The organism is Aeromonas sp. 96A (assembly GCF_051919165.1).
Lineage (GTDB): Bacteria > Pseudomonadota > Gammaproteobacteria > Enterobacterales > Aeromonadaceae > Aeromonas > Aeromonas veronii.
In genome coordinates this window covers 3772672-3830342 of record NZ_JBQBFE010000001.1, presented here as the reverse complement: position 1 = coordinate 3830342, position 57671 = coordinate 3772672, and the positions used below count along the sequence as shown (strand labels likewise).

The 57671-nt window shown below is 58.9% G+C and carries 48 protein-coding genes and 2 tRNA genes (2 of these 50 only partly in view); 28 read left to right on the top strand and 22 right to left on the bottom strand.

The window, feature by feature from the left end:
* On the bottom strand, positions 1-224 hold the 5' portion of the coding sequence (locus ACTG2W_RS17830) for a hybrid sensor histidine kinase/response regulator (RefSeq protein ID WP_106842869.1). The gene continues 3232 nt to the left of window position 1, outside the view; only the first 224 of its 3456 coding nucleotides appear in the window; its start codon is at positions 222-224; the stop codon falls past the left edge of the window.
* Positions 225-439: 215 nt separating this feature from the next.
* Here ACTG2W_RS17830 and ACTG2W_RS17825 point away from each other — a divergent pair, with 215 nt between their 5' ends.
* The 3 genes from ACTG2W_RS17825 to ACTG2W_RS17815 are packed head-to-tail and all read left to right on the top strand — an operon-like array spanning position 440 to position 2427.
* A complete protein-coding gene (locus ACTG2W_RS17825) occupies positions 440-988 on the top strand; it encodes a DUF2975 domain-containing protein (RefSeq protein ID WP_043822127.1) in 549 nt (182 codons plus the stop codon).
* A 7-nt stretch (positions 989-995) separates the two neighbouring features.
* Entirely contained in the window at positions 996-1205 is a 210-nt protein-coding gene (locus ACTG2W_RS17820; RefSeq protein ID WP_005335250.1) for a helix-turn-helix domain-containing protein, read from the top strand.
* Positions 1206-1212: 7 nt separating this feature from the next.
* Positions 1213-2427 (top strand): hypothetical protein, encoded by a 1215-nt coding sequence (locus ACTG2W_RS17815; RefSeq protein WP_106842870.1) that lies wholly within the window; start codon positions 1213-1215, stop codon positions 2425-2427.
* Between the two features lie 77 nt (positions 2428-2504).
* Here ACTG2W_RS17815 and ACTG2W_RS17810 read toward each other — a convergent pair whose 3' ends face one another.
* Positions 2505-3659: a 3-phenylpropionate MFS transporter gene (locus tag ACTG2W_RS17810; RefSeq protein WP_106842871.1), complete on the bottom strand. Its 1155-nt coding sequence runs from the start codon at positions 3657-3659 to the stop codon at positions 2505-2507.
* Positions 3660-3948: 289 nt separating this feature from the next.
* The gene (locus tag ACTG2W_RS17805; protein ID WP_106842873.1) at positions 3949-6054 is read right to left on the bottom strand and encodes a TonB-dependent hemoglobin/transferrin/lactoferrin family receptor; all 2106 of its coding nucleotides are present in this window, start codon (positions 6052-6054) and stop codon (positions 3949-3951) included.
* 192 nt (positions 6055-6246) lie between these two features.
* Between ACTG2W_RS17805 and ACTG2W_RS17800 the strand changes: the two genes are divergently transcribed.
* Genes ACTG2W_RS17800 through ACTG2W_RS17790 form a run of 3 tightly spaced genes read left to right on the top strand, consistent with a single transcriptional unit; the run spans position 6247 to position 8219 of the window.
* Positions 6247-7218 (top strand): ChaN family lipoprotein, encoded by a 972-nt coding sequence (locus tag ACTG2W_RS17800; RefSeq protein ID WP_106842874.1) that lies wholly within the window; start codon positions 6247-6249, stop codon positions 7216-7218.
* Between the two features lie 25 nt (positions 7219-7243).
* Entirely contained in the window at positions 7244-7798 is a 555-nt protein-coding gene (locus ACTG2W_RS17795; RefSeq protein ID WP_106842875.1) for a cysteine hydrolase family protein, read from the top strand.
* A 37-nt stretch (positions 7799-7835) separates the two neighbouring features.
* Positions 7836-8219 (top strand): hypothetical protein, encoded by a 384-nt coding sequence (locus ACTG2W_RS17790; protein ID WP_005335256.1) that lies wholly within the window; start codon positions 7836-7838, stop codon positions 8217-8219.
* 87 nt (positions 8220-8306) lie between these two features.
* Here the strand turns inward: ACTG2W_RS17790 and hutZ are convergent, their stop codons facing one another.
* Together hutZ and hutX are read right to left on the bottom strand one after the other, a co-directional pair.
* A complete protein-coding gene (gene hutZ / locus ACTG2W_RS17785) occupies positions 8307-8864 on the bottom strand; it encodes a heme utilization protein HutZ (protein ID WP_005335257.1) in 558 nt (185 codons plus the stop codon).
* On the bottom strand, positions 8861-9373 hold the full coding sequence (gene hutX / locus ACTG2W_RS17780; RefSeq protein ID WP_106842876.1) for a heme utilization cystosolic carrier protein HutX: 513 nt from the start codon (positions 9371-9373) through the stop codon (positions 8861-8863). The genes hutZ and hutX overlap by 4 nt, the downstream gene beginning before the upstream one ends.
* 170 nt (positions 9374-9543) lie before the next feature.
* Between hutX and ACTG2W_RS17775 the strand changes: the two genes are divergently transcribed.
* From ACTG2W_RS17775 to pepE, 5 genes are all read left to right on the top strand, one after another.
* Positions 9544-10395 carry a heme/hemin ABC transporter substrate-binding protein gene (locus tag ACTG2W_RS17775; protein ID WP_106842877.1) on the top strand — a complete coding sequence of 284 codons (852 nt, stop codon included), beginning with the start codon at positions 9544-9546 and terminating at the stop codon, positions 10393-10395.
* On the top strand, positions 10392-11423 hold the full coding sequence (locus tag ACTG2W_RS17770) for a FecCD family ABC transporter permease (protein ID WP_181281579.1): 1032 nt from the start codon (positions 10392-10394) through the stop codon (positions 11421-11423). The genes ACTG2W_RS17775 and ACTG2W_RS17770 overlap by 4 nt, the downstream gene beginning before the upstream one ends.
* Positions 11424-11434: 11 nt before the next feature.
* Entirely contained in the window at positions 11435-12247 is an 813-nt protein-coding gene (locus ACTG2W_RS17765; RefSeq protein ID WP_106842878.1) for a heme ABC transporter ATP-binding protein, read from the top strand.
* A gap of 80 nt (positions 12248-12327) precedes the next feature.
* A complete protein-coding gene (locus tag ACTG2W_RS17760) occupies positions 12328-13593 on the top strand; it encodes an endonuclease/exonuclease/phosphatase family protein (protein WP_106842879.1) in 1266 nt (421 codons plus the stop codon).
* Positions 13594-13837: 244 nt separating this feature from the next.
* Positions 13838-14563 (top strand): dipeptidase PepE, encoded by a 726-nt coding sequence (gene pepE, locus ACTG2W_RS17755; RefSeq protein WP_106842880.1) that lies wholly within the window; start codon positions 13838-13840, stop codon positions 14561-14563.
* A 120-nt stretch (positions 14564-14683) separates the two neighbouring features.
* Here pepE and ACTG2W_RS17750 read toward each other — a convergent pair whose 3' ends face one another.
* The 3 genes from ACTG2W_RS17750 to dnaB form a co-directional block, all read right to left on the bottom strand.
* On the bottom strand, positions 14684-15103 hold the full coding sequence (locus ACTG2W_RS17750) for a secondary thiamine-phosphate synthase enzyme YjbQ (RefSeq protein WP_106842881.1): 420 nt from the start codon (positions 15101-15103) through the stop codon (positions 14684-14686).
* On the bottom strand, positions 15103-16176 hold the full coding sequence (alr, locus tag ACTG2W_RS17745; RefSeq protein WP_033114623.1) for an alanine racemase: 1074 nt from the start codon (positions 16174-16176) through the stop codon (positions 15103-15105). Before alr ends, ACTG2W_RS17750 begins: the two co-directional genes overlap by 1 nt.
* Before the next feature lie 199 nt (positions 16177-16375).
* Complete coding sequence (gene dnaB, locus ACTG2W_RS17740; protein WP_026035132.1) at positions 16376-17770, bottom strand: replicative DNA helicase; 1395 nt, start codon at positions 17768-17770, stop codon at positions 16376-16378.
* A 363-nt stretch (positions 17771-18133) separates the two neighbouring features.
* Here dnaB and ACTG2W_RS17735 point away from each other — a divergent pair, with 363 nt between their 5' ends.
* Positions 18134-18994, top strand: coding sequence for a Tim44 domain-containing protein (locus ACTG2W_RS17735; RefSeq protein ID WP_005335275.1), 861 nt, complete (start codon positions 18134-18136; stop codon positions 18992-18994).
* A gap of 425 nt (positions 18995-19419) precedes the next feature.
* Here the strand turns inward: ACTG2W_RS17735 and slyD are convergent, their stop codons facing one another.
* Positions 19420-20091 (bottom strand): peptidylprolyl isomerase, encoded by a 672-nt coding sequence (gene slyD, locus ACTG2W_RS17730; protein WP_005348264.1) that lies wholly within the window; start codon positions 20089-20091, stop codon positions 19420-19422.
* 143 nt (positions 20092-20234) lie between these two features.
* Entirely contained in the window at positions 20235-20438 is a 204-nt protein-coding gene (locus ACTG2W_RS17725) for a YheV family putative zinc ribbon protein (protein ID WP_005335287.1), read from the bottom strand.
* A 39-nt stretch (positions 20439-20477) separates the two neighbouring features.
* Here ACTG2W_RS17725 and ACTG2W_RS17720 point away from each other — a divergent pair, with 39 nt between their 5' ends.
* From ACTG2W_RS17720 to ACTG2W_RS17710, 3 genes are all read left to right on the top strand, one after another.
* The gene (locus ACTG2W_RS17720) at positions 20478-21167 is read left to right on the top strand and encodes a hypothetical protein (RefSeq protein WP_106842882.1); all 690 of its coding nucleotides are present in this window, start codon (positions 20478-20480) and stop codon (positions 21165-21167) included.
* Between the two features lie 111 nt (positions 21168-21278).
* Positions 21279-22178: a chemotaxis protein gene (locus ACTG2W_RS17715; protein WP_005335289.1), complete on the top strand. Its 900-nt coding sequence runs from the start codon at positions 21279-21281 to the stop codon at positions 22176-22178.
* Positions 22179-22244: 66 nt separating this feature from the next.
* Entirely contained in the window at positions 22245-23231 is a 987-nt protein-coding gene (locus ACTG2W_RS17710; RefSeq protein WP_106842883.1) for a hydrolase, read from the top strand.
* On the opposite strand, the gene ACTG2W_RS17705 is transcribed toward ACTG2W_RS17710, so the two are convergent.
* Positions 23210-24361, bottom strand: a complete 1152-nt coding sequence (locus ACTG2W_RS17705) for a GGDEF domain-containing protein (RefSeq protein ID WP_106842884.1) — start codon at positions 24359-24361, stop codon at positions 23210-23212. The two genes, ACTG2W_RS17710 and ACTG2W_RS17705, sit on opposite strands and share 22 nt — an antisense overlap.
* A 97-nt stretch (positions 24362-24458) precedes the next feature.
* Here ACTG2W_RS17705 and ACTG2W_RS17700 point away from each other — a divergent pair, with 97 nt between their 5' ends.
* Genes ACTG2W_RS17700 through ACTG2W_RS17690 form a run of 3 tightly spaced genes read left to right on the top strand, consistent with a single transcriptional unit; the run spans position 24459 to position 26155 of the window.
* Positions 24459-24683 (top strand): YheU family protein, encoded by a 225-nt coding sequence (locus ACTG2W_RS17700; RefSeq protein ID WP_005335298.1) that lies wholly within the window; start codon positions 24459-24461, stop codon positions 24681-24683.
* Positions 24684-24735: 52 nt separating this feature from the next.
* A complete protein-coding gene (locus tag ACTG2W_RS17695) occupies positions 24736-25605 on the top strand; it encodes a phosphoribulokinase (RefSeq protein WP_005335299.1) in 870 nt (289 codons plus the stop codon).
* 16 nt (positions 25606-25621) lie between these two features.
* Positions 25622-26155 carry a DUF4136 domain-containing protein gene (locus tag ACTG2W_RS17690; protein WP_106842885.1) on the top strand — a complete coding sequence of 178 codons (534 nt, stop codon included), beginning with the start codon at positions 25622-25624 and terminating at the stop codon, positions 26153-26155.
* 142 nt (positions 26156-26297) lie between these two features.
* Here the strand turns inward: ACTG2W_RS17690 and ACTG2W_RS17685 are convergent, their stop codons facing one another.
* The gene (locus tag ACTG2W_RS17685; protein ID WP_005348285.1) at positions 26298-26594 is read right to left on the bottom strand and encodes an MliC family protein; all 297 of its coding nucleotides are present in this window, start codon (positions 26592-26594) and stop codon (positions 26298-26300) included.
* 93 nt (positions 26595-26687) lie between these two features.
* Positions 26688-27092: an OsmC family protein gene (locus ACTG2W_RS17680; RefSeq protein ID WP_005362569.1), complete on the bottom strand. Its 405-nt coding sequence runs from the start codon at positions 27090-27092 to the stop codon at positions 26688-26690.
* Between the two features lie 300 nt (positions 27093-27392).
* On the opposite strand from ACTG2W_RS17680, the gene crp reads away from it, so the two are divergent.
* From crp to ACTG2W_RS17660, 4 genes are all read left to right on the top strand, one after another.
* Positions 27393-28031, top strand: a complete 639-nt coding sequence (gene crp / locus ACTG2W_RS17675; protein WP_005335304.1) for a cAMP-activated global transcriptional regulator CRP — start codon at positions 27393-27395, stop codon at positions 28029-28031.
* A gap of 125 nt (positions 28032-28156) precedes the next feature.
* Positions 28157-28957, top strand: coding sequence for a putative RNA methyltransferase (locus ACTG2W_RS17670; protein WP_106842886.1), 801 nt, complete (start codon positions 28157-28159; stop codon positions 28955-28957).
* A 336-nt stretch (positions 28958-29293) separates the two neighbouring features.
* On the top strand, positions 29294-30418 hold the full coding sequence (locus ACTG2W_RS17665) for a porin (protein ID WP_106842887.1): 1125 nt from the start codon (positions 29294-29296) through the stop codon (positions 30416-30418).
* A 173-nt stretch (positions 30419-30591) separates the two neighbouring features.
* Positions 30592-31227: a murein L,D-transpeptidase catalytic domain family protein gene (locus tag ACTG2W_RS17660; RefSeq protein ID WP_058058550.1), complete on the top strand. Its 636-nt coding sequence runs from the start codon at positions 30592-30594 to the stop codon at positions 31225-31227.
* Between the two features lie 77 nt (positions 31228-31304).
* Here ACTG2W_RS17660 and ACTG2W_RS17655 read toward each other — a convergent pair whose 3' ends face one another.
* Positions 31305-31736: a universal stress protein gene (locus ACTG2W_RS17655; protein ID WP_005335309.1), complete on the bottom strand. Its 432-nt coding sequence runs from the start codon at positions 31734-31736 to the stop codon at positions 31305-31307.
* Between the two features lie 188 nt (positions 31737-31924).
* Between ACTG2W_RS17655 and ACTG2W_RS17650 the strand changes: the two genes are divergently transcribed.
* Complete coding sequence (locus ACTG2W_RS17650; RefSeq protein WP_106842917.1) at positions 31925-32668, top strand: hypothetical protein; 744 nt, start codon at positions 31925-31927, stop codon at positions 32666-32668.
* A gap of 120 nt (positions 32669-32788) precedes the next feature.
* On the opposite strand, the gene ACTG2W_RS17645 is transcribed toward ACTG2W_RS17650, so the two are convergent.
* Complete coding sequence (locus ACTG2W_RS17645) at positions 32789-33241, bottom strand: RNA methyltransferase (protein WP_005335311.1); 453 nt, start codon at positions 33239-33241, stop codon at positions 32789-32791.
* Positions 33242-33445: 204 nt separating this feature from the next.
* On the opposite strand from ACTG2W_RS17645, the gene ACTG2W_RS17640 reads away from it, so the two are divergent.
* Positions 33446-34537 (top strand): PfkB family carbohydrate kinase, encoded by a 1092-nt coding sequence (locus ACTG2W_RS17640; protein ID WP_106842888.1) that lies wholly within the window; start codon positions 33446-33448, stop codon positions 34535-34537.
* A complete protein-coding gene (locus ACTG2W_RS17635; protein ID WP_106842889.1) occupies positions 34531-35439 on the top strand; it encodes a pseudouridine-5'-phosphate glycosidase in 909 nt (302 codons plus the stop codon). The genes ACTG2W_RS17640 and ACTG2W_RS17635 overlap by 7 nt, the downstream gene beginning before the upstream one ends.
* Positions 35440-35525: 86 nt before the next feature.
* Here the strand turns inward: ACTG2W_RS17635 and ACTG2W_RS17630 are convergent, their stop codons facing one another.
* Positions 35526-36251 (bottom strand): carbonic anhydrase, encoded by a 726-nt coding sequence (locus tag ACTG2W_RS17630; protein ID WP_106842890.1) that lies wholly within the window; start codon positions 36249-36251, stop codon positions 35526-35528.
* 418 nt (positions 36252-36669) lie between these two features.
* Between ACTG2W_RS17630 and ACTG2W_RS17625 the strand changes: the two genes are divergently transcribed.
* Positions 36670-37647, top strand: a complete 978-nt coding sequence (locus tag ACTG2W_RS17625) for a cytochrome-c peroxidase (RefSeq protein WP_106842891.1) — start codon at positions 36670-36672, stop codon at positions 37645-37647.
* A gap of 52 nt (positions 37648-37699) precedes the next feature.
* Here the strand turns inward: ACTG2W_RS17625 and ACTG2W_RS17620 are convergent, their stop codons facing one another.
* From ACTG2W_RS17620 to ACTG2W_RS17610, 3 genes are all read right to left on the bottom strand, one after another.
* Positions 37700-38974, bottom strand: a complete 1275-nt coding sequence (locus ACTG2W_RS17620; RefSeq protein ID WP_440016439.1) for an alpha/beta fold hydrolase — start codon at positions 38972-38974, stop codon at positions 37700-37702.
* A gap of 426 nt (positions 38975-39400) precedes the next feature.
* A tRNA-Asn gene (locus tag ACTG2W_RS17615) sits at positions 39401-39476 on the bottom strand.
* A gap of 4 nt (positions 39477-39480) precedes the next feature.
* Positions 39481-39556 (bottom strand) — tRNA-Phe (locus ACTG2W_RS17610).
* Between the two features lie 265 nt (positions 39557-39821).
* Here ACTG2W_RS17610 and rraB point away from each other — a divergent pair.
* Complete coding sequence (gene rraB, locus ACTG2W_RS17605) at positions 39822-40157, top strand: ribonuclease E inhibitor RraB (protein WP_026034893.1); 336 nt, start codon at positions 39822-39824, stop codon at positions 40155-40157.
* Between the two features lie 63 nt (positions 40158-40220).
* Here rraB and ACTG2W_RS17600 read toward each other — a convergent pair whose 3' ends face one another.
* Entirely contained in the window at positions 40221-42176 is a 1956-nt protein-coding gene (locus tag ACTG2W_RS17600) for a sensor domain-containing protein (RefSeq protein WP_440016545.1), read from the bottom strand.
* Between the two features lie 185 nt (positions 42177-42361).
* Here ACTG2W_RS17600 and ACTG2W_RS17595 point away from each other — a divergent pair, with 185 nt between their 5' ends.
* Entirely contained in the window at positions 42362-42856 is a 495-nt protein-coding gene (locus ACTG2W_RS17595; RefSeq protein WP_005335330.1) for a hypothetical protein, read from the top strand.
* A gap of 73 nt (positions 42857-42929) precedes the next feature.
* Here the strand turns inward: ACTG2W_RS17595 and ACTG2W_RS17590 are convergent, their stop codons facing one another.
* Both ACTG2W_RS17590 and ACTG2W_RS17585 read right to left on the bottom strand, forming a co-directional pair.
* Positions 42930-45917 (bottom strand): choice-of-anchor K domain-containing protein, encoded by a 2988-nt coding sequence (locus tag ACTG2W_RS17590; protein ID WP_440016544.1) that lies wholly within the window; start codon positions 45915-45917, stop codon positions 42930-42932.
* A gap of 163 nt (positions 45918-46080) precedes the next feature.
* Positions 46081-57671 carry the 3' portion of an Ig-like domain-containing protein gene (locus tag ACTG2W_RS17585; protein ID WP_440016438.1) on the bottom strand. The gene runs 2623 nt beyond the window's last position, so only the last 11591 of its 14214 coding nucleotides appear in the window; its start codon lies beyond the right edge, outside the window; the stop codon is at positions 46081-46083.

The window sequence follows — 57671 nt, the reverse complement described above, 5'->3', positions numbered from 1 at the left end:
ATGGGGCCAAGGTAGATGGGCACCGGCGACCAGGGGGATTCACTCGCCTGCCCCACGGTGCCGAAGAAGGTCCAGGAGGTGCAGTAGACCGCCAGCGACAGGCTGTAGAGCAGCGGTTGCCCCTTGAGACGGTGCCGTTTGTGCTTGTCTGCCACGAAGGCGATCAGAAACAGCAGCCCCAGATAGGTGAGCGACAATCCGATCAGCAGCCATCCCTGGTGCATCGATAACTCCTTGTCCATGTTGAGTTTTTGTATACAGCCTCGCCAGTCTAGAGAGGCAGCAGCCAAAAGTCATCCCCTTCGGACAGATTGAAATTATCGTTTTTCAATAAGTTTTATCTTGACTGTATATCGCAAAACAATAAACATTGCCGGTGTAAATATTGATAAACGATAAACTTTACCTTTCAGATAAAACCATCACAGTGAGGAATGAGATGATCTCCAACAAACTCGAACGCTCGAGCATGCTGATCGAATGGCTGCTACTGCTGGCACTGCTGGCAACCCCTTTGATCACCTTGCTGGAGGTGTGGACCCCCTTCGGTGGCGCCGATTTTCTGCAGGAGAAGCTCAACACCATCTTGAGCCGCCCCGGCATCAATCCTGCCGACTATCCCCTTCACTTCTCCACCCGGCTGCTCGGCACCCTGGTACAGCTGTTGCCGGATCTGGTCTTTATGATGATGCTCTGGCAACTGCGTCAGCTGTTTCGCGGCTACCGCGCCGGTCTGCTCTTCACCTTCGAGCAGATCCGCCGCTACCGGCAGATCGGAGTGCTGCTCTGTGCAACCTTCCTGGTCGAATTGATCCTGACCCCCTTGCTGGATACGGTGCTCACCATGAGAGGCCCGGAAGTACTCGGTACAATAGCGCTGAGTACCTCAGATTTCCGGGTACTGCTGGCGGGACTGATCGTACTGGCGCTGGCACTGGTCATGCGCGAGGCCAAACTGCTGGCCGATGAACAGCAACTGACGGTGTGAGGAACGTATGCCCATTATCATCCGCCTCGATGCCCTGCTGGCAGAGCGCAAAATGACCGCCCGCGAGCTGGCCCAGCGCATCGACATCACCGAGGCCAACCTCTCGATCCTCAAGAATGGCCACGCCAAGGCGGTGCGCTTCTCCACTCTGGAGGCCATCTGCCGTGAACTCAAATGCCAGCCCGGCGATCTGCTGGGCTACGAGCAGGAGCGCTAACCCCCTTATGAGTCGTCATATCACCCTGTTTGCCCTGTGGCTGCTGCCGCTGTGGGCCTGCGCCAGCGATAACGCGAGCGGCCCCCGCTACCTTGTCGAGCAGGGCGTCAGCGCCAACGTGCTGCAAGTGCGCCTCACCATGCAGGGCGAGCCTCCTTTTACCCTGCTCCCCGCCCGTCAGTTGCCGGGCAGTGCCGAGCCGACTCTCGCGCTAGTCTGCCTTGCAGACAACCAGCCGGTTGCCCTCAACCAACCTTTCTCCTGCAAAGAGGTTGGCTGGCAGATCACGCTCACACCGGCTCCGGCACTGGGTGCAGATGCCTCGGTCCAACAGTCGCTTCTGTTTGCTCCCAATCAGTGGCTATTGACCGAGTGGGGTAACTTTGTGCGCCAGATGGGGAGTCGCCAAGGAAAGGTTTGTCTGCCGGATGGCAGCTGCCAACCGCTGCCGGATGTCAACCAACCGCCGCTGATCCTGCCGTTTGGTCTGGACACAGTGCCCGTCACCAAGCCGGATCCGCGGCTGGTGCTGAGCCATGACGAGACCGCCAATCAGCTCGATCTGCCGGCCTTGCAGCAGCAACTGAATGAGATCATCGACTATCTGGCCTTCCAGCTCGATGTGGATCCACCCGCTCATCCATGGCAACTGGTGTGGCTGGGGCGGGATGTGGCGACCCGCTCCCTCGGCGGCGCCGCCGGAGATCAGGTGTTTGTCGCCAACTACCCCACCGAGGCTGGCAAACCGACGCCACAGGCCCCCTTGCGCCTGCTGCGCACCTCGGCCCACGAGGCGGTGCATATCCTCAGCGCTCGCCGCACAGCTCCACAGCCCACCTGGGTCAACGAAAGCCGCGCCGAGTACTTCGCCATCAAGGCGCTGCGCCGCTTTCGGCTGCATCAGGTCACGGCGGTCAACGAGCTGGCCGAGCGGGGCAAACTGCTACCTCATAGCGAGAGCGGCCTCTATCGAGCAGCTCGCGAGGTGCTGGCTGGCGATCGCTCCTACTACCCGCTCTTTTACGTCAAGGGGAGCGCCTTCTGGGAAGCGCTGGAGCGGGAGCTGCAACACAATGACGTGACGCTGGCGCAACTGCTGCCCCAACTGGGCTGGCTGCCGGATGGCCGCTTTGATGCTGCATCCAATGAGCTGCTTGCCGGCACCATCGGCTCGGATACCTGGCGCCGCCTCAGCCGCCTCTATCTGGGCGAGCAGCAGTAACGCTGCAAACCGCAGCAACGAAAAAGGGAGAGCCGTGGCTCTCCCTTTTGTTAGGTGATGATTCAAATAGACAAATATCAGGCTGGAGCACTCTCCTGCGCAGAGGGCGCAAAGGGGCGCAGCCGCAGGAAGAAGACCGGCAAGACCACCAGCACCATCAGGAAGAAGATGCCACCACCGAGAGGCTCGAACAGCACGCCACAGACAGCCATCAGGGCCGCTACCGTCATGCCGAGGCCAAGGGCAGCATAGAGCGCCTGGGTCGGGATCAACTGCTCGGCGGGCAGCTGGCGAGTCATAAAACGCACCGCCCCCAGATGGCTCATGCCAAAGGTGACCGAGTGGAGCAACTGCCCCAGCACCAGCACCCACAACTCGGTCGAGGCACCCAGCAATACCCAGCGCACCACGCAACCGATGGCTCCGGCGATAAAGAGGCTCTGCGCCCCGAAGCGTTGCAGGAAGCGCTTGTCGGCGGCAAACATGCAGATCTCGGCCACCACCCCGATCGCCCAGAGATAGCCGATGATGGTGCCGCTATATCCTTGTGCCTTCCAGTAGATGGCGCTGAAACCGTAATAAGCGGCGTGGCTCCCCTGCAGCAGCGCTGTCAGCAACAGGAAGCGGCGCACCGACGCGCTGCGCAGGGTTGCCAGCAAGGACGCCTTGGCCCGCTCGCCCTGACTATCCTGTGGCGCCGGATAAAGCGGCAGCCAGCTGAGCAGCAGCATCAGCACCAGCCCCGCCACCATGGTGTGCAAAATCCAGTCACTACCGAAGTTGCCCACCAACGCCCCCACCAAGGTCGAGGCGACAATAAAGGCAAAGGAGCCGCACAGCCGCACCTTGCCGTAATCGAGGTGCGCCTGCACCACCATGCGGGTCGCCAGCGCCTCCCCCACCGGCATCAGGGTCGGATAGATAAAGTTCGCCAGCAGGGTCAAGCCCACCAGCCACCAGAGGTTATGACTGAGATAGAAGCCGAGAAACGCCAGCAGACTGAGCAGGGAGAGCAACCGGGTAACCGGCAGCAGATGGCCCGCCCCCTTGATCTGCCCCATCACCATCAGGTTGCCGGCAAAGCGGATCGCCATCCCCGCCCCCAGCAGGAGACCAATCATCTCGGCGCTGACGCCCACCCCCTCCAGCCAGAGCGACCAGAACGGCAAGTAAGCACCGTAGACAAAATAGAAGGCGCCGAAAAAGAGCGCTAACCAGGAGAACGCGGGCATAGATCCTCTGCAACCGGATGACGGGAACAGAATGATAACCCATCCTCCCCCGCAGATCCCGATGGAAACCCTGCGCAGAAAACGAAAAAACTTCAATAAAATTGAACTATTACCGAAGAGGTGGGGTCTACTTGGTAACACCTCCTCCTGGTTAGTGTTGCAATCCTTCCACCCGCCCATGGCGGGTTTCTTTTTTAGGCAAACATTTGCTCTGCTCCATCGTCACAACATAGCGGCGACAAAAAAGGGGCCGAAGCCCCTTTGATCATCTGCGTCTGTTGTTTGCTCTTTAGAATACGTATTTGACCCGTGCACTCAGGTTGCGGCCCGGTTCGGTCATCATGCTGTTATCGGAGCCCTCGGCACGACCTGCGATGCGCTCGTAGCTGGTGTACTCCTTGTCAAACAGGTTGAAGACCCCGACGTTGAGCTGCAGGTCGGTCATCGGGTTGAACTGGGCGTACATATCCACCACTCCCCAACCAGCCGCCTTCTCATACTCCTTGCCGTTCGCATCCTTGCCGACCTTGCCCATGTCGTCGGCAAAGCGCAGTGCTGTATTGAAGTTCCATTTTTCCTGCTCCAGACGGACACCGACACTGCCACTCAATGGGCTTAATTCATTGATATAATTACCGTTACCATTTTTACCATCGATATATGCCAAGTTCCCCCAAATATTGACAATGTCATTGAACCAGTAATCCGCCTTGGCCTCGATCCCTTTAGTCGTAACCTTACTCAAATTTTGAAATTGATGAACATCGGTGTCTCCTTCCTTACCAACAACAACGCGGCTGATGAAATCGTCAAACTTGTTGTAGAAGCTGGCCACTTCATAGCTGAAGCCATTGCTGTTGCCACGTACACCGAGATCGATGCCGTCGCTGCTCTCCGGGTTGAGGTTAGGGTTGGGCTCGACACGATACCTGTAAGCCTGATGGTTCAGGGTGGAGAAGGCGTTGTCATACATGGGGGCCTTGAAGCCGTGGCTGTACTGGGCGAACAGGTTGGCCGCCTCGTGGGCCTTAAACACCAGACCCAGCTTGGGTGACAGCTCCCCTTCCGATAACTTGTGCAGCTTGTCGCCTGTGTAAGCAGGGTCGTTGTCCGGAGTCATCCGGTAGTAGTCATAACGGGCCCCCGGGGTCAGCACCCAGCGCTCGCCAAACTTGATCTCGTCAAAGGCCCACAGGGCGCTGCGCTCGCTAGTGGTCGCCGGGAAGCTCAGCTCGTTGTAGCCGACAAAATCACCGGGAGTCGTAGGCCCCTTGTAACGGGTACGTTCGTTGTCGGTGTGCTCGTACTCAGCACCCCAGGCCAGGCGGTGGTTGGCGACCGCCTTGTGGAACTGCAGCTGGGCGCCGATGTTCTTCTGATCGAACACGTTGTGATCCAGCGAATTTTTGAACACATGGCGGTTACGCGGGTTAACCAGATATTGGGATGAGGCGTACTGATCCAGCGTCTGCTTGGTGCGGGCAAAGTAGACCTTGCTATCCATCCGGTCGGCCCAGCCTTGATTCAGCGCAATACCGTGATCCAGCACCACAGAGAGGTTATCAGTCTGCTTGTCGATAATGGGCTGCTCGAAGACCTGCGCCGTCCGGCTACCACCCGTGTTGAGCTTGACCGCATCCGGTTCCTCGCCATCGGTCAGGTAGTCAACGGTCAGCTTGAGGAACTGCTCATCGGAGAGGTTCCACTTGCTCTTGAGCAGCAGGGCGTGGGTACCGATATCGAAGTCGTTCTTGGTGGAGTCGAAATTCTGGGTCACACCGCCATCGCGCCAGGTGTAGCGCAGCAGGTTCTCCACTTCACCAGTGCGCAAGGCGCCGGTAAAGCCCGCCATCTTCTGGTGGCTGCTGGAGGCGTAACCGCTGGTCACATCCAGATAACTATCCTTGCCCTTGAGGAAGTCGCTGGCATCCTTGGTGGTGATGGCAATCACGCCACCCAGCGCATCGGAGCCGTAGGCGGCAGACGCCGGCCCCTTTGCCACTTCTACCTGCTTGATCATGTCGGTATCGAAGTAGCTCTGGCCAACACCGCCCTTGCTGTAAGCATCGTTCTGGCGCACACCGTCGCGCACCACCTTGACCCGGTTTTCACCCATGCCGCGGATGATAAAGGTCTGGGTATCCCCCTCCCCACCCAGCGCCTTGACTCCCGGCTCGTAGCGGAACAAGTCGGCCACATTGGTGACGACCTGCTCTTCAATCTGCTTGGCGGTGATCACCGAGATGGGGCCGGAGACATCTTCCAGTTTTTGCTCCATCCGTGAGCCGCTGACGACCACGACTTCATCCGCCTTCTGGGTGGCAGCAAAGACCTGGGAAGAGAGACCGGCTGCCACGGCGAGGGCAACCAGAGAAAGTGCGTTATGATGGGTCACAGCGAATCCTTATTGAGAACTGTTATCAAACAGGCCGCATATTACCCGGCTCCCGACAAAGATCAACAAGAAACGAAATCATTCTCATTTGTTTTGAACCAAATTGGTTTTACACTGTCGCCCTGTGTTGCCCTTATTCTCTATTAGCCCCCGAGATGCACCGGCATCCGGGCATATCAGCCGTGAGATCCCATGATTAGACGACTTCCCCTGCTCGCCCTGCCGCTGCTGCTGGCAGCCTGTGCCACCCCCACCCAACCGACCCAGTCATCACAGTTGCAGACGCTCTATGACTACCGGCTAAGCAGCGAGGGAGACGCAGACCTGACGCTGGAGCAGGCAATCGCGCGCATTGCCGACGCAGACATCATTCTGGTGGGTGAGCTGCACAGCCATCCCGCCGTGCATCTGTTGCAATCGCGCCTGCTGAGCGGACTCTACACCGCAGGTCTGCAGCACGGTCGGCCATTGACCCTCTCCATGGAGCAGTTCAGCCGTGCCGATCAGAAGACGCTGGATGCCTATCTGACGAACCAGATTGGTGAAGCGGCCTTGATCCGCGAAGGCAACGCCTGGCCCAACTATCCAAGCGACTACCGCCCGCTGGTAGAGTTTGCTAAAGCGCACCAGATGCCGGTGATCGCCGCCAACGCCCCCAAGCCGCTGGTGAGCTGTGTCGGTCAGGAGGGGGCTGAGTGGCTAGACAAACTGCCCGCGTCGCGCCGCAGCCAGCTGGCCCGCCAACTGACGCTGGGGGATGATCCCTATCGCCAGAAATTTATGGCTTCCATGCACCACGGCGATGCCGACAGCAACGCCCGCCGCTTCGCCGCCCAGACCAGCTGGGATGACACCATGGCCGAGAGCATGGTGGATTATCTCGCCAAGCACCCGGGCCAGCAGATCATGCATATCGCCGGCAATTTCCACGTCGAGGGGGGGCTTGGACTCGCCAGTCGCATCGCCAGCCGCAATCCTGCCCTCAAGGTAGCGCTGGTCGTGCCCCGCACAGATGAGACCTCTGTTGCAGATCCCGCAGCCGATGTGCAGGTAACCATCATGCCGCTGCCTAAACGCTGGCAAAACAGTGACGAGATGAAGCAAGATATGGGCGCGCTGCATCAATCCCGCAGTCGTGACTGCAGCCAGTGGCTGCAACCCTAATCTTCCAGGAAACGGCGGGTAAAATATGGATGTGTTACTGATCATCGATGTGCAGCAAGGCTTGTTCAACGAGCCCCGTTACCGCCAGGAGCAGGTGCTGGCCAATATCAACCGGGCTGCGGCCCATGTCAGGCAGCAACAGGGACGGGTCATCTATATCCAGCATGACTCGCCCCCCGGTACTGAACTGGAACCGGGCACACCGGGTTGGCAGTTGCACAGTGCGCTGCAACCGGCCAAGGGAGAGAGCCGGGTGCGCAAAACGGCCTGTGACAGCTTTCTCGACACCGAGCTCGCCTTCCTGCTGGCCGAGCAGCCGGTCGATCGACTCATTCTCTGTGGCTGCGCCACCGATTTTTGCGTCGACACCACAGTGCGCAGTGCTGCCTCCCATGGGTACGAGGTGCTGGTGTTGAGCGATGGTCACACCACCGCCGATCGCCCCCACCTTAGCGCGGCCCACATCACCGAGCACCATCACTGGATGTGGCGCCACCTCAGCCTGCCGGAGGGGCGCAGTGTCACCCTGCTCACCACCGACGAGCTGCTGGCAGTAACACCCGCCCTGCAGCCGTGCTAATCTGCGAGCCTCGCCTCGTTTCTCACTGGAGTCTGTCGTGCGCCTGTTGTCTGCCACCCTGTTGTTGATTGTTCCCCTGCTGTCGGCCTGCTCCAGCTTGCCCGGCCAGAAGTATGACGGGCCGGAACCCCTGTTTCTGACCCACATCAACGAGGAGGGGAGTAAACGCTTCACCTTTGAAGCCGCGCCCAACGACACCTTGCCGCGCGGCCTCTCGGCGGCCCAGAGCCAGCGGCTGCTGGAACAGCGGGAGGCGTTACAGGAGAACCTGCTGACCGAGACCCTGGCGACCAAGCAGTATTGCCGCCAGGGCTACATAGTGCTGAGCCAGACCTCCTGGAAGGTGCGGGGAGAGTGCAACGAAACGGCCACCGACGCCGATCGTCGCGCTTTTCCCAACAAGGCCAGCTGGCAGGATTGATCAGGCCGGATGAGATAACGCAATAAAAACGGGCAGCCAATTGGCTGCCCGTTTTGTTATGACGGCTGTCGTGGTTGACAGAGATTATCAGACAGGCGCATCGGCCGGGCTGGTGAGCTCGGCACCGTTGTCGATGCGCTTGTGCCCTTCCACCAGATGGACGAAATCCACCAGCTCGTCACCGGAAACCGCGAACGCCTGTCCGAAGCCCTTGACGAACAGCCCCTGTTCCGGCTTGAGGCGGAACAGTTTGAAATCCTTGAGGTTGGAGAGACCCTTGATGATCTCGCCAAAACGCCCCTCCAGCGCAGCGACCGCCTTGCTCCAGCGGGCGTCGTCACGGGCCACCACTTCAGCCACCGCATCGAAGGTCAAGCGCTTGCGGGCAAACAGCTCGCGGGCACCGCTCTCATCCTCGATCAGCATCAAGGATACCCGGGGCACCTGTTGCAGGTTGCGGGCGTGGCGGGCGATCTCGGAGATCAGCACATAGTAGCCATCTTCCTGCAGCACAAACGGGGCATAGCTGGCGTTGGGATTGCCTTCGCCATCGACGGTGGCGAGCTGCAGGGTGCGGCAGCTGTCGCGAAATTCGCGGATCTCCGGTTGCAAGCGGTTCTGCAGACGCTCCTGACGTTCACTCATGCTTTGACTTCCTCTTGAGAGTTGTGGCGCAGCGCCATAAAACGGGTGACCTGATCGTCCAGCAGCTGGCGTTTCTCGTCGCGACCCAGATAGACCTTGAAAATGCAGCGGCCGGAGTGACCGAAGAACTGGAAGGAGTGCCCCTCCTTGCCCATGAACAGCTTGCTGACCAGCGCAATCCCCGCCACGTTGTCGAGCTTGAGGTGACCATGCAGCTCACCGTCGCGGCCCATCAGGTTGTAGTAGCCGCGTGCGTCCTTGCCTTTCGGGAAGGGGGCTTTTACCTCGAAGATGGAACCTTCTGATTCGACGATGGTGGTCACCGGACCCCAGTCGGCCAGATCTTCCAGCAGAGCTTGTGCGCGATCGGCGGGTAGCAGGGTCACCAGCTCGGCGGGCAGATGGCGAACCACCTCCCATTCGCTGATGGCAAGCTGGGCCGCCAGGGTGGACGGATGAGCGCCGGGATCCTGCTCCAGCAGCGCGTGAATGCGTTGTGCAATGCTCATGTTTTCTCCCTCTGCGGGACCATATTGTCCCGCTGTTTATCATGGCGGCTACTCTAATAAAGCACTGGAATCAATGCAATTGATAATTGCTATCATTATCAGTGCATTTTTTCAAAAGCCTTGATATTCTCGGCGGCACACCCGTTTCATTCACCCCTTCGGAGGTTAGCATGGGCCGTCGTCTTGCCCTCGCCATCACCCTGCTCTGCAGTTCACTCTCTCCCTTCTCTGCCGTTGCCGCCGACGGACAGAAAGAGCGTATCGTCAGTATCGGCCCGGCCACTACAGAACTCATTCTGGCCCTTGGCGGTGAATCGAGCCTGATCGCCACCGATGTCAGCAGTCCCTTGCCAAAAGGGCTGCCCAAGGTGGGTTATCACCGGGCGCTGGCCGCCGAAGGGATCCTGAGCCTCTCCCCCACCCGACTGGTGGGCAGTGACGAAATGGGCCCGGCCCCAACCCTGGATCAGCTGCGCCGTGCCGGGGTCAAGGTGGAGGTGCTGGATACCGCGCCGACCCTCGCCAACCTCAACCAGCGTATCGATACCCTCTCCAGCCTGCTGGGCGACAAAGCCGCTGGCGATCGCCTGAAGGCAGAGATCCAGGCCCAGACCGATCAGCTGGCGACGCAAGCCAAACAGAACAAACCGCTCAAGGTCGCCTTCCTGCTGCTGCACAAGGGGCAACCCACCAGCATCGCCGGGGGGGACACCACCGCCAGCGCGCTGATTTCGCTGGCAGGCGGCATCAATCCGGTCGCCGAATTGCGCAACTACAAGCCGGTATCCGCCGAATCCCTCATCGAGATGCAGCCCGACCTGGTGCTGGTTAGCGGTCGTGACTGGCAGCAGTATGCCGATCCGGCCAAGGTGCTGGCGGAAGTGCCCGCCCTGGCCGCCACCCCGGCTGGCAAGCACAACGCCATTCACGCCATCGACGGCCACGCCCTGCAAGGGGGCCTGAGCCTCAACTCCCTGCAACAGGCGAACCAGATCGCTCAGTGGATCAAGCAGGGGTCATGATGCGGTTACCCCTCTCCTGGCTGCTGGCCTTCACAACGGCCGCACTGGCGCTGTTGCTGCTCGGTTCGCTGGCAACCGGCCCCATGACCCTCACCCTGGGCGAGAGTCTGCGGGCGCTGTTTGCCGGGCAGGAGAGCGGGATTGAGTCGCACAAACTGCTGATCGTGCAGGAAATTCGCCTGCCGAGAACTCTGCTCTGCATCGCAGTGGGGGGGATTCTCGGGCTCTGTGGCGCCGTGATGCAGGGGCTGTTTCGCAACCCTCTGGCTGACCCCGGCATCATAGGGGTCTCCGGCGGTGCGGCGCTCGGTGCGGCGCTCGCCATCGTGCTGTTGGCCCCCCTCGGTGAATCACTGCAACAGCTGCTCGGCGTCGGGCTATTGCCGCTGCTCGCTTTTCTCGGCGGTGCGCTGACCACCACTCTGGTCTATCTGCTCGGCACCCGGGAGGGCGGCACCTCGGTGACCGTCATGCTGCTGGCCGGGGTCGCCATCACGGCGCTCTCCGGTGCGGTGATCGGCCTGCTCACCTATCTGGCGGACGATCAGATGCTGCGCAACCTGAGCCTGTGGCAGATGGGAACGCTGGCGGCAGGCAAACCGGCCGATGTGGCGCTGGCCCTGCTCACCCTGGCGGCCCTGCTGTGGCTCTTTATGCGCGATGCCAATCCCCTCAACGCCCTGCTGCTGGGTGAAGGGGAGGCTCGTCATCTTGGGGTCAATGTGCAATCCCTCAAACGTCGCCTGATTCTGCTCACCGCCGCGGGCGTCGGGGTGGCGGTGGCGGTATCGGGGATGATCGGCTTCGTCGGGCTGGTGGTGCCCCATCTGGTGCGCCTGCTGGCGGGCCCCAACCATGTCAGGTTGCTGCCGCTCTCGGCCCTGCTTGGCGCCGCCCTGCTGCTGGCGGCCGATATGCTGGCACGCACCCTGCTGGCCCCGGCCGAGCTGCCGGTGGGCATCATCACCGCCCTGCTCGGCGCCCCCTTCTTCATCTGGCTGCTGGTAAAAGGCCGCCGCGCCCTGTGATACGGACTGTTATGCAACCACTCTCATCCTCACTCTCCGCCCCCCTGTTGAGCTGCACCCGGCTCAGCCTGCGCCGTGGCCAGCGCCAGATCCTGGATGGGCTCGATCTCGACCTCGAGAGCGGCACCCTGACAGCTCTGCTCGGCCCCAACGGGGCGGGCAAGAGCTCGCTGCTCAAGTGTCTGACCGGCGAGCTGGAATATGAGGGTTCCATCACCCTGTTTGGCGCAGATCGCCAAGGGTGGGACAGCAGCCAGCTGGCCCACCGGCTCGGGGTATTGCCGCAAAGCTCCTCACTCAACTTCCCCTTTCTCTGCGAGGAAGTGGTCGCCATGGGACGCTTGCCCCACAGTGAACCGGCGGCGCGGCGTGACGAGATTGTGGCGGCGGCCATGACCGATGCCGGGGTCGAGCATCTGGCCAAGCGGCTCTATCCGGGGCTCTCCGGTGGCGAGCGGCAGCGGGTGCAGTTTGCCCGGGTGCTGGCGCAGATTTGGCAGGCCCCCTCCCCGACCGGGCAGGCCGAGCAACCCCGCCTGCTGCTGCTCGACGAGCCCACCTCGGCGCTGGATCTGAAATACCAGCATCAGCTGCTCACCATGGCGCGCGCCCTGGCCAGCCGCAATACTGCGGTACTGGTGGTGCTGCACGACCTCAATCTGGCGGCGCGCTATGCCGATCGGCTGGTGATGCTGGAACGGGGCAAGCTGATGGCCGATGGCACACCTGCCAAGGTGCTCACCCCTGAGCTGATTGCCCGTCTCTATGACTATCCGGCACAGGTGATCCACCACCCCGAGAGCGGCCTGCCGATGGTGGTGTAGTCATTCTTTCTGATGCGAGATGCTCGATCGAACCACTGCAACCCTATAATGGCAGCCTGTTAACCGACGCAGGTGTCACCATGATTCGCTTTGCCACGTTTAATGTCGCTTTTGATCGCTCTGCTGCCGGTATGCTGACCGGTGAGCTGGCGCTGACCCGCACCGAGCAGGATGCCCTGCTGGCCCGCCTCGCCGAAGGGAGCCTGAGCGGCGCCACGGAAACCAAAGCCAAGAACGTGCAGCAGATCCGCAACGTGGCGGAGATCATCCAGCGCACCCGTCCGGATGTGTTCCTGCTCAACGAGTTCGACAACGACGGCAAAGGCGAGAGCACCGCCGATCTGAAAGCCTTCAACGACAACTATCTGGCTCACGCCCAGCACGCAGAGGTGACGGCCATCAGCTATCCGGTGATGCAGAACTTCGCCACCAACACCGGCCTGATGAGCGGTTATGACCTCAATCTGGATGGCAAGGTCAACAGCGGCCCCGACGATGCCTGGGGCTTTGGCAACTACCACGGCCAGTACGCCTTTGCGGTGATGTCCAAATACCCCATCGACACCAAGCAGATCCGCACCTTCCAGCACTTCAAGTGGAAGGATATGCCGGGCGAGCAGAACCCCATCATCGATGACTGCAACAATCCCAAGGTCAAGATCCCGGCCAGCCGCCAGTGTGGTGATGCCTGGTATTCAGACGCCGCCTGGCAGCAGTACCCGCTCTCCTCCAAGAACCACGCCGATGTGCCAGTACGGATCAAGACCGAGAAGGGTGAAGAGGTGATCCACTTCCTGATCTCCCACCCGACCCCGCCGATCTTTGCCAACGCGGCGCGTCACACCGTCAAGCACAACCGCGCCGAGATCGCCTTCTGGAACGACTACGTCAAGGGTCTCAACTACATGACCGATGACAAGGGCACCAAGGGTGGGCTGGCCAAAAACGCCAAGTTCGTTATCGCGGGTGATCTCAACGCCGATCCGCTCACCGGTGACGGTGACCTGACCGCCATTCAGGATTTGCTAAACAACCCGCTGATGAATCAGGCCATCACCAATGGCACCCTGATCCCGGTCAGCGAAGGGGGCCCGGAGTGTGTCAGCAAGGGGGCCGACTGCAAACGCAACCTCACTCGCCCCAACCCGGAACGCATCACCAACTCCAGCGTGCTGCAGCTTGATCACGTCATCCCCTCCGCCAACCTCAACGCGGTCAAGAGCGGCGTCTTCTGGCCTGCCAGCTTCGAGGCCGGTTATCACCTGGTCTATGATGCGAAACTCGGCATCGCCAAGGGAGTCAGCTCGGATCACCGCATGGTGTGGGTCGATCTCAAACTCGACTAACTCTGCCATGACCCCGCTGCGGCGGGGTCTTTTCTTGGCGATGACTGGCGAGTTGACCACGGCTCATTAGTCCACCGCTTGGCATTGAGTTATCCATCCATAACTCATCCATAGCCGTTGAATAGGCCCTCCGATCACAGAACCGCCGCGCCAATGGTGGTAGCATGCCTCCTCTTGCCATCCGGCCGCACGGCGGATCCGGTGGCCCTCCCTCCTCCGCTTTCACTTTTTGAGGAACGATTTGATGGAACTGCTTCTGCTTAGCAACGGTAAAGCCAACGAATTTCCGGGTCTGCTCGGCTGGGCCCGGGATCGGGTTCAAAGCCTGCTCGCGCGCAAACAGGTCAAGCGCATCCTGCTCATCCCCTACGCGGTGATCCGCAGCGACTGGGATGCCCGTGCCAACGAGCTGCAGGAGAGTCTGGGAGTCGATGCAATCAGCATCCACCACTTCGATGATCCGGTTGATGCCATCAATCAGGCGGACGCCATCTTTATCAGCGGCGGCAACACCTGGCGCCTCAACCAGATGCTGCACGAAAACGGCCTGATCGTGCCGATCCAGCGTGCCGTGCGCGAGCGGGGCGTCCCCTATGTGGGCTGGAGCGCCGGTTGCAACGTGGCGACCCCGAGCATCCGTACCACCAACGACATGCCGGTTTGCAGCGCCGCCGTGCTGCCGGCGCTGGGCCTGTTCCCGCTGCAGATCAACCCGCACTATCTGGACGCCAGCATCAGCGGCCACATGGGCGAGACCCGCGACGAGCGTCTGGCCGAGTTCTGCGCCATCAACCCGAGCGAGCACGTGGTGGCCCTGCGCGAAGCGAGCCTGCTACAGGTAAGTGGCGAGCGTCTGGAGTACTGGAGCGCCCGCGAGCAGGACTTCAAGATCTTCAAACACGGTCAGGAGCCGCAGGCCTTTATGGACGCAGCCCCGCTGGCCGAGCTGACCCCCTTCAAGGTCAGCTGAGCCACGAAGAGCGCCGCGCCACTTGCCAGCGGATAGCTCGCGAAACGGTAAAAACAAAAGAGGGATGGCTCAATGCCATCCCTCTTTTTTATCGTCATCTTTCAGCTGATTGCAGCCTGATTACTCACCCTGCAGGGTCACCAGTACCTTGCGGGCGCCACCATCGACGCGATGCTCGCCAAGCCAGATCCCCTGCCAGGTGCCGAGTGCCAGCTGACCGTCACGGATCGGCAGTAGCAGGCTCACCCCGAGCAGGGAGGATTTGATGTGGGCGGGCATGTCATCCGCCCCCTCATAGGTGTGGCGATAGTAAGGGGCATCTTCCGGCGCCAGCCGGTGCAGATGGGCCTCCATATCGCTGCGCACGCTGGGGTCGCAATTCTCGTTGAGGGTGAGCGAGGCGGAGGTGTGTTGCAGCAGCAGGTACGCCATGCCAATCCGGTAATCCGCCAGCATCGGCAGCTTGGCCACCAGCTCGTCAGTCACCAGATGAAAGCCCCGTGAATGGGGCTTCAGAGTCAGCAGGCACTGCTGCCACATCAGACGTACTCCATAAAGACGCGGGAGGTGAGTTTGGTGATGAGCTCGTAGGGGATGGTGCCAATCTCGTCGGCCACCCGCTCCACCGGCAACCCCTCGCCCCACAGTACCGCCTCGTCACCGGCCTTGTCGGTTGCGCCGGGCCCAAGATCGACCGTGCTCATATCCATGGAGACACGCCCCACCAGCGGCACGATGCGGCCGTTGATCAGCACGGAAGTGCCATTGGGCGCCATGCGCGGATAACCGTCACCGTAGCCGATGGCGATCACCCCAAGCCGGGTATCGCGCTCTGACACCCAGTTGGCGCCATAGCCCACCGGCTCGCCCGCCTTGTGATCCCGCACTGCAATCAGCTGGGTTTTCAAGGTCATCACCGGCTGCAGGTCATAATCGGCCGCTACCGTGTTGGGGAACGGGGAGACGCCATAGAGGATGACACCGGGGCGAACCCAGTCGCAGTGGGAGTCTGGCCAGGCCAGAATGCCCGCCGAGTTGGCCATGGCCCGCTCGCCCGCCAGCGGTGCGGTCAACTTGCTGAAGAGGTCGATCTGCTCGCGGGTGGTGGGCTGCTCCAGCTCATCGGAGCGGCTGAAGTGGGTCATGATGTTGAACGGCTGCACCACGTTCTTGCACTTGCCGAGTCGTTCGATAAAGGCGGGCATCTCGTCGGCACGCACCCCGAGGCGGTGCATGCCGGTGTCGAGCTTGAGCCAGGCCACCACGGGGGCTGGCAGCTCGACTTGCTCCAGCGCTTCGAGCTGCTCCCAGGTGTGAACCGCCGTCTGCAGGTTGTTGGCCGCCAGCACCGGCAGGTCGTCGGCGGAGAAGAATCCCTCCAGCAGCACGATGGGTTTGACCACGGCGCAGGAGCGCAGCATCAGCGCCTCTTCGATCCGGGCCACAGCGTAGGCATCCGCATCCACCAAGGTACGGGCGACCGGCAGCAGTCCGTGGCCATAGGCGTTGGCCTTGACCACAGCGATGATCTTGCAAGCGGGAGCGTGGCGCTTGACCACGGCGAGGTTGTGGCGCAAGGCCGCAGTGTTGATTTGGGCAGTAGCCGCTTTCATGGTTTTCCCTTACGAGGGCACAAATGGTCTCCCCCTCATCGGGCAGAAGACCGCCACTCACTTATCGTCGTCGAAGGCCGGACCGGCATAATTGTCGAACCGGGAAAACAGGCTCTGACGGGCTGCCTTGCAGTGAATGGCAAGCGGGTCAGAGCGGTGGTGGCAATCCTGACCATAGGATTGCCATGATTGTTACTTATCAATAATCGTCGTCAAACGCCGGACCGGCGTAGTTGTCGAACCGGGAGAACTGACCCTGGAAGGTGAGACGCACTCTTCCGATAGGGCCGTTACGCTGCTTGCCGATAATGATCTCGGCAATCCCCTTGTCCGGGCTGTCATCGTGATAAACCTCATCACGATAGATAAACATGATCAAATCCGCATCCTGCTCGATGGAGCCCGATTCACGAAGATCCGAGTTGACCGGGCGCTTGTCGGCCCGCTGTTCCAGACTTCGGTTCAGCTGGGAGAGCGCCACCACAGGGCACTGCAGCTCTTTCGCCAAGGCCTTGAGGGAGCGGGAGATCTCGCCGATCTCCAGGGTACGGTTGTCAGAGAGCGCCGGCACCCGCATCAGCTGGAGGTAGTCCACCATGATCATGGATAGGCCACCGTGCTCGCGCGCCACCCGACGGGCACGGGAGCGCACATCGGTCGGGGTGAGGCCGGAGGCGTCATCGATATACATCTTGCCCTTTTCCAGCAGCAATCCCATGGTGGAGGAGAGGCGTGCCCAATCCTCGTCATCGAGCTGACCGGTACGCACCTTGGTCTGGTCGATACGACCGACCGAGGCGAGCATACGCATGATGATCTGCTCGGAGGGCATCTCCAGCGAGAAGATAAGCACCGGCTTGTCGGCGGTGAGGGCCGCATGCTCGCACAGGTTCATGGCAAAGGTGGTCTTGCCCATTGAGGGACGGGCCGCCACGATGATCAAGTCCGATCGCTGCAAACCGGCGGTCATCTTGTCGAGATCGTTGTAACCGCTCGATACCCCGGTCACCCCGTTGTGGGGGGTCTTGAACAACTCTTCAATCTTGTCGACGGTCTGCTCGAGGATGAGCTTCAGGGGCTGGGGCCCCTCGTTGGCGCTGGTGCGCTGCTCGGCAATCTTGAATACCTTGCTCTCGGCAAGATCCAGCAGATCGCCGGAGGTACGGCCCTGTGGCTCGTAGCCCGCTTCGACTATCTCGTTGGCGACCGAGATCATCTCTCGCACCACCGCCCGCTCGCGCACGATTTCGGCGTAGGCGTTGATGTTGGCGGCACTCGGGGTGTTCTTGGCGATCTCCACCAGATAGGCGAAGCCGCCCGCCTCTTCCAGCTGCTCGGAGCGCTCCAGCTCCTCCTGCAGGGTGATGAGGTCGATGGGGTTGCCCGCGTTGGAGAGGCGGGTCATGGCCTGGAAGATCAACCGGTGCGGACGGCTGTAGAAATCCTGATCGATAACCCGTTCGGCAACCCGATCCCAGGCATCGTTATCCAGCATCAGGCCGCCCAGTACGGACTGTTCGGCCTCAAAAGAGTGGGGAGGAACTTTCAGCTGTTGTGTCTTGGCGTCTTTTTTCGCCGTCACTTGCTCTGCCATACACATAAAAACCGCAGCGGGAAGGGGACGGGAATTTTACAAAAGAAAGCCAACTACGGCGAGCCCTATCTGGCGGCTCATACCATCATAAAGGGCCAAACCAGAGTCTGCTCTACCTTGACCATTTTGATTTTGCTTCGCATTTTGCGCTCCTTGCGACTCAATCTTCTGCTTTTCATCCGGTTTACTCCTCTTGTTTGACGCCGTATCGCGGCTACCTCGTTCATGAATAATTCATGCCAGAGGTGATATTGATGAATACAAGCTGCGACACAATTAGGGACAGGCAGCCTGCCATGCGCCTTGCTGAGCTTGCCAAAGCGGAGCATGCCCCACCCACAGACGAGAGTGAAAAGAGTCAAAATGAAAAAGATGCTGACCCTGTTTGCCGTGATCCTGGCCATTGGCCTGGGGGCACCTCACGCCGAAGCCAAGAAATTTGGCGGCGGCAAATCCTTTGGTAAAAGTTACAAAACTGCGCCGGCCCAGCCTGCGGCCAAACCGGTCGACAACAAGAATCCGACACTGAATGCCCAGACTCCGCCGAAAAAGAGCGGCATGATGGGCGGCCTGCTGGGCGGCCTGCTGGCCGGCGGCCTGTTTGCCTACCTGCTGGGCAGCGGTGCCTTTGAAGGTCTGCAAGGAATGGACTTCCTGCTGATCGCCCTGCTGGCGCTGGGGGCCGTCTTCCTGATCCGTACCCTGCGCAAGGGCAAGGTCGCGACGCCACAGCCACAACAGGCGGCCTATGCGGGCTATCAGCCACCGCAATCCGCTGCCCCGCAACAGTTTGAGCAGAGCAACAGCGCACCGCAAGCCACCGGCTTTGCCGACAGCGACGTGCCGTTCCGCCTGCCGCCGGGCTTTGACATGAACAGCTTCCTGGCCGGTGCCCGCGATCACTATCGCACCCTGCAAGAGGCGTGGAACAAGAACGATCTGGAAAAGGTGCGCGAGTACGTCAGCCCCGAGCTGTTTGAGCAGCTCAAAGCCGAGCGCGCCGAACTGACTGGCGACCAGCACACAGAAGTAATGTATGTGGATACCCAGCTGGTACGCGCCGACTACGGCAGCGACTGGGCTCAGGTGAGCGTGCGCTTCAGCGGCCGCTACATGGACCGTCAGGAGCAGGTCGAAGAAGACATCAAAGAGGTGTGGCACCTCGAGCGCGATCTGGCCAAGAACAATGCCCCTTGGCATATCGTCGGTATCGAGCAGCTGTAAGGCTTCGCGCCTATCAGTTAGTCACTAGGCAATAGCCAGTCAGTTAAGCCTGACTGGCTATTTTTTATGGGGCACAACGAGACCAAATAGAGACTGACGCTGGCTCGTTATAGCTGTTGGGACATGAAGTAACTTGGTCATATTGTGCTGGTGAATACACCGATTTGATGACTCGTTTGCAGATGACGTTTGCGCTACGCACAAAAGCCCCATCGCGGAACCGAGAGGGAATAATGTTGAGCATTAACCAAAAATAAGCGCCCCTGTTAGCTTGGGAAAAGCCGCGAGCCTATTTGACAGACATAAAAAATCCGAAGCCAGAACAACCGGCTTCGGATTTCATCATCCAAGGAGGAGCAATTAATGAGCATTAATTGCTCGGTATGACTCCTACGGCAGATTTTTCATCATCGGCATGGCCGTGATCAGTGGTGATGGCCCTTGCCACCACAACCGCCGCCACCGCAGCAGCCGCCGTGACCATGGTCGTCACCGTGGTCGTGGCCATGATCGTGACCGTGGCCAGCACCGCCGCAGCAACCGCCCTGGCCGTGATCTTCATCGTGGTCGTGACCATGACCGCCACAGCAGCCGCCGTGATCGTGGTCATGACCGTGATCGTGGCCGCAACCACCGGCACCGTGAACGTGGCCGTGGGCCAGCTCTTCGGCAGTGGCAGCGCGCACGTCCTTGATCTCGACCTTGAAGCCCAGGGTTACGCCAGCCAGCGGATGGTTGCCATCCACCTTGACGAACTCTTCGGACACTTCAACCACGGTCACCGGACGGTGGCCATCGTCGGTTTCAGCCACAAAAGTATCCCCTTCGGAGACTTCCATGCCGTCGAACAGCTCGCCCGGTACTTCTTGTACCAGTGTCTCGTCATATTCGCCGTAGGCCTGGCTCGGTGCCAGAGTCACTTCGAAGGCTTCACCTACCGCGCGACCTTCCAGCTCGGCTTCCAGGCCAGAGACCAGGTAACGGGTGCCGTGCAGATAGACCAGCGGCTCTTTGCCGACAGTGCTGTCGATGACTTCACCGTGCTCGTCGGTGACTGTGTATTCCAGCGTAACCACGCTCAGAGGAGCTACTTTCATGTCAGGATCCTGCGGATAGAAAAAAACGGGCTCAGAATACCCTAAAAAGCGGGCCGCGCATATGGCGTGCGGCGCCACGGAGTGACGAAAAAAACGGCAACAGCGTCAGCGAGAAGGCCCGCATTCCACCCGCCGTTGCCTTATCAGGGGCGAAACACCCCGATCACCTCTTCCGCCTCGCGAGTCTGCTTGTCGACCTCGGCCGGCGTTTGTACCTGGGTATCGCCACAGGCGACACAGGTCACCTTCTCGACTCCATGCTCCAGATACAGCATCATGTTGTCCAACTTGCCGCACGCCGGGCAAACTGCACCGGCAATGAAGCGTTTTTTACGTCTGGTTTCCATACTTGTTACCTCCAGGCAGCATCATATCAGGGTTTTTACATGCATCACGCCATCGAGTATCACCATTTTTCCTGCCAGGGCCTGCACGCCGGCAACCGCAAACGAACTCCGGTCGGGCAGCTGTTGCGGATCACCCGGGGCGCCGCGCTGCTGAGACTGGGCCAACATGAGCTGTTGCTGCCGGCAGGCAGCAGCTTCTGGCTCTGCGCCGATGCCCTCGCGGCCTTCAGCCCCCTAAGCGGTTGCGAGTACGATCAGCTGAATGTCTCTTTGCGCGTGGCTCAGCCGCAGCAGGCAGGCTGGCTGCAGACCACCCCGCTGCTCGATGCCCTGCTCGACTCGCTGGCTCTGTGGCAACGTCCGAAAGAGTGGCAAGGGGCCTATGGTCAGCGACTGCAGGTGACCCTGGATGAGCTGCAACAGTGTGCCATCAGCCAGCAGGGTCACGGTGAGCTGCAAGCCTGCTGGCAAGCGCTGGCCAATGGCCAACCGGAGTCTCTGCAACTGTGGGCACAACAAGCCGATGCGCCGGTGGAAGGGAGTGAATTGCAACAACAGTGGCAACTGCTGCAGGCGCTCAGATTGGTCAAGGGTGGCAGCAAACCCGCGCAGGTGGCCAGCAAGCTGGGTTATGCCGATGAGGCCGCATTGCAAGCGGCCTGCCAGCAGTGGGGGGTTGGCGAGGAACCGGACGCTGGTGTGAATACGCGAACTAAATTGGCTGAATGAGTCCAGTTTTTTGCCAGATGGTCGTTAACAAGGAAGGGCCATTCCCCCCGTAATCCTTTATGCTAGAGGCCTGAAGTGACCGCCAACGTTTCGACCAACAGGACATCTGCCATGACGAGCAAAGCCAATCAATCCCAGGGCATGTTGCTGTTTCACCTTTCAGCCAAACAATCCTTTGCCATCGGTACCCTCAAGGTGAAGGAGATAGTGCCCTACACCCAGCTGACGGCAATGCCCCACTCGCACCCGACCGTGTTGGGGGCTGCCAATATGCGCGGCTCCACCATTCCGGTGATCGATATGGCGATGGCGGTGGGCTATCGTCCCATCAGCAAGGAGGAGATGCCCCACTGCTTCATCATCATTACCGACTGCCGCCGCACCCTGGTGGGCTTTCTGGTACGGGGCATCGATAAAATCACCGAGTGCAACTGGCGCGATATCGAATCGCCCCCCGCCTCCCTCGGCCACAATGTGTTCGTAACCGGTGTGACCCGGGTCAATGACCAGCTGATCCAGCTGCTGGATGTGGAGCTGATCCTCTCCCGGGTCTATCCGGATGATCCGAGCCACCTCTATCCGGTACTGACCGATGTGCAGCGGGAACGGATCAAGCCGATGCGGATCCTGCTGGTCGATGACTCTTCGGTCGCTCGCCGTCAGCTGATGGCCGCCCTCGACTACATCAATATCCCCTATGAGGTCTGCACCAATGGCAAGGATGCACTGACCCTGATGCAGACGCGGGCGAGCCAGAAGACCCCGATCGACATTCTGGTGAGCGATATCGAGATGCCGGGGCTCGATGGCTACGAGCTGGCCTTCGAGGTGCAGAGCGATAGCAAACTGGCGGGGGCCTACATCATCCTGCACACCTCCCTCTCCAGCGAGATCAGTGTGGAGCGGGCCCATCAGGTGGGAGCCCATGAGGCGCTGACCAAGTTCGAAGCCAATGAGCTGATCCAGGCCATGCTGCGCGGCGCCGAACATCACGATCGCCTGCTGAAATAAGCCAATGACTGGCGGGAGGAACACGCCTCCCGTCCTCCTTATCTTCGACCCAGACCGACTGACCCCATGCTGACCGAGAGCCACTTCCACGCCCCCTGGTGGGCACGCAATCCTCATCTGCAGACCATATTGCCCAAATGGCTGCGCCGCACCCCTGCCCGATTTGTGGCGGAGCGGTTTGAACTGCAGGATGGGGACTTTGTCGACCTCGCCTGGAGCGGGGAGGTCAGCCTTGATGAACGGCCGCTGATAGTGGTGTTTCACGGGCTGGAGGGAAGCATTCACTCCCACTACGCCAAGGGATTGTTCGCCCACCTGCAGCAAGAGGCCAGAGAGGCCGTGCTGATGCACTTTCGCGGTTGCAGTGGCGAGCCCAATCGCCACCTGCAGGCCTATCACTCCGGCTCCATCGGTGATGCGCAGGAGCTGATTGCCGAGCTGAGCCAGCGCTTCCCGGGCAAACCGCTGATCGCCATCGGCTTTTCACTGGGTGGCAATATGCTGGTCAATCTGCTGGCGCGGGGCTGTCCTGCGGCATTGAAAGCGGCGGTGGTGGTCTCGGCTCCGCTGCAACTGGCAAGCTGCGCCCAGCGGGTCAATCAGGGCTTCTCGAAGGTCTATCAGAACTATCTGCTGCGCACCATGCGCCGCAATTTGCTCAGCAAGATCCGCCAGCAGCAGAAAGCGAGCGAACGCTGGCAACCCAGGCAAGTGGAGCGGATTGCCACCCTGCGCGATTTTGACGAGCTGGTCACCGCGCCGCTGCACGGCTTTCACAGCGCCAGCCACTACTACCAGAGCTGCTCGGGGCTACCGCTGCTGGCTCAAATCCCTATCCCTACCCTTATCCTGCACGCCGCCGACGATCCCTTTATGTCACACGCGGTCATTCCCCGGCCGGAGCAACTCTCGCCCACGGTGCGCTATGAGCTGAGCCAGCGCGGCGGCCATGTCGGCTTTCTGCACGGCACGCCTTGGCGGCCGCGGTTTTGGCTGGATGAGCGGATCAGCCGCTGGATTGCCGAACAGAGTCACTCCTCAACACAGAACTGATTGCGTCCCGACTCCTTGGCCCGATAGAGCGCCTGATCGGCCCGCTCCAGCAACTGGCTCACCTCTTCGCCGGAGACATTGCTGGCAATCCCCTGACTCACAGTCACCCAGGGGGCAACATCAGACGCCAGATGCTCCAGCTGCAGGCTGGCCAGGCCATCTTGCAGCCGCTGCGCCACGCTGGCCGCCGCCTGACGGTCGGTATTGGGCAGCAGCAGCACAAACTCCTCTCCACCATAGCGGGCCACCAGATCAGATGGCGTGCGAACCGCACGGTTGAGCGCTTGTGCCACCTCCTTGAGGCACATATCCCCTACCTGATGGCCGTAGTGGTCGTTGAATCGCTTGAAATAGTCCACATCGATCAGGATGAGCGATAGCGGAGCGCCGCTCTCCTGGCTATGGGCTAACGCGCGATCCAACTCGATATTGAAATGCCGCCGGTTGGCGACACCGGTCAGAGGATCTTGCTTGGCGAGCTGATCAAGTTGGCGCAGCAGCGTCAGATTGTCATGCTCCCGCATGATCGCCAATTCAAACCAGCGGTGCAGCATGCGGCGGCCGACCTCCAGCGCAATCACGCCAAACAACACGCCAAGCAGGTAGATCTGGGGAAAATCGACGCGTAAAAAGAGTTCCAACCCCACACCCACCGTCATCGGGCCCAAGAGATAGCCATAAAAAACCTTGCGATCGGGATAAAATGCAATGAGCGCAGCCAGCAGGTTGAGCCGCATGATCCCGTTGGCATAACTGACCCCTCCTCGCAGCTCCACCTGACCAATCGTATAGATGTGCAGCGTCCAGAGTCCGCCCCATAGCACAGTCACCAGTGCAGCCATCCGTAACCAGAGGCGATCCTGCAGATGGTCACAAAAGAGGCTGACAACAGGTAGTAGCAATAGCACTACCATGACCAAGGCCAGCTCACTCTGAAAGCGCCAGGGCAAGCTGTCATCACTGGCGAGCCCGACCTGGCTGTAAACCTCGTAGCGTATCGAAAGAAACAACACCACCAGCCAGTTCAACAACCAGAACCACACCATGCCTCGGGCAATCGCCTCTCGACGTGCGCTGTCCAGATGCTCAGTCAGGGTTAACGGCGCGCTGCGCTGCGCTTCAGACAACATCTCTCAGACTCCGGTGAAAAGGTAAAAAGTGATTGCATTCGCGGGATTCAACACAACAATAGCCTGACGATCACCTCTTTTGCTGTGAGACCTTTAAATGATCATTCCCTGGCAAGAACTGGACGGCGACACCCTGACCAACCTGATCGAACACTTTGTGTTGCAGGAGGGAACAGAATATGGAGAACAGGATGTACCGCTTGGCGTCAAAGTCGATGCAGTGAGAGAACAATTACAGCAAGGCAAAGCTGTCATCGTCTATAGCGAGCTGCACGAATCGGTGAATATCGTGATGAAAGACCGCTTCATCGAGCAGTCTTGACCCAACCGCAATCCGGACCTTATAACGGAATTCCCAAGGAAGAGAGAATCCCATGTCGGCCAAGCACCCCATTATTGCCGTTACCGGTTCGTCCGGAGCCGGCACCTCCACCTCCACCAACGCCTTTCGCTCCATGTTCCATCAACTGGGATATACCGCGGCTGTGGTGGAAGGTGACAGTTTTCACCGCTACACCCGACCGGAAATGGATGTAGCGATCCGCAAGGCGCGCGAACAGGGGCGTCATATCAGCTATTTTGGCCCTGAGGCCAATGACTTCGGGCTGCTGGAGAGCTTTTTTCAGGGCTATGGGCAGGATGGCAATGGCCAGTATCGCCGCTACCTGCACAGCTTTGACGAGGCAGTGCCCTTCAACCAGATGCCCGGTACCTTCACCCCCTGGCAGCATCTGCCCAGCAATACCGATCTGCTGTTTTATGAAGGGCTGCACGGCGGCGTGGTCACCGAGGATCACAATGTGGCGCGCCACGTGGATTTTCTGATAGGCGTAGTGCCCATCGTCAACCTGGAGTGGATCCAGAAGCTCATTCGCGATACTTCGGAGCGAGGGCATTCCCGCGAGGCGGTGACCGACTCCATCGTTCGCTCCATGGATGACTACATCAACTTCATCACCCCGCAGTTCTCGCGCACCCATATCAACTTCCAGCGAGTACCGACGGTGGATACCTCCAACCCCTTCAGCGCCAAGGTGATCCCGAGTCTGGACGAGAGTATGCTGGTGATCCGGTTTCGCGGCATCAAGCAGGTGGATTTCCCCTACCTGCTGTCGATGATCGACGGCTCATTCATGTCGCGGATGAACACCATTGTGGTGCCGGGTGGCAAGATGGGCTTTGCGATGGAGCTGATCCTGCGCCCGCTCATCCAGCAATTGATCGAAACCGGCAAAATAACCTGATTCAAAGGAGTTCACGATGCGGCTTGCTTATCTCTCTCTGGCACTGCTCGCCCTGCTTGGCGGTTGCAGCAGCGGGCCGGCGGCCCCCACGCTGGAGTCCGGCACCATGCTGGTTCGCCCGATGGGCAACTGGACCTATGGTGCAACCCCGCGCTACGCCCTGGCCGAACAGTATCAATTTGCCGGTGAGTTGGCGGAAGGGTGGCTGGAGCCAATGCAGCAGGCGGTAAGCCGGGAGCTCAATGGCAAGGGGTGGCAGAGTGCACCGCTCGACGAGGCGGATCTCTGGGTCGCCATCGGCGTCGCGGGCGGCAAGGATATGAGTGACGGCGAGATTTTCGCACGCCTTGGCATGACGCCCGGGGTATATGCCTCGGCCAACCAGCGCAAAGGGTCGCTGGCCATCGTGCTGCTCGATCGCAAAACCCAGAAAGCGGTCTGGAGCAGCATCATCCAGCTGACCAGCGATGTGAGCATTGCAGACAGCCAGCGTCAGGCGCTTAGCCAGCAGCTCGCGGCCGAGCTACTCAATCGTGTCCCCACCAACTAACGCTTGTTTAGTGATAATGGATAGATAGAAAAACGGCTTGCCTCCCGGCAAGCCGTTTTTTTGTGGTCTCAACCTCTTGACCCAATCCGGCCAAGGCCAGACTCGGACACAAAGCCGCACACCTTCAGCTATCTGTGGTCACTTATTTAAGCGTACAGGTCAGCAGCGTCACCCCTTTCTGGGTGAGGAGAGCTTGTTTCTCCTGATTCCAGAAGGTGGTCAGGCCGTCAGAATATTTGGCGCCAGACTCTGACTCCACACGCGCCAGCTTGTGATAAACCCCGGCATAGGGGAACTGCACCATGTCAGCCTGGGCATCATAGGTAACGGCCAGCATCTCTTCGCCACACTGGTATTGGCTGTATTGATACTGGGTAGGTTGCGGGCTGCTGCACGCCGCCAGGCCCAAAAGGGGAAGCAGAGCGATCAATTTTTTCATTGCACTTTCCTTATGTAATGGCTTTATGTCATGGCCTTGTGCAGTGGCCTTACGTAACGGCCTTATGCCAGGGTACCAACGAAACTATCGTTATCAAGCTTCAACAATTTGATAACTATGGGTAATTTGTACCGCTTTTTCCAACATCAGGGAAACAGAACAGTATTTTTCCATCGACAGATCGACCGCTCTGGCCACCTGTTTCTCTGCCAATCCCTTGCCAGTCACCACGAAGTGCAGATTAATCTTCTCGAAAACCCGGGGCACGCTATCGACCCGTTCGCCACTGACATCGACATGGCATGCGGTCACAGACTGGCGCGCTTTTTCGAGGATGGAGACCACATCAATGGAGCTGCAGCCACCGACCGCCAGCAGGATCATCTCCATCGGGCTGGCCCCCTCACCGGGGTTGGCACCATCCAGGATCACCTTGTGACCGGATTCACTCTCACCCACAAACTTCATCCCTTCCACCCAGCTGACCTTGGCTTTCATCTCGCACTCTCTCCTGTTAATCATGATGATGGATCCCTAGCATAACCCAGTCGCTTATCTCTGCCGAACAGGGGGAGTTGGGATGGAAATAGATCAAAATCAACATCTCCGACCTCTATCTTCCCTAGAATGGCCGAAGCGGCGCAGCAGGCATTACTCAAAGGGCTCTGTCAAAAGCCCGCAAAGCCTTGTCAGCACAGGCAAAGGCTCTTATCCTACTGCGACCAATACAAGGAATGGCAAGATTGGCAGCTTGCCCGGACGCACAAGTCCATAAAAAGACACTACAGAGGAATTCTCATGGTCATTGGCAAACCGCAAAGCGATCCCACCCTGGAATGGTTCTTGTCGCACTGCCACATTCATAAGTATCCCGCCAAGAGCACCCTGATCCATGCGGGTGAAAAAGCGGAGACCCTCTACTACATCGTCAAGGGCACTGTGGCCGTCTTGATCAAGGACGATGAGGGCAAAGAGATGATCCTCTCCTATCTGAACCAGGGCGATTTCCTGGGCGAGATGGGGATGTTCGAGGAGAACGAGAACCCCGAGCGCTCCGCCTGGGTTCGCGCGAAAGGCTCTTGCGAAGTGGCAGAGATCTCCTACAAGAAGTTCCGCCAGCTGATCCAGGTCAACCCGGACATTCTGATGCGTCTCTCTGGCCAGATGGCCAAGCGCCTGCAACACACCAGCCAGAAAGTGGGTAACCTCGCCTTCCTGGATGTGACCGGCCGGATCGCCCAGACCCTGCTAAACCTGGCCAAACAGCCGGATGCCATGACCCACCCGGATGGCATGCAGATCAAGATCACCCGTCAGGAGATCGGCCAGATCGTCGGCTGCTCTCGTGAAACCGTGGGCCGCATCCTGAAGATGCTGGAAGAGCAGGAGCTCATCTCTGCTCACGGCAAGACCATTGTGGTATTTGGCACTCGCTGATGACCCGTCCGCAGGCCTGACTGAGGCCTTGGGATAAAAAAGGCTGCTACGGCAGCCTTTTTTGATCCTCTCCCCTATAATCCCGAACGCCCTTCACTGTTCCGGCATTCGCCCAGAGAGTTACTATGCACCTTCAATGTCCCCGCTGCCGCAGTCCGCTCCATCTTCATGAAGCCTCTCAGGGGCGCTATTGCGACAACAAGCATCACTTCGATCCGGCACCGGAAGGTTATCTGGATCTCATCCCCGGCAAGAAAAACCCCAAAGACAGCGACAGCCGTGCCCTGATGCGTGCCAAGCACCATTTCCTGGAGGCCGGCCACCAACTGCCGCTGGTTGAGGCCATGGCCGGCCTGCTCGCTCCGCTGGCCCCACAAGAGCTGATCCATCTTGGGTGCGGTGAAGGCTACTACTGCCGCGCGCTGGCAGAGCGCCTGCCCGGCTGGCAGTTTGCCGGGGTTGATATCGCCAAGAACACCATCTTTGCCGCCAAAAAAGCGCAGCCGGACGGCCAGTTTGTCATTGCCGATCCCGCTCGCGCGCCGTTGCAACCGGGCTCTGCTCAGGTGCTGCTGGTCAACGATCTCAAGGTCAAGACCGAACTGCTGGTCAGCTGGCTGGCCCCCGGTGGCTATCTGCTCTACCTGCAGCCGGGCCCGCGCCATCAGTGGCAACTGCGGGTCAGCCTCAATCCGGTGAGCATGGAACACCCCCTCAGCTGGCCAACCCTCGGCGGTCTCAATCCGATGGCTCAACAGCGCTGCCAGTTCAGCCTCACCATGGATCAGGCCATGCGCAGCTTTATTCTGGAGACCAGCCGTCTTGGCTGGCGGGCAACCGGTGAGCAGCGTCACGCTTTCGCTCAACAGGGCCCGAATGAACTGGAACAGGATCTGCTGCTGACCCTGTGGCAAAAGCCCATCTGATCACTGGGGGGAGCCTTGCAAGGCTCCCCCCCCGTTTTTCCCGCTCCATTCTCCCCTGCGTGATCTAGCTCACAACTTGAGCCATCGACCTTGTTGCTCAGAACAGCCTTGATGTCAAAAAAGTCACTAGAAAATAATTCATTGAATTTAATCTCTTTTTATCTTGTCAAAAACCGTCACACCCAGTCTTGATAACGACCTCGTCACCTCAATTAAACAACGATGGATTCAGGCCCAGTCAAGGTTGGGACGCCTACCGTGTGGCTATCGGACTATTTCCGATTTCACAGAACCGACAACAAGTTCGGAAGTGTTTACATCAGAGGAATAACGCATATGAAGAAGTCTGCACTGACTATTGCCATCTCCAGCCTGCTGCTGGCGAGCGGCGCCCATGCTGCTACCGTTTACAACCAGAACGATACCAAGCTGGAAATCGGCGGCCGTGCACAAGGTGCTTACTACGGCACTGACAACAACGGTGCCGAAGGTGACCAGAGCTACTTCCGTCTGCACGTTGCTGGCGAGACCAAGATTGCGCCCGAGATGAAGGCGTTCGGCTTTGCCGAGTACAACCTGCCGACCTCCGGTTCTGACAACGACGAGCTGCGTTATGCCTATGCCGGCATCAAGCACGACCGTTTCGGCGCCTTCAGCTATGGTCGTCAGGATGGCCTGTTCACCAAGGCCGTCAACAACTATACCGACGTCCTGCCTGAGTGGGGCGGTGACGGCCTGGGCAAAAATACCGAAGTATTCGGTACCGGCCGTACCAACGGTCTGGCCCAGTACATCTACACCTATCAGGGGCTGACCCTGGGTGCCCAGTTCACCGGTAACAATGATCCGCAGAATTCTGGTCGCACTGCGACTGATAAAGATTTCAGCGTTGACCACGATAAAGGCACTGTTATCGGTAATGACACAACCTGGAACAGCACTGGTTCCAAAGAGGGCTTCGCAGTATCTGCCAACTACGATTTCGATATGGGCCTGAGCCTGGGTGCAGCCTATAACCAGGCTGGCAAGACCGACGAGCAAGCTCGCTACGCCGCCTTCGGTGGCGACAAGGATGCCAAGCTGATGGGCTTTGGTGCCAAATATGCAACTGGCGACCTCTACCTGGCTGCAACCTACTCCCACGGTGAAGACCACCTGTTCGTCAAGAACGGTTACGCCGAGAAGATGGATGGCTACGAAGCCGTTGCCCAGTACAGCATTGGCAAGTTCAAGCCTTCTCTGGCCTACCTGCGCACTGATGTAAAAGATACCGCTCACGGTATCGATGATACCTACACCGAGTACGTATCTATCGGTGCCTGGTACAACTTCACCGAGAACTTCAACGCCTACGTTGATTACAAGCTGAACCTGCTGGACTCCGTAAATGGCAAGTCCACCAACTCTCTGGGCCAGAACACCGATGACGTAGTCGCGGTTGCCCTGCAGTACAACTTCTAAGTAATTGGAAGTCAGTTATACCCTGTGATACCAATGTCTACTGTTTGAATTACTTCCGGCCGCTCTGCGGCCGGTTTTTTATTGCGCCTTTTCAGCACCTTGCATATAACTATCGAGCGGATTGATGGCAATATCCGCGTCGTTGACAGGGAGTGACAAGGAGATATTCACGGATGAGACAAGCGCGCGGGAACATAGACTGGCAACGCGGGTGGCTGTTGTTGCCACTGCTGTTTATATCGCTCATCTGGAGCAGCACGGCAGATGCCAGCTGGGATCAGAGCCTCTATCGTCAGCTGGGTCTGGCCGGCAAGCTGGATAAACAGACCTTTCGTCAGGCCCTCAACAGTTATCAAACCGTGCGCCACAAACGCAAACCCATTCTCACCATCATCGATTACAGCAAGCCATCCACCCAGCGCAGACTGTTTGTCATCGATATGAAACGCCACAAGCTGCTTTATCACACCTGGGTCAGCCATGGCCGCAACTCAGGTGAACTGGCCGCAAAACACTTTTCCAACCAGCTCAACTCCCGCCAAAGTTCCCTTGGCGTCTATCGCACCGCAGAAACCTATCTGGGCAAGCATGGCTACTCCCTGCGGCTGGACGGGCTCAGCCCCGGCAAGAACAGCAATGCCCGCAAGCGTGCCATCGTGGTACATGGCGCCGCCTATGCCAGCCCGACACATCTGCGCAAATATGACAAGCTGGGCCGCAGCTGGGGTTGCCCCGCCCTGCCCAAAGAGCAGGCCAGGGCCATCATAGATACCATCAAGGGGGGGAGTATCATCTACGCCCACGGCTAGCGGGCACAACACCAGAAAACGCAAGGCCAGCAATCGCTGGCCTTGTTTGTTACGCTTTTCACACTAAACGTGGCGCGTTATTGGCGCACCACCAGTACCGGACAGGGTGCATGACGCACCACAGACTCGGCGACACTGCCTACCAGCAGATGGCTGATACCGGAGCGACCGTGGCTGCCCATCACGATCAGCTCAACCTCATCCTCCTTGGCCTGAATGACAATTTCATCGGCGGCGCGGCCAAAGCGAATATCAAAGGTGGCCGGGATCGGCAGGGTGGCAACCAGCTCTTTGAGCTGGGTTCTGGCCTGACGCTCCATCTCGTGGGTTATCTCGATGGCCGTCATATGAAGGATCTTGTAACTGTCAAAACCGTGTAGTTGATCAACCACGTGGATCAGCTTGAGCTGGGCCTGATGGCTCTGTGCCATGAAAACGGCATAGTCGAGTACCGCGCGAGACATTTGGGAAAAATCGACTGGACAGAGCAGAGTCTTGATCGATGGCATAATGCAGTCTCCTCTACTGATTGGGGTGCTATTGAATCTTTACTCGATCATAACGATCCGACCGCAAATAACCCTCGACCCTGTCGCAAAATGGAGATGCGGGATGTTTTCTCCGCCCGCCGCGATCAATGCATGGTATAAATCAGGTGATAAATGCTCTCCTCACCCCTGCGAGGATAATGCTGACCATGCTGCGCATCGGTTGTTTGCTGCTTTGCTCTCTGTGTGCGATCGCCCACGCTCGCACAGCCGATATTCACGTCTATTGCGATGGCTGGCCCGGTTTCTGCCAACCGGATGGCCGCGGTATCTATCTCGATCTGGTGCGAACCATCTACCAACCCCACGGCTATCAGATCGTGCCCCATATCGTGCCTTACAAACGCTCCGTTGCCATGGTAGCCAGGCAAGAGGGGGATATGGCGATGAGTGTCTATCTGGACGAGATCAAGGGGGTCAAACAGCCCCGTCAGCCAGCCTCCGCCGATGATGTGACCGTCTTCATGCTCAAGCAGTGGCAGCCACAATGGCGGGGAGAGCGCAGCCTGGAGGGAGAGACCGTACTCTGGCGGCGAGGATGGGTGCTGGATAAATATCTTCCGGTCTCCATGCGGTGGCACGAGATCGACAACCATGAGATGGCCCTGCAGCTGATTGGCAAGGGGCGCTATCGCTATTACCTGACCGCTGGCGTGCTCCATTCCACCGATGAGACCCCGGCCAATATGTACCGCACCATTTTGCGCTGGATCCCGACTTACCCCATTTTTGCCGATACCGAGCAGGGCGACCGGCTACTGCAGCTGTGGGATCAGGAGATGGTGAATTTGATCCGTCACGGCACGCTGGCCGAGATATATCGCCATTATCACCTCTATGACTACTATCGCGACTTTCTTGAGGAGCAGGCGGTCAAGGCCGGCGAAAACTGATCCCACCATAGGGGAAAGAGAAGGATACCGCAGCCCCGTCAACAGCAACCACCGCCAGCAACCAGTCTATGAACAACACAGTTTCCATTACGGTTTGACTGACCGTGGCCACGCCACAACTCAGGGTTGCCGGAACCCCTTCGCCAAGCGGTCATAGAGGATCACATTGACCGAGGCGGCCAGATTCATGCAGCCCTGAGTCGGCACATAGACCACATCTTTCACCGCGCCATAGAGGGCGGGATCGAGCGTGCCATCCTCCGGCCCGAAGATATAAAAAGCGCGTTCCGGATGGACATAGTCGGGGAGCGGCGTAGCGCCATCGATCAGATCAACCACCACGGGCACGCATCCCTGCGGGATAAACGCCATCAGATCATCCACCCCGAGCAGCGGGATCTTCTCCACCATCTGCTTGGTATCAGTGGCAAAGCGGCGCGCCAGCTCGAAGCGGTTGCCGGTGTAGTAGACCTCATCCACCCCGTAACAACCCGCAGCCCGCATCACTGAGCCGACATTTTCCGGAGACTTGGGATTGACCAACCCCACGCAGCAGAATGCACTCTTTTCCATCATCTCTCCTTATCTTGCGGCGGCCATTATAAGCCGTTGCAGGGCCACCGACCCGTTAAAAGTCCCCTCCCCGGCTAAACCGCTTGCCAACCCAGCTTTGAGTGTCGATTTTTTGTGCGCAAGCCAACAAATTTTGTACAAGCCGATAGCCAGCAAACGTTTCCCGGCAATAATGGACAAACGTTTGCAAATGGATGTTTGTCTATGACTGAGCGTGAACAAGAGATCCTCGCCCTGCTGCGTCAGGATCCCATGATTGCCCAGCAGGAGCTGGCCGATCGCCTTGGCATCAGCCGCTCCGCGCTGGCCAGCCACATCTCCAGCCTGATCCGGCAGGGATATGTGCAAGGCAGAGGTTATGTACTGCGAGAGGGCCCCTACGTGGTGGTGATCGGCGGTGCCAATATGGATATTTGCGGCACCAGCCATGACAACCTGCTGCTTGGCGACTCCAACCCGGGCAAGGTGCGCACCTCGGCCGGTGGTGTCGGCCGCAATATCGCCGAGAATCTGGCTCGGCTCGGCAGCGACACCCGGCTGCTGACAGCGGTCGGCAACGACCAGTATGGCCACCATCTATTGGAGGTGAGCCAGCGGGCTGGCGTCGATGTGCGCCAGACCCTGGTGCTCGATGGCCACACTACCTCTTGCTACCTCAGCCTGCATGATGGTAGCGGCGAAATGAGCTGCGCCATCAATGACATGGCCATTATCGAGCAGCTCACTCCTGCCCGCCTGACCCCCCTCGCAGGCTTTCTCGGCGGTGCCCGGCTCTGGGTACTCGACACCAATCTTGCCATCCACACCCTCGACTGGCTGTTCGAACGGCAGGGTGATCACGCCATCTTTGTCGATACCGTTTCGGTGGCCAAGGTGGAGAAGATCCGCCCCTGGCTCGGCAAGATCCACACCCTCAAACCCAATCGCAGCGAAGCAGAGCAGCTGTGCGGCATGACCATCGCCGGGCCCGAAACCTGGCCCATGGTGGCCGCCTGGTTCCACCGCGCCGGGGTCAAGCGACTGTTCCTCAGTCTGGGTGAACAGGGGATCTTCTACAGCGATGGCGAGCAGCAGGGCCACCTGCCGGTGCTGGGCAGTCCGGTGCTCAACGTCACCGGCGGCGGGGATGCCTTTATGGCTGGCCTCGCCCACGCCTGGCTGCAAGAGCTCGACATAGCCCAGACCACCCGCTTTGCCCTGGGCTGCGCCGCCCTCACCGTCAATTGTTCCGATACCGTTTTTTCCGGTCTGAGCAAGACCGCCGTTGACCGCATACTGGAGGAGTACTCATGCTGAACGCTTACCTCGATATCCAACCGGAAGTTGCTGCCGCGCTGGCCGCCGGCAAACCGGTCGTCGCCCTCGAATCCACCATCATCTCCCACGGCATGCCCTATCCGCAGAACGTGGAGACGGCCCGTCAGGTGGAGCAGGTAGTGCGCAATAACGGCGCCATTCCGGCGACCATCGCCATCCTAGACGGCCGCCTCAAGGTGGGTCTCGATGCGGGTGCACTGGAAGCGCTCGGCCGGGCAGGCCACAGCGTGACCAAGTGCAGCCGCCGCGACATTCCGTTCGTACTGGCGCGCAAGGGGATGGGGGCCACCACGGTCGCCTCCACCATGATCATCGCCGCCATGGCGGGGATCCGGGTCTTTGCCACCGGCGGTATCGGCGGGGTACATCGCGGTGCGCAAGAGACCTTCGATATCTCCGCTGATCTGCAGGAGCTGGCACAAACGCCTGTAGCCGTAGTTTGCGCCGGTGCCAAGTCGATCCTCGATATCGGACTGACCCTGGAGTATCTGGAGACCCAGGGCGTGCCGGTGATCGGCTATCAAGCCGAAGATCTGCCCGCCTTCTACACCCGCGAGAGCGGCTTCAAGGTCGACTACCGACTGGAGAGTCCGGCTGCCATCGCCGAGGCGCTTCGCCTCAAGTGGGAGCTGGGACTGGCGGGCGGTGCTGTGGTGGCCAACCCCATCCCGAGCGCACACGCCATGCCGAAAGCTGATATCGACGCAGCCATTGCCCAAGCGCTGCGTGAAGCGGATGAGCAGGGGATCAAGGGCAAGGCGTCAACCCCCTTCCTGCTGGCCCGCGTCTGCGAGCTGACTGGCGGCAACTCGCTGGCGGCCAACATACAGCTGGTACTGAACAATGCGGCACTTGGCGCCCGCATCGCCGCCGCACTTTAATTGCACACCGATACCTCACCATGTAAAAGAGGGCCTAGCGGCCCTCTTGTTGTTTTTGCTATCTGCAGTGCTATTGCAACGCTGTGTTATTGCAGCACCACGCGCCCATTGAGGGGCTGCACCGGCCGGTTGTTGGGGTGGTGCATCACCGCCTTGAAGGCGTCGATCTGGGCCTGACTGACCTCGACAGGCTGCTTCATCACCAGCCAGCGCACTCCTTCCGAGCAGGGAGGCGTAGTAAGGGAACCGCTGAAGCGATAGTAGTCACGATTCTCAGGCAGCAGTTGCTCAGCAGAGAGCGGCGCCTTGAGGGCCTGGGTCTCCCCCACCTTGGCCGGTAATGCACTCCAGGCTGCCGCCAGCGCCGGATTGGCCTTGCCAACCTCGAACATCACCGCCACCACGGCGATCTCTCCCTTGTCACTGACGTGCACCAGATGCCCTTCCAGCGGATAGGATTTGCCCTCGATGAGGTTTTCACTTGGGGCATGGAAGTGGAACTGCTTGAGCTCAAACCTGGTGCCATCGAGTTGCAAGATGCTGCCCGGGGCATAACCGACCTGCACGGTATGACCGTTGTTGACCACTGTGTCGCCACCCGCCTGATAGTGGAGTACCAGCGGGGCCAGTTTGGCCTCGACCAATCCGTTCAGGTCAACCGGCGACTGATTGCTACCCGCACACTGGCCAAACTCAGGGGTCAGCTTGGCCCAGTGGGCAGGTCCCGCCTCACCGCTATATTCCCAATGGGGGGTGGCAGCAAACACGACAGGGCACAGCAACAGGGCGCAGGCCAACAGAGACTTTCTCATCATACATCCTTATCTTGATTGAAAAGCACGACCATCCGGCGCCGCTCCAAAGAACAAGACGACAGAGGGTGTTGAAACGCAGGGTACAATTTGCTCATCCTGTCGGTTTATTATTAATGATGCATTTGATAGGTATTTATTTAACGGCAGAATGGCAAAGCATATTGAATAATCGCTTTATTCAATGACAGCAATCTAATTAATCGCCTGTTCATTTTCTTTGCTTCGCACATAATCCAGACATGATGCTAACTCCATACTCTCCTCTTAATTATCCTGCCCCCATTTTGCCAACAAATCATATGTGATTGTTTTTATTGTAAATAATCAAGCAAGCCTGACTTTGATCAATTAATGAACAGCACTTTGACGTCATCCTTGTCTTGCTGGCATAAACAGCTTCAAGGGAGATGACGCAATGAGAAAATATTGTTTGCTAGTGGCACTGATATTACCCGGTGCCGGTTGGGCGAATGAACCCATACAGCCCGTGGAACCAGCCAAGGTGACAAACCCGGAAAAAGTCGAGTTGGGCAAGATGCTGTTTTTCGAGCCAAGACTCTCCAAATCCGGCGCAATCTCTTGTAACTCCTGCCATAACCTGGCGACCGGAGGGGTGGATAATCAAGTCAGCTCACTCGGCCATAAATGGAAAGTGGGCCCTATTAATTCACCGACCGTACTCAACTCCAGCCTCAACTTCGTGCAGTTCTGGGATGGTCGCGCCAAGGATCTGAAAGAGCAGGCGGCGGGCCCCATCGCCAACCCACTGGAGATGGCATTTACCCACAATCTGGCGGTCGAAACTCTGCATACCCTGCCTGGCTATCGTACCCGCTTCAGCGCCGTTTATGGCAAGGACAACTTCGGCATTGACGAGGTCACCGATGCCATCGCTGCTTTTGAAGAGACCTTGGTTACCCCCAATGCCCCGTTTGACCGCTGGTTGAAAGGGGATAGCAAGGCACTGACCGCACAACAGCTGAAAGGGTATGAGCTGTTCAAAGCCAAAGGATGCACGACATGCCACAACGGGGTCGCTATCGGCGGCAACTCTTATCAGAAGATGGGACTGGTCAAGAGTTACAAAACGGACAACCCGGCTCAGGGTCGCGGTGCCGTCACCGGAGAGAAGCAGTTCATCGGCTGGTTCAAGGTACCCACCCTGCGTAATATCGAGCTGACTTATCCCTACTTCCACGATGGTGCAGTATGGGATCTGAAAGAGGCAGTCCAGATCATGGCTGATATCCAGCTGGGGCAGCGCCTCACAGATCAGGAAGCCGAAGATATGACTGCCTACCTCAAGAGCCTGACCGGTGAGCAGCCGCAGATCGTGTTGCCACAACTCCCACCGTCACAACCTGATACCCCCAAACCAGAGGTAAAAAGCTGATAAAAAACAACAGGGGCCGTGGCCCCTGTTGTCTGCTACCTTACCGGACGATTCAGCGATCCCGATTCAGGGCGATCAGACGATCAAGAATCGCTTCACCATCGGCACGCAAACCGTTGTGCTCATATTCATTGGTGATCCAGGCGCGACTGCTCCCCAGGCCACGCAGAGTTTCGCGGCTGTAGTCAAACTCCACATACATATCCTCGGCATAAACGGCGCATGCTACCGGCACCTGGTTGCGGGCCAGTTGTGCCGGGTCATAGAGCGCCCCCCAGTCCGCCTTGTTGGCCAGCAGATGAGCCGCCTCTTTCAGGGGCAGCAACTCGCGGAACTGCTCGAACATCCAAGGGTAAACCATCTCGCCGGTGAAGGCGAAATCCTTGCCGGGTGCCCAGTTCACCGCCGGGAATTCCCCTCTGACCCGCTCCGCCGCCCAGCGAGTCGCCTCCCCTTCGGCGTAGATAGCCTCGTGCAAGATGGCAAACAGCGGGTTGGTATTGAATGGCTGCATGCTCTGCACCTGATAGAGAAAGGCTGGGCTCAGCTTGTCGCCGATAAAGGCCTCTTCCAGCAGGTAATAAAGCTCCTCGAAGGCACCCGTGGCACCGAGATCCAGCCCTTGCTGCTGGAACTGCTCCACCGTCAGGCGCTGGCCGTTGGGCAGTCGCACATCATGCTGGTGCAGATGGTTGGCCAGCCGGTTGGCAATCCCCTGAGCGTGGGGGAAGCGGGCGAAGAAGGCTCGGTTCTTGTCAGCCACCCGCTGGTAGGTGGCGCGGTACACCTCCTCGGCGCTGCGGCCAATCGGCGCGATGCCGCCGGTGATATAGACCTCCCGCAGACTGTCGGGGAAGAGCGAGAGATAGGTCAGGCAGCAAAAACCGCCAAAGCTTTGCCCCAGCAGGCTCCAGCGATGCTTGGGGCTAAGCTCCTGCCGGATGAACTCGGCATCTTGCACTATGCTGTCGGCGCGAAAATGGCCGAGATACTCCGCCTGCTCGGCCGGGGTCATTTTGGCCAGACTATGCCCGTGGATGGGGTTCGACATCCCGGTGCCACGCTGATCCAGCAGCAGCACTCTGAACTCCTGCAACGCCCGCTTGAGCCAACCGCTGTTGGCCGTCGGGCGCGGAGCCCCGAATCCCGGCCCCCCTTGCAGAAAAAGCAGCCAGGGCAACGTCTCATCGAGCTTGTCTTTACGGCAGAGGGTGCGGGCAAACAGGGTAATGCTGTCACCATCCGGCTCATCATGATCGAGGGGAACGGTAAAAAAGTGCGGCTCGCAATGAATGCCGTCCAGTATATAGCTTAAGGGGCTGTTCATCTGGGATCTCTCCGTCAGGATGGGAACATCATTGACCCCATCATATCCCCGCCCAGCCACAGGGTCACTCCGGTTTCCCAAAATGTTAACAATGGCTTAAAGGTCAAAACATCACCAGACAAGCCGCTCTTCAACAGTGCTGAATTAATTGTTTTGCAGGGGAGATTGACGCCATGGCGCCATTCAACAAAGATGGCTCGCCTGCACAGGAGTGCAGCCATTCAGGCCGACAAAATGGATAAGGGAATGTGATGAAACCGAAGTGGATCAGGGCCAGAAAAAGAGAGAAGAAGCCATGCCCTGGCAGCATGTTGCAGACCGGAATGCTGCTGTTCAGTGCCACCTGTGGCGCAACGCTCTTTTTGGCAGCATGCAACAGCAACTAGAAATGAAAAAGCCCGCTCGATTGAGCGGGCTTTTCGAATTTGGCTCCTCCTACTGGACTTGAACCAGTGACATACGGATTAACAGTCCGCCGTTCTACCGACTGAACTAAGGAGGAATTGTGGTGCCCAGAGACGGAATCGAACCGCCGACACGGGGATTTTCAATCCCCTGCTCTACCGACTGAGCTATCTGGGCAACGGCGCGCATTAAACCCTTTCCAGCGCAGAGTGTCAACCATGATGGCACGATAAAAAGTGCGTTCGCTCAACAACCGAACGAAGCGACCATTTATTATCCATTTCAGTCCTGTTTGCCATACTTGCTGACCTCTGCACGCCCTGCAGGCTGCGCCAATATGATGGAAATTCGAGGTTCAGTGGGTCCGCCGCATTGAGCCGAATCCACTCTGCGAGTATGCTTTGCCGCAATGATACCGCCTGGAGGCAACATGAGTCTGAATATGCAAGAGTGGCGTGATGAGACCACCGAGATCGTCAACGAACTGCTGGCCGATGGCAGCAATCCCGATGCGGATTACGACATCGAGCACCACTTCGCCTGCCAGGATTTCGACCGTCTGGAAAAAGCAGCGGTTGACCTGTTCAAGGCCGGTTTTGAAGTGACCGATGCCGAAGAGATGGAACTGGATGACGGCGCCACCATCTTCTGCTTCGATGCCACCATCGAGTGCAAACTGAATGTCGAAGCGATCGTCGCCGATATCGCCAAGATGCTGCCCATCCTGGAAAAATACGGGGTGGATTACGATGGTTGGGGCACCTACTTCCAGGATTGATCCTGCCTCCATCGTAAAACAACAAGGCCACCTTGCGGTGGCCTTGTTGTTTCTGACGATCTCTCACGCCAGATAGCTGGCAGCAAACTCCGCCGGCGGCAGGGGGCGGCTGAACAGATAGCCCTGTAACCGATCACACCCCGCCTCGGTCAGCCACAACTGCTGCTCGGGTGTCTCTACCCCTTCGGCAGTGATGCTGATCCCCAGCTCATGGCCCAACCCGATGACCGAACGCACGATAGCGGTGGTCGCGCTATTGCTGGCCAGCCCCTGAGTGAAGCTGCGATCCAGCTTGAGGGTCGCCACCTGCAAACGCGGCAGATAGGCCAGCGAACAGTAACCGGTACCAAAGTCGTCGATGGCCAGCTGAAAACCGGCGGCGATCAGGTTGTCGAGGTTGGTCTCAATCTCGTCTGCATTCTCCATCAGTACCCCTTCGGTGATCTCCAGCTCCAGCTGACTGGCCTTGAGACCATGGCGAGCGATGCAGGCAAAGACCCGCTCACAGAGCGCCGGATCACGGAACTGCAGCGGTGAGAGGTTGATGGAGAGCACCATATCCGGCTGCGCAGTTTGCCACTGCGCCAGCTGGGCACAGCCCTGCTCCAGCATCAACTGACCCAGTTGACCGATGATCCCCATCTCTTCCGCCAACGGAATGAATTCGTCGGGGGAGATCATCCCAAGCTCGGGATGGGGCCAGCGACAGAGCAGCTCGGCGCCGTGCAGCCGGTGAGTACGGGTACAGATAATGGGCTGATAGACGGCAACCAGCTGGGCGGACTTGATGGCGAGTGGCAACTGGGCAGCGATCAGCTGACGCCGCTTGAGCCGGGCATGCAGCTCGGGATCAAACAGGGTGCAGTACTGCTGCTGCCGTTTGCCCTGCGCCAGCGCAGCCTCGGCATGGCTGAGCAACCGCTCGGCATCGCTTGCCCGCCCCTGGGCCAGCCCCAGAAACACCGGGATCTGGATGCGATGATCTTCCACCTGATAGTGCTCCATCAACTGCTGCTGCAGATGCTGGCTCCACCCCTGCAATGGCTCGTTGAAGTCGGGCAACAGCAGGCTGAAGTCATCGGCAGCGACCCGACAGAGCAGGGAACGCGGCGGTACCAGCTGCTGCAACCGCTTGGCCACCTGGCTCAGCAGGCGGTCGGCAATCCGGATGCCGAAGCGATCGTTGATCTCACGAAAATGGTGCAGATCGACCAGCACCAATGTGGCACTGCGTCCCCCAAGATGGCGACTGGTCTGCAAGAACCGGGAGAGTTTGAGCAGCCCGGTCAGACTGTCGTAGTGCTGCTCCTGCTGCAACTGCGCCTGAGTGGTGCGCAGGCCGGTGATGTCACGCCCCAGCGTCAGGATCCCTAGGGAGTGGCCGTCACCATCGGGGACATCGACCCGGGTGATCTCCATGTGTCGCCCCTGCCCGCTGGCATCCAGCAGACAGCACTCGCCGTGGCCCATCCCCTGCGGCGCCGCCAGCCGGAACGGTAGCTGCTGACCCAGCACCTCATCGGCCCCATGGCCGATAAAGTCGAGAAACGCCTGATTGCACTCCAGCAACACCCCGTTATGATCATCGAAGCGGATCAGATCAGGAATGGCATCGAGCAGAAAACGCTGCAACAACTGCTGCTTTTTGACCGTCTGTTCCAGGCTCTTGCGCTGGGCAATCTCGTTAACCACGCCAAACACTGCACACGCCTCTCCCTGCGGGGTGTAAAGAGGCACCTTGTGCACCTCCATCCAGCAGGTATCACCGCCCCGGTTACAATGCAGTTGCTGATGAAGCAACGGCACACCCCCTGCCAGCAGCTGATCATCCTCACCGCGAAAAACATCGCCCCAGGGCATTTGCGCATCACTCTTGCCCACCACCTCGGCAGGCGACTCCAGCTTGGCTTCACGGGCGAACTCACGATTGGCGAACAGGTAACGCCCATGACTATCCCGACAGAAGATACTCATTGGCAATTGGTCGATGATCTGCTGCAGCAGATCCGGGGTGAGCATGTTGGTCACAGGGGTGCTTATGGAGGAATTTCGAGCAAATCTATGATAGCAAACCAATTTTGTAAAGCACCCCGATTACCTCCCCATAACACCGAACGCTGGATGGTTGCTGACAGAGATTGTCGCTCCGGCGATAATAGGCGCTGGTTGGCCAATGGCCTGGTGATATGGACGAGAGAAACAAGATGAAAAAGATTATGGGGAGCGCATTGGCGCTGCTGCTGGTTGGTTGTGCTGGTGACAATAACGGCGGTGAGGAGTATCGCTACAACCCGCCAATTGCCAAGGCAACCAACAATACTCAGGAAATGGCGATCCCGGTGGATCTGGTGTGGGCTCGCGCCGAGAAGTGGTTCACCGATCACGGCCTCACCATCGAAAACAGCCAGCGTGGCTCCGGCCTGATGACTGCCAACGTCAACCAGTCAGCCGACGGGCTGGAGTGGCTGGACTGCGGTACCATGGGTTCCAAAGTTGCACTGGGCAACCCGAACCTGCAGATCAACCTGATCATCACCCAGAGCGGCAACAGCAGCGTGGCCACCGTCAACGTCAAGGGCAACACCGAGCTGTTCTTCGTTGAATCCTCAGGCGAGCGCGTACCGGCCCCGTCCATCAAGCCGGTCTGTGTCTCCCGCGGTACCCTGGAGCAGAGCCTGTTCGCCACCCTCGGCAACTGATTTCGCTTCCCTGCAAAGATAAAAAAAGCGGCAGATTGCTCTGCCGCTTTTACTTTTCTACCGTCTGGTCGTCTTAGCCATGAGGCTTGTCGATCACCAATATGTTACGCAACATGTAATCGAGCACCTGCTCGGTCGTAGTATTAGAACCGCCTGTCAGGCTGTCGAAGGTATGATTCATCAACACAATCTCTTGAGTTGATGAGGTAACACTATTGTCTTCTCTGATAAACAGATGCACACCATCGCCCCCCTGAATAACAGAGAGTAGAGAAGTCAGATCATTCTGATTGTGAGAATCAAGTAAATCACTCAAGTCCAGCTTGTCTCCTTCCAAACGGTTAATGGTGCCTGACCCCTTGTTGAAGTCCATAATGTAATCCGTAGCTACGGCTCCTGATACCGTATCCCACTGATTCCAGACGAAAGTATCTGAGCCGCCGTCACCACGCATTACATCGTTGCCGAGCCCGCCGATTAGGATATCGTTTCCCAGACCGCCGCGCAGTGCATCGTTGTGACTGCCGCCATCGATATAGTCGTAACCGGTGCCGCCAAACAGGATATCCGAACCTGACTGCCCATAGATCTTGTCATTGCCGCTGCCACTGTTGACCACATCTGCTTGTCGGCTGCTCACATCAACACTCAGCAGCAGACCGTCACCATCGAGCATGGCATCAGCATCAGTGCTAGACAAGCTGCCTGTCATGATGTGATGAGCCTTGAGCTGATTTACCGTCAGTTGCAACGAATCGTCGGTACCGAATCCATCAGCCCCGGTTTTGCCTGCATAGATGACATCATTGCCGCTGCCGGTTTCAACATGGTCATTGCCGGCACCGCTGCTGACGATCTGGTCGGCACTTCCCTTGTTATAGCTGGTACCGGTATGTATATGGTCGGTACCGCCGTTACTGGTAGTGACTTCGCCCAGCAGATTACCGCCGAAGGATACCGCAAGCTGGTCAGGATTAGCCGCTCTCTCGCCATTGCGCACCACGATTGAGTCATTGAGGTCGGTACCATCTACCGTCAGCGGCAGATGAACCGGAACCCCGTTGCTGTCCACCGGGTTGACACTGATGGTCAGAGTACTGTTGGTGGTGTCGCCATCACCATCGCGCACGCTGTAGCTGAACACCTCACGCGCATCAGCCGGGATCTGGCTGCCATTCTTGGTGACCTGATAGGTATAGGCACCGTTGGCCAGAATGGTCAGTACCCCGTACAGACCCACTACCTGGGTGCCAGCACCGTTGGTATAGGTGGTAGAACTGCTGCCGACTCCGTAGCCTATGACACTCAGACCTCCATCAGCACCGGCAAGATCGTTGGCCAGCACATTACCTGTGGTCTGTGGCCGCTGATAACCAGACCCTTCAACCAACTTGACGATCAGATCGAAGCTGTTGCTGGCATTTTCGTTGGTGTAGATAGTCTTCACTACGTTGCCACCTGCATCACGGAAGCCCAGCACCTCTAGGCTGTAGACCTTGCCTTCAAAATTAAAGCTCGCGGTCGCAGTTCCGATGGTGATGATGTCCCTTGGATCGGACCAATTATTCGGAGTTTCGTTGTGATTGAAGTTGATGGTTACTGTCACCTGGGTCATCCTCCCCATTGAATCCATAACAGAAAAAGTGACCTCCATCGTTGCAGCACTGATAGCACTGTAATCAATCGGATTGTTGTAGTGGGTGAATGTGCCCAACTTGATCTCTTCATTGATCGGAATTGAACCATTCAACGCGGCATCATTGTCCATGAAGCCGTAACCCGATGGATTATTGCCTCCCCCCCAACGAATTTGATCCTTACCTGGGTTAATGTCATTGGAGTCACGAGCTTTCACATACGAACCACCACTCCAACTTACCCAGTTAGCATCAACCCCCGAGACTTGGAACGAATCAACAACCACATTAACTTTGGCATCATCGACCACGGCAACCGGAACATCATCACGCACGGCAACAATGAAATGGTCGGGAGTAGTGTCGAAACCTGCTTTGCTCACCTCGTAGTTCACGGTGATACGCAGTTCATCCTGACTGGTCAATTCGCTGCTTTGACCATCCACCAAGTGGCTGAGCGGCTTAATCAGAGTGAAGGTATAGCTCGGCGGATTTGCGTTGTTGTCTACCGTCACGGTAAAGGCCAGATTAGCCGGGATTTTGGTACCTATATACCCATTAATAAGCCCCGAACCAACCTGCTCCCAGTTCAACACTTGTCCTTCTATGCCAGTTATCCCGCCAATACTCAACAGCTTGAGCTGAACACCTGCCACGTTGTTACCACTACCATCTGTCACCTGTAGCTGCTGGGTTACAGAAAGCGGACCACTGATCGGTTCTCCGACAGGCTCTGGCAAACCAGCATTGCCACCAGACAAACCATCTTCATCAACCAGACCATTCTCTAAATGGACTCTAAAATCGTTATCGATGATGGTGCCAGTGCCACTCTTGTCACCTACGGTCACCTGCAGAGTCTCGTTAGTCTCAACCAGACGATCGTTCACTGTAGGCACGGTAACCGTGAAGCTGGTCACCCCTGCAGGTACGATCACACTCTTGCCATCAGCGCTCAGAGTCACACCATGGCTAAATGTTGGCCTTTCCCAATCAGCTCTTGTCGCGGCATTCATTCCTGTACCAGCAATGGAGAAGCTGTACTGGGTTACCACATTGGTCGCCCCGCTCAGGGTCACCACATGTTGCAGATTTGTACCTTCAAGCTCGCTGTCACTTGCTATATTGACCACTGCTGGGCGTACCAGCGGGTTGACAGCAAAGCTCCCTTGCGAGCCATCTTTATCGCGATCATATGCCATGAAGGTAAAGTCAATGTCGCCATCGTCCGGACGCTGCATCTCGGCATACTGGAAGAACTCCCATTTGCCGGTAGCAGGGGTGAACTCCAACTTGAAGACTAACTTGTTACTCTCATCATGCCCCAGCAGTGTATTGCTACCGCTATTGCTGATGGAGATACGAGATCCAGTGGCTGTCAATAAACCGTGCTCAAAGTCTGTATCCTTGATGTCAAGCGCCATATGCCCTTTGCCATCAGCACCCCATTGTGGTGCGAGAGTACCGGAGCCATAGGCAATCGCCTGCGGGGTAGAGGAGCCAAGGAACTCGATAGACTTGACGGTAAAGTCGCTGTTATCTGAGGTATTGGTGTTGCCGTTGTTGGTGGCCTTGATCACCATGGTGTCAAAACCGCCCTGCTGCACCTGGAAGTTCTGGTTGTACTCTCCCCCAGCAGCATCCGATCTGAACGGTAGTGTGGAGACTAATACCTTGTCGCGGTAAAACTCTACCACTCCACTTTCCAACTCTTTGCCAAACATCTGGCTGAACTTGATATTGGCGCCATAGGCCACGGTCCCCGGATCGAGCTTGACGATCAGCTCCTCGGATGCAGACTTTCCATTCCCCAAAGAGACGGAAATCCACTTCATTGGCGAGGTTGTGATAAGGACTATTGCTACTTGCAACACCAAGCCCAGCCGTTGAAGCATTGACATCTGCAGCAATAAGAGTTGAATCGGTCGCCGACTTGAACCCTTTGGCGGTGATCTTGAACCCGTCCAGATCAAGCTCTCTCTGATTTGCCGTTGCCGAGTGTTGGGTCAGGTCAAATAGGCCAGTCAACACCTTGGGAATATCTGTTTTGGCAACGGAGACCACATCAGCATTCCCTGCAATCGGAGCGTCATCTTCGACAGTGACGCCCAGCTTACCAGTCGTGGTCGCAATGCCGTCAGAAACCTTGACCTCCAGATCGAACGAGAGGGAATCCTCCTGATCCTTGAGCGGATGGTCAAGTGGCCCCTTGAGGGTCAAGTCATAATGCCAATCCCCCTTGCCGCTCGCATCCGGTGCAGTAAGCTTGACCTCGACTACTGCCTTGTAACCATCACTGCCTGGGGTCCCGGTATAACCAACCAGCGTCTTGCTGTCCACATCCCAGATCCACTCGACCTTAACACCACCAGAATAAACTGGTTGAGCACCATCATCGGTTGGCCATCCCAGTGAAACTGTCAAGTTGTTGCTGTCAACATCACCGACAGTAATCACTCCCTTGGCAACGATCTCATCAGTAGCATCTTTCTGGCCATCTTCACCCAATTCATCTTTCAGCCCACCAAGGAGACCTTCTTCGGAGACGACTGCATCCTTGGATATGGTCAACGTCGGCAGATCGTTGACCGCATCCACCTTGATGGTCACGGTGGCGGGGCTCGCATCTACGGCGCCGTCGTTGTCCACCGACACATAGGTGAAGCCGGTATCACCGTTCCAGTTGGCATCCGGTTTAAACGTTAGCTTGCCCGCATCCGCAACAGCTATGGTCTGATTAGCTGTCACCACCACGTCACCCAGATACAGGGTGCCGTGGGCTGGCAGACTCTTGATGGTGAAGCTCACCACCGTACCGTCAATGTCGCTGCCGCTGAGGGTCGGGATGGCGATGCTAGCTGCATCTTCCCGACCGTTTGCCTGCTTGTTCGCCGTCTCCGGCGCTTCATTCAGGATCTGCGCGTTGTCGCTGTCCGGCAGGGAGACGTTGCCCGCCTTGTCGGTCTGGGTCGCCATCACCGTCAACGACTTGCCGTTGGCCGGGGCAGTCTCGGTCCAGCTGATGATGCCGTTGCTGTAGCCGTACTGCTTGCCGCTCCCGTCGACCAGCTTGCCATCGACCAGCGTCAGTTCGATATCGCTGGTCGTGCTGCCGTTGGTGATGGTCAGGTTCACCTTGCCGCCATCCGCCAGATCGGCGGCATTGACCTGCACGGTCACCTGGATGTTGTCGTTGCCAATCTCATCCTTGGTCAGCACACCATCATCCGGATTGCGGTCATCCACAATGGTCACCACCGGTGCACCGGCCGCCGTGGTGTCACCCACAGTCGCCTGGTCGCTGCCCTTGTCCGAAGTGTTGTTGGCCTTGTCGGTCTGGGTCGCGTCTACCTTCAACTGGGCACCGTCCGCCGGACGGGTTTCGGTCCAGCTGATGATGCCGTTGCTGTAGCCGTACTGCTTGCCGCTTCCGTCGACCAGCTTGCCATCGACCAGCGTCAGTTCGATATCGCTGGTCGTGCTGCCGTTGGTGATGGTCAGGTTCACCTTGCCGCCATCCGCCAGATCGGCGGCGTTGACCTGCACGGTCACCTGGATGTTGTCGTTGCCAATCTCATCTTTGGTCAGCACACCATCATCCGGATTGCGGTCATCCACAATGGTCACCACCGGTGCACCGGCCGCCGTGGTGTCACCCACAGTCGCCTGGTCGCTGCCCTTGTCCGAAGTGTTGTTGGCCTTGTCGGTCTGGGTCGCGTCTACCTTCAACTGGGCACCGTCCGCCGGACGGGTTTCGGTCCAGCTGATGATGCCGTTGCTGTAGCCGTACTGCTTGCCGCTCCCGTCGACCAGCTTGCCATCGACCAGCGTCAGTTCGATATCGCTGGTCGTGCTGCCGTTGGTGATGGTCAGGTTCACCTTGCCGCCATCCGCCAGATCGGCGGCATTGACCTGCACGATCACCTGGATGTTGTCGTTGCCAATCTCATCCTTGGTCAGCACACCATCATCCGGATTGCGGTCATCCACAATGGTCACCACCGGTGCACCGGCCGCCGTGGTGTCACCCACAGTCGCCTGGTCGCTGCCCTTGTCCGAAGTGTTGTTGGCCTTGTCGGTCTGGGTCGCGTCTACCTTCAACTGGGCACCGTCCGCCGGACGGGTTTCGGTCCAGCTGATGATGCCGTTGCTGTAGCCGTACTGCTTGCCGCTCCCGTCGACCAGCTTGCCATCGACCAGCGTCAGTTCGATATCGCTGGTCGTGCTGCCGTTGGTGATGGTCAGGTTCACCTTGCCGCCATCCGCCAGATCGGCGGCATTGACCTGCACGGTCACCTGGATGTTGTCGTTGCCAATCTCATCTTTGGTCAGCACACCATCATCCGGATTGCGGTCATCCACAATGGTCACCACCGGTGCACCGGCCGCCGTGGTGTCACCCACAGTCGCCTGGTCGCTGCCCTTGTCCGAAGTGTTGTTGGCCTTGTCGGTCTGGGTCGCGTCTACCTTCAACTGGGCACCGTCCGCCGGACGGGTTTCGGTCCAGCTGATGATGCCGTTGCTGTAGCCGTACTGCTTGCCGCTCCCGTCGACCAGCTTGCCATCGACCAGCGTCAGTTCGATATCGCTGGTCGTGCTGCCGTTGGTGATGGTCAGGTTCACCTTGCCGCCATCCGCCAGATCGGCGGCATTGACCTGCACGGTCACCTGGATGTTGTCGTTGCCAATCTCATCCTTGGTCAGCACACCATCATCCGGATTGCGGTCATCCACAATGGTCACCACCGGTGCACCGGCCGCCGTGGTGTCACCCACAGTCGCCTGGTCGCTGCCCTTGTCCGAAGTGTTGTTGGCCTTGTCGGTCTGGGTCGCGTCTACCTTCAACTGGGCACCGTCCGCCGGACGGGTTTCGGTCCAGCTGATGATGCCGTTGCTGTAGCCGTACTGCTTGCCGCTCCCGTCGACCAGCTTGCCATCGACCAGCGTCAGTTCGATATCGCTGGTCGTGCTGCCGTTGGTGATGGTCAGGTTCACCTTGCCGCCATCCGCCAGATCGGCGGCATTGACCTGCACGGTCACCTGGATGTTGTCGTTGCCAATCTCATCTTTGGTCAGCACACCATCATCCGGATTGCGGTCATCCACAATGGTCACCACCGGTGCACCGGCCGCCGTGGTGTCACCCACAGTCGCCTGGTCGCTGCCCTTGTCCGAAGTGTTGTTGGCCTTGTCGGTCTGGGTCGCGTCTACCTTCAACTGGGCACCGTCCGCCGGACGGGTTTCGGTCCAGCTGATGATGCCGTTGCTGTAGCCGTACTGCTTGCCGCTCCCGTCGACCAGCTTGCCATCGACCAGCGTCAGTTCGATATCGCTGGTCGTGCTGCCGTTGGTGATGGTCAGGTTCACCTTGCCGCCATCCGCCAGATCGGCGGCATTGACCTGCACGGTCACCTGGATGTTGTCGTTGCCAATCTCATCCTTGGTCAGCACACCATCATCCGGATTGCGGTCATCCACAATGGTCACCACCGGTGCACCGGCCGCCGTGGTGTCACCCACAGTCGCCTGGTCGCTGCCCTTGTCCGAAGTGTTGTTGGCCTTGTCGGTCTGGGTCGCGTCTACCTTCAACTGGGCACCGTCCGCCGGACGGGTTTCGGTCCAGCTGATGATGCCGTTGCTGTAGCCGTACTGCTTGCCGCTCCCGTCGACCAGCTTGCCATCGACCAGCGTCAGTTCGATATCGCTGGTCGTGCTGCCGTTGGTGATGGTCAGGTTCACCTTGCCGCCATCCGCCAGATCGGCGGCATTGACCTGCACGGTCACCTGGATGTTGTCGTTGCCAATCTCATCCTTGGTCAGCACACCATCATCCGGATTGCGGTCATCCACAATGGTCACCACCGGTGCACCGGCCGCCGTGGTGTCACCCACAGTCGCCTGGTCGCTGCCCTTGTCCGAAGTGTTGTTGGCCTTGTCGGTCTGGGTCGCGTCTACCTTCAACTGGGCACCGTCCGCCGGACGGGTTTCGGTCCAGCTGATGATGCCGTTGCTGTAGCCGTACTGCTTGCCGCTCCCGTCGACCAGCTTGCCATCGACCAGCGTCAGTTCGATATCGCTGGTCGTGCTGCCGTTGGTGATGGTCAGGTTCACCTTGCCGCCATCCGCCAGATCGGCGGCATTGACCTGCACGGTCACCTGGATGTTGTCGTTGCCAATCTCATCCTTGGTCAACACACCATCATCCGGATTGCGGTCATCCACAATGGTCACCACCGGTGCACCGGCCGCCGTGGTGTCACCCACAGTCGCCTGGTCGCTGCCCTTGTCCGAAGTGTTGTTGGCCTTGTCGGTCTGGGTCGCGTCTACCTTCAACTGGGCACCGTCCGCCGGACGGGTTTCGGTCCAGCTGATGATGCCGTTGCTGTAGCCGTACTGCTTGCCGCTTCCGTCGACCAGCTTGCCATCGACCAGCGTCAGTTCGATATCGCTGGTCGTGCTGCCGTTGGTGATGGTCAGGTTCACCTTGCCGCCATCCGCCAGATCGGCGGCATTGACCTGCACGGTCACCTGGATGTTGTCGTTGCCAATCTCATCCTTGGTCAGCACACCATCATCCGGATTGCGGTCATCCACAATGGTCACCACCGGTGCACCGGCCGCCGTGGTGTCACCCACAGTCGCCTGGTCGCTGCCCTTGTCCGAAGTGTTGTTGGCCTTGTCGGTCTGGGTCGCGTCTACCTTCAACTGGGCACCGTCCGCCGGACGGGTTTCGGTCCAGCTGATGATGCCGTTGCTGTAGCCGTACTGCTTGCCGCTCCCGTCGACCAGCTTGCCATCGACCAGCGTCAGTTCGATATCGCTGGTCGTGCTGCCGTTGGTGATGGTCAGGTTCACCTTGCCGCCATCCGCCAGATCGGCGGCATTGACCTGCACGGTCACCTGGATGTTGTCGTTGCCAATCTCATCTTTGGTCAGCACACCATCATCCGGATTGCGGTCATCCACAATGGTCACCACCGGTGCACCGGCCGCCGTGGTGTCACCCACAGTCGCCTGGTCGCTGCCCTTGTCCGAAGTGTTGTTGGCCTTGTCGGTCTGGGTCGCGTCTACCTTCAACTGGGCACCGTCCGCCGGACGGGTTTCGGTCCAGCTGATGATGCCGTTGCTGTAGCCGTACTGCTTGCCGCTCCCGTCGACCAGCTTGCCATCGACCAGCGTCAGTTCGATATCGCTGGTCGTGCTGCCGTTGGTGATGGTCAGGTTCACCTTGCCGCCATCCGCCAGATCGGCGGCGTTGACCTGCACGGTCACCTGGATGTTGTCGTTGCCAATCTCATCCTTGGTCAGCACACCATCATCCGGATTGCGGTCATCCACAATGGTCACCACCGGTGCACCGGCCGCCGTGGTGTCACCCACAGTCGCCTGGTCGCTGCCCTTGTCCGAAGTGTTGTTGGCCTTGTCGGTCTGGGTCGCGTCTACCTTCAACTGGGCACCGTCCGCCGGACGGGTTTCGGTCCAGCTGATGATGCCGTTGCTGTAGCCGTACTGCTTGCCGCTCCCGTCGACCAGCTTGCCATCGACCAGCGTCAGTTCGATATCGCTGGTCGTGCTGCCGTTGGTGATGGTCAGGTTCACCTTGCCGCCATCCGCCAGATCGGCGGCGTTGACCTGCACGGTCACCTGGATGTTGTCGTTGCCAATCTCATCTTTGGTCAGCACACCATCATCCGGATTGCGGTCATCCACAATGGTCACCACCGGTGCACCGGCCGCCGTGGTGTCACCCACAGTCGCCTGGTCGCTGCCCTTGTCCGAAGTGTTGTTGGCCTTGTCGGTCTGGGTCGCGTCTACCTTCAACTGGGCACCGTCCGCCGGACGGGTTTCGGTCCAGCTGATGATGCCGTTGCTGTAGCCGTACTGCTTGCCGCTCCCGTCGACCAGCTTGCCATCGACCAGCGTCAGTTCGATATCGCTGGTCGTGCTGCCGTTGGTGATGGTCAGGTTCACCTTGCCGCCATCCGCCAGATCGGCGGCATTGACCTGCACGATCACCTGGATGTTGTCGTTGCCAATCTCATCCTTGGTCAGCACACCATCATCCGGATTGCGGTCATCCACAATGGTCACCACCGGTGCACCGGCCGCCGTGGTGTCACCCACAGTCGCCTGGTCGCTGCCCTTGTCCGAAGTGTTGTTGGCCTTGTCGGTCTGGGTCGCGTCTACCTTCAACTGGGCACCGTCCGCCGGACGGGTTTCGGTCCAGCTGATGATGCCGTTGCTGTAGCCGTACTGCTTGCCGCTCCCGTCGACCAGCTTGCCATCGACCAGCGTCAGTTCGATATCGCTGGTCGTGCTGCCGTTGGTGATGGTCAGGTTCACCTTGCCGCCATCCGCCAGATCGGCGGCATTGACCTGCACGGTCACCTGGATGTTGTCGTTGCCAATCTCATCTTTGGTCAGCACACCATCATCCGGATTGCGGTCATCCACAATGGTCACCACCGGTGCACCGGCCGCCGTGGTGTCACCCACAGTCGCCTGGTCGCTGCCCTTGTCCGAAGTGTTGTTGGCCTTGTCGGTCTGGGTCGCGTCTACCTTCAACTGGGCACCGTCCGCCGGACGGGTTTCGGTCCAGCTGATGATGCCGTTGCTGTAGCCGTACTGCTTGCCGCTCCCGTCGACCAGCTTGCCATCGACCAGCGTCAGTTCGATATCGCTGGTCGTGCTGCCGTTGGTGATGGTCAGGTTCACCTTGCCGCCATCCGCCAGATCGGCGGCATTGACCTGCACGGTCACCTGGATGTTGTCGTTGCCAATCTCATCCTTGGTCAGCACACCATCATCCGGATTGCGGTCATCCACAATGGTCACCACCGGTGCACCGGCCGCCGTGGTGTCACCCACAGTCGCCTGGTCGCTGCCCTTGTCCGAAGTGTTGTTGGCCTTGTCGGTCTGGGTCGCGTCTACCTTCAACTGGGCACCGTCCGCCGGACGGGTTTCGGTCCAGCTGATGATGCCGTTGCTGTAGCCGTACTGCTTGCCGCTCCCGTCGACCAGCTTGCCATCGACCAGCGTCAGTTCGATATCGCTGGTCGTGCTGCCGTTGGTGATGGTCAGGTTCACCTTGCCGCCATCCGCCAGATCGGCGGCATTGACCTGCACGGTCACCTGGATGTTGTCGTTGCCAATCTCATCTTTGGTCAGCACACCATCATCCGGATTGCGGTCATCCACAATGGTCACCACCGGTGCACCGGCCGCCGTGGTGTCACCCACAGTCGCCTGGTCGCTGCCCTTGTCCGAAGTGTTGTTGGCCTTGTCGGTCTGGGTCGCGTCTACCTTCAACTGGGCACCGTCCGCCGGACGGGTTTCGGTCCAGCTGATGATGCCGTTGCTGTAGCCGTACTGCTTGCCGCTCCCGTCGACCAGCTTGCCATCGACCAGCGTCAGTTCGATATCGCTGGTCGTGCTGCCGTTGGTGATGGTCAGGTTCACCTTGCCGCCATCCGCCAGATCGGCGGCATTGACCTGCACGGTCACCTGGATGTTGTCGTTGCCAATCTCATCCTTGGTCAGCACACCATCATCCGGATTGCGGTCATCCACAATGGTCACCACCGGTGCACCGGCCGCCGTGGTGTCACCCACAGTCGCCTGGTCGCTGCCCTTGTCCGAAGTGTTGTTGGCCTTGTCGGTCTGGGTCGCGTCTACCTTCAACTGGGCACCGTCCGCCGGACGGGTTTCGGTCCAGCTGATGATGCCGTTGCTGTAGCCGTACTGCTTGCCGCTCCCGTCGACCAGCTTGCCATCGACCAGCGTCAGTTCGATATCGCTGGTCGTGCTGCCGTTGGTGATGGTCAGGTTCACCTTGCCGCCATCCGCCAGATCGGCGGCATTGACCTGCACGGTCACCTGGATGTTGTCGTTGCCAATCTCATCCTTGGTCAGCACACCATCATCCGGATTGCGGTCATCCACAATGGTCACCACCGGTGCACCGGCCGCCGTGGTGTCACCCACAGTCGCCTGGTCGCTGCCCTTGTCCGAAGTGTTGTTGGCCTTGTCGGTCTGGGTCGCGTCTACCTTCAACTGGGCACCGTCCGCCGGACGGGTTTCGGTCCAGCTGATGATGCCGTTGCTGTAGCCGTACTGCTTGCCGCTCCCGTCGACCAGCTTGCCATCGACCAGCGTCAGTTCGATATCGCTGGTCGTGCTGCCGTTGGTGATGGTCAGGTTCACCTTGCCGCCATCCGCCAGATCGGCGGCATTGACCTGCACGGTCACCTGGATGTTGTCGTTGCCAATCTCATCCTTGGTCAACACACCATCATCCGGATTGCGGTCATCCACAATGGTCACCACCGGTGCACCGGCCGCCGTGGTGTCACCCACAGTCGCCTGGTCGCTGCCCTTGTCCGAAGTGTTGTTGGCCTTGTCGGTCTGGGTCGCGTCTACCTTCAACTGGGCACCGTCCGCCGGACGGGTTTCGGTCCAGCTGATGATGCCGTTGCTGTAGCCGTACTGCTTGCCGCTTCCGTCGACCAGCTTGCCATCGACCAGCGTCAGTTCGATATCGCTGGTCGTGCTGCCGTTGGTGATGGTCAGGTTCACCTTGCCGCCATCCGCCAGATCGGCGGCATTGACCTGCACGGTCACCTGGATGTTGTCGTTGCCAATCTCATCCTTGGTCAGCACACCATCATCCGGATTGCGGTCATCCACAATGGTCACCACCGGTGCACCGGCCGCCGTGGTGTCACCCACAGTCGCCTGGTCGCTGCCCTTGTCCGAAGTGTTGTTGGCCTTGTCGGTCTGGGTCGCGTCTACCTTCAACTGGGCACCGTCCGCCGGACGGGTTTCGGTCCAGCTGATGATGCCGTTGCTGTAGCCGTACTGCTTGCCGCTCCCGTCGACCAGCTTGCCATCGACCAGCGTCAGTTCGATATCGCTGGTCGTGCTGCCGTTGGTGATGGTCAGGTTCACCTTGCCGCCATCCGCCAGATCGGCGGCATTGACCTGCACGGTCACCTGGATGTTGTCGTTGCCAATCTCATCTTTGGTCAGCACACCATCATCCGGATTGCGGTCATCCACAATGGTCACCACCGGTGCACCGGCCGCCGTGGTGTCACCCACAGTCGCCTGGTCGCTGCCCTTGTCCGAAGTGTTGTTGGCCTTGTCGGTCTGGGTCGCGTCTACCTTCAACTGGGCACCGTCCGCCGGACGGGTTTCGGTCCAGCTGATGATGCCGTTGCTGTAGCCGTACTGCTTGCCGCTCCCGTCGACCAGCTTGCCATCGACCAGCGTCAGTTCGATATCGCTGGTCGTGCTGCCGTTGGTGATGGTCAGGTTCACCTTGCCGCCATCCGCCAGATCGGCGGCGTTGACCTGCACGGTCACCTGGATGTTGTCGTTGCCAATCTCATCCTTGGTCAGCACACCATCATCCGGATTGCGGTCATCCACAATGGTCACCACCGGTGCACCGGCCGCCGTGGTGTCACCCACAGTCGCCTGGTCGCTGCCCTTGTCCGAAGTGTTGTTGGCCTTGTCGGTCTGGGTCGCGTCTACCTTCAACTGGGCACCGTCCGCCGGACGGGTTTCGGTCCAGCTGATGATGCCGTTGCTGTAGCCGTACTGCTTGCCGCTCCCGTCGACCAGCTTGCCATCGACCAGCGTCAGTTCGATATCGCTGGTCGTGCTGCCGTTGGTGATGGTCAGGTTCACCTTGCCGCCATCCGCCAGATCGGCGGCATTGACCTGCACGGTCACCTGGATGTTGTCGTTGCCAATCTCATCTTTGGTCAGCACACCATCATCCGGATTGCGGTCATCCACAATGGTCACCACCGGTGCACCGGCCGCCGTGGTGTCACCCACAGTCGCCTGGTCGCTGCCCTTGTCCGAAGTGTTGTTGGCCTTGTCGGTCTGGGTCGCGTCTACCTTCAACTGGGCACCGTCCGCCGGACGGGTTTCGGTCCAGCTGATGATGCCGTTGCTGTAGCCGTACTGCTTGCCGCTCCCGTCGACCAGCTTGCCATCGACCAGCGTCAGTTCGATATCGCTGGTCGTGCTGCCGTTGGTGATGGTCAGGTTCACCTTGCCGCCATCCGCCAGATCGGCGGCATTGACCTGCACGGTCACCTGGATGTTGTCGTTGCCAATCTCATCTTTGGTCAGCACACCATCATCCGGATTGCGGTCATCCACAATGGTCACCACCGGTGCACCGGCCGCCGTGGTGTCACCCACAGTCGCCTGGTCGCTGCCCTTGTCCGAAGTGTTGTTGGCCTTGTCGGTCTGGGTCGCGTCTACCTTCAACTGGGCACCGTCCGCCGGACGGGTTTCGGTCCAGCTGATGATGCCGTTGCTGTAGCCGTACTGCTTGCCGCTTCCGTCGACCAGCTTGCCATCGACCAGCGTCAGTTCGATATCGCTGGTCGTGCTGCCGTTGGTGATGGTCAGGTTCACCTTGCCGCCATCCGCCAGATCGGCGGCATTGACCTGCACGGTCACCTGGATGTTGTCGTTGCCAATCTCATCCTTGGTCAGCACACCATCATCCGGATTGCGGTCATCCACAATGGTCACCACCGGTGCACCGGCCGCCGTGGTGTCACCCACAGTCGCCTGGTCGCTGCCCTTGTCCGAAGTGTTGTTGGCCTTGTCGGTCTGGGTCGCGTCTACCTTCAACTGGGCACCGTCCGCCGGACGGGTTTCGGTCCAGCTGATGATGCCGTTGCTGTAGCCGTACTGCTTGCCGCTCCCGTCGACCAGCTTGCCATCGACCAGCGTCAGTTCGATATCGCTGGTCGTGCTGCCGTTGGTGATGGTCAGGTTCACCTTGCCGCCATCCGCCAGATCGGCGGCGTTGACCTGCACGGTCACCTGGATGTTGTCGTTGCCAATCTCATCCTTGGTCAGCACACCATCATCCGGATTGCGGTCATCCACAATGGTCACCACCGGTGCACCGGCCGCCGTGGTGTCACCCACAGTCGCCTGGTCGCTGCCCTTGTCCGAAGTGTTGTTGGCCTTGTCGGTCTGGGTCGCGTCTACCTTCAACTGGGCACCGTCCGCCGGACGGGTTTCGGTCCAGCTGATGATGCCGTTGCTGTAGCCGTACTGCTTGCCGCTCCCGTCGACCAGCTTGCCATCGACCAGCGTCAGTTCGATATCGCTGGTCGTGCTGCCGTTGGTGATGGTCAGGTTCA

Excerpts from the sequence above, each read along its gene's own strand:
- ACTG2W_RS17825 (WP_043822127.1), top strand. The coding sequence starts at position 440 with ATGATCTCCAACAAACTCGAACGCTCGAGCATGCTGATCGAATGGCTG.
- ACTG2W_RS17820 (WP_005335250.1), top strand. The coding sequence starts at position 996 with ATGCCCATTATCATCCGCCTCGATGCCCTGCTGGCAGAGCGCAAAATG.
- ACTG2W_RS17815 (WP_106842870.1), top strand. The coding sequence starts at position 1,213 with ATGAGTCGTCATATCACCCTGTTTGCCCTGTGGCTGCTGCCGCTGTGG.
- ACTG2W_RS17810 (WP_106842871.1), bottom strand. The coding sequence starts at position 3,659 with ATGCCCGCGTTCTCCTGGTTAGCGCTCTTTTTCGGCGCCTTCTATTTT.
- ACTG2W_RS17800 (WP_106842874.1), top strand. The coding sequence starts at position 6,247 with ATGATTAGACGACTTCCCCTGCTCGCCCTGCCGCTGCTGCTGGCAGCC.
- ACTG2W_RS17795 (WP_106842875.1), top strand. The coding sequence starts at position 7,244 with ATGGATGTGTTACTGATCATCGATGTGCAGCAAGGCTTGTTCAACGAG.
- hutZ (WP_005335257.1), bottom strand. The coding sequence starts at position 8,864 with ATGAGTGAACGTCAGGAGCGTCTGCAGAACCGCTTGCAACCGGAGATC.
- hutX (WP_106842876.1), bottom strand. The coding sequence starts at position 9,373 with ATGAGCATTGCACAACGCATTCACGCGCTGCTGGAGCAGGATCCCGGC.
- ACTG2W_RS17775 (WP_106842877.1), top strand. The coding sequence starts at position 9,544 with ATGGGCCGTCGTCTTGCCCTCGCCATCACCCTGCTCTGCAGTTCACTC.
- ACTG2W_RS17770 (WP_181281579.1), top strand. The coding sequence starts at position 10,392 with ATGATGCGGTTACCCCTCTCCTGGCTGCTGGCCTTCACAACGGCCGCA.
- ACTG2W_RS17765 (WP_106842878.1), top strand. The coding sequence starts at position 11,435 with ATGCAACCACTCTCATCCTCACTCTCCGCCCCCCTGTTGAGCTGCACC.
- ACTG2W_RS17760 (WP_106842879.1), top strand. The coding sequence starts at position 12,328 with ATGATTCGCTTTGCCACGTTTAATGTCGCTTTTGATCGCTCTGCTGCC.
- pepE (WP_106842880.1), top strand. The coding sequence starts at position 13,838 with ATGGAACTGCTTCTGCTTAGCAACGGTAAAGCCAACGAATTTCCGGGT.
- ACTG2W_RS17750 (WP_106842881.1), bottom strand. The coding sequence starts at position 15,103 with ATGTGGCAGCAGTGCCTGCTGACTCTGAAGCCCCATTCACGGGGCTTT.
- alr (WP_033114623.1), bottom strand. The coding sequence starts at position 16,176 with ATGAAAGCGGCTACTGCCCAAATCAACACTGCGGCCTTGCGCCACAAC.
- dnaB (WP_026035132.1), bottom strand. The coding sequence starts at position 17,770 with ATGGCAGAGCAAGTGACGGCGAAAAAAGACGCCAAGACACAACAGCTG.
- ACTG2W_RS17735 (WP_005335275.1), top strand. The coding sequence starts at position 18,134 with ATGAAAAAGATGCTGACCCTGTTTGCCGTGATCCTGGCCATTGGCCTG.
- slyD (WP_005348264.1), bottom strand. The coding sequence starts at position 20,091 with ATGAAAGTAGCTCCTCTGAGCGTGGTTACGCTGGAATACACAGTCACC.
- ACTG2W_RS17725 (WP_005335287.1), bottom strand. The coding sequence starts at position 20,438 with ATGGAAACCAGACGTAAAAAACGCTTCATTGCCGGTGCAGTTTGCCCG.
- ACTG2W_RS17720 (WP_106842882.1), top strand. The coding sequence starts at position 20,478 with ATGCATCACGCCATCGAGTATCACCATTTTTCCTGCCAGGGCCTGCAC.
- ACTG2W_RS17715 (WP_005335289.1), top strand. The coding sequence starts at position 21,279 with ATGACGAGCAAAGCCAATCAATCCCAGGGCATGTTGCTGTTTCACCTT.
- ACTG2W_RS17710 (WP_106842883.1), top strand. The coding sequence starts at position 22,245 with ATGCTGACCGAGAGCCACTTCCACGCCCCCTGGTGGGCACGCAATCCT.
- ACTG2W_RS17705 (WP_106842884.1), bottom strand. The coding sequence starts at position 24,361 with ATGTTGTCTGAAGCGCAGCGCAGCGCGCCGTTAACCCTGACTGAGCAT.
- ACTG2W_RS17700 (WP_005335298.1), top strand. The coding sequence starts at position 24,459 with ATGATCATTCCCTGGCAAGAACTGGACGGCGACACCCTGACCAACCTG.
- ACTG2W_RS17695 (WP_005335299.1), top strand. The coding sequence starts at position 24,736 with ATGTCGGCCAAGCACCCCATTATTGCCGTTACCGGTTCGTCCGGAGCC.
- ACTG2W_RS17690 (WP_106842885.1), top strand. The coding sequence starts at position 25,622 with ATGCGGCTTGCTTATCTCTCTCTGGCACTGCTCGCCCTGCTTGGCGGT.
- ACTG2W_RS17685 (WP_005348285.1), bottom strand. The coding sequence starts at position 26,594 with ATGAAAAAATTGATCGCTCTGCTTCCCCTTTTGGGCCTGGCGGCGTGC.
- ACTG2W_RS17680 (WP_005362569.1), bottom strand. The coding sequence starts at position 27,092 with ATGAAAGCCAAGGTCAGCTGGGTGGAAGGGATGAAGTTTGTGGGTGAG.
- crp (WP_005335304.1), top strand. The coding sequence starts at position 27,393 with ATGGTCATTGGCAAACCGCAAAGCGATCCCACCCTGGAATGGTTCTTG.
- ACTG2W_RS17670 (WP_106842886.1), top strand. The coding sequence starts at position 28,157 with ATGCACCTTCAATGTCCCCGCTGCCGCAGTCCGCTCCATCTTCATGAA.
- ACTG2W_RS17665 (WP_106842887.1), top strand. The coding sequence starts at position 29,294 with ATGAAGAAGTCTGCACTGACTATTGCCATCTCCAGCCTGCTGCTGGCG.
- ACTG2W_RS17660 (WP_058058550.1), top strand. The coding sequence starts at position 30,592 with ATGAGACAAGCGCGCGGGAACATAGACTGGCAACGCGGGTGGCTGTTG.
- ACTG2W_RS17655 (WP_005335309.1), bottom strand. The coding sequence starts at position 31,736 with ATGCCATCGATCAAGACTCTGCTCTGTCCAGTCGATTTTTCCCAAATG.
- ACTG2W_RS17650 (WP_106842917.1), top strand. The coding sequence starts at position 31,925 with ATGCTGCGCATCGGTTGTTTGCTGCTTTGCTCTCTGTGTGCGATCGCC.
- ACTG2W_RS17645 (WP_005335311.1), bottom strand. The coding sequence starts at position 33,241 with ATGGAAAAGAGTGCATTCTGCTGCGTGGGGTTGGTCAATCCCAAGTCT.
- ACTG2W_RS17640 (WP_106842888.1), top strand. The coding sequence starts at position 33,446 with ATGACTGAGCGTGAACAAGAGATCCTCGCCCTGCTGCGTCAGGATCCC.
- ACTG2W_RS17635 (WP_106842889.1), top strand. The coding sequence starts at position 34,531 with ATGCTGAACGCTTACCTCGATATCCAACCGGAAGTTGCTGCCGCGCTG.
- ACTG2W_RS17630 (WP_106842890.1), bottom strand. The coding sequence starts at position 36,251 with ATGAGAAAGTCTCTGTTGGCCTGCGCCCTGTTGCTGTGCCCTGTCGTG.
- ACTG2W_RS17625 (WP_106842891.1), top strand. The coding sequence starts at position 36,670 with ATGAGAAAATATTGTTTGCTAGTGGCACTGATATTACCCGGTGCCGGT.
- ACTG2W_RS17620 (WP_440016439.1), bottom strand. The coding sequence starts at position 38,974 with ATGAACAGCCCCTTAAGCTATATACTGGACGGCATTCATTGCGAGCCG.
- rraB (WP_026034893.1), top strand. The coding sequence starts at position 39,822 with ATGCAAGAGTGGCGTGATGAGACCACCGAGATCGTCAACGAACTGCTG.
- ACTG2W_RS17600 (WP_440016545.1), bottom strand. The coding sequence starts at position 42,176 with ATGCTCACCCCGGATCTGCTGCAGCAGATCATCGACCAATTGCCAATG.
- ACTG2W_RS17595 (WP_005335330.1), top strand. The coding sequence starts at position 42,362 with ATGAAAAAGATTATGGGGAGCGCATTGGCGCTGCTGCTGGTTGGTTGT.
- ACTG2W_RS17590 (WP_440016544.1), bottom strand. The coding sequence starts at position 45,917 with ATGGCGCTTGACATCAAGGATACAGACTTTGAGCACGGTTTATTGACA.